We start from the raw sequence: 45,583 nt of genomic DNA, 5'->3' as shown, positions 1-45,583 counted from the left end.
GAATAGCTCTTTTTATTTGTTGCTTTTAGCGAATTGACTTCGCAAATGTTATTTCTCTTAAAATCTACGTTTTAAGAGCCCTGCACATTTGATTCGTCGAAACTTTATTCAGTTTTCAAAGGTCTACCTTGTCAAAAAGACAACTATCAAATCATAGCATTTAGCAAAATTGATGTCAATAAAATTTCTAAGAAATTCCTGAACAAAATCTTTGCTGTACTTGCCTTGACGACAACAAATATCATACCAAATAAAATTGGTGTGAGTCAAGGTAAATAAGATGAAAATATGATTAAAATGTTAACTGCAATTCAGATAGGCAATCATAGATTTCAATTGCTGCTAAATCCATATCATCGAATGTAAATTCATTATACGGCCGATATTCAATTACGCGGTATGTTTGGGTTACTTGATCATAGTTTACCTGACAGACCTCTATACCAAATTGTTCAAAGCGGCGCATTTGATTTTGACTATTGCGATCTTGTTGCATGGCGTACAATCTACTCAAAATTTGAAACAAGGATGATTTTTCCAAACTTTCACCTTCTTTACTATAGTAATCTCCAATAAAAAGCTAACACACTATAGCACATGTGATAGAATAATTCTAATATCCTGAAAGGAAGTATGTGCTTGTGAGTTTATATCAAAATAATTTAAACAAGAATCTCGATACAATTGAAATTTCTGAAATTCGCCAGTTTGATGAAGAAACAACTGGAATTCCAGATATTCTAAAACTAACTTTGGGTGAACCTGATTTTAACGTACCCCAACATATACAAGCAGTCGCTAAACAGGCTATTGATGATAATTTCTCCCATTATACTATGAATGCGGGTATTCCGGAATTACGAAAAGCGGCTGCAGACTTTCAAAACGAAAAATATGGTCTTCACTATGATCAAGATAATGTCATCACAACGATTGGGGCTTCTGAAGCAATTGCTGCCAGTTTAGGAACTGTCCTTAATCCTGGTGATGGCGTGCTCATCCCCGCACCTATCTATTCTGCCTACACACCACTCATCAACTTCTATAATGGTGTTGAAGTTCGCATTAATACCCGCGATAATGATTTTGGCTTAAATCCAGAGCTTGTTGAACAAGCAATTAAAGCTCATCCAGAATTAAACTTTAAAGCAATTGTATTAAATTACCCAAGCAACCCAACTGGCGTGACTTACCGTCAAGGTGAACTAGAAAAATTAGCCGCTGTTTTTGAAAAATATCATCTCTGGGTGATCAGCGATGAAATTTATTCTGAATTAACCTATGGCGATACCCACTTTTCAATTGCCAAATTGCTTCCTGATCAAACGATTTTGGTCAGTGGCCTTTCTAAATCACATGCCATGACTGGTTGGCGACTTGGATTTATCTTTGCCGAACATGAAATGGTAGAACAAATTAAAAAAGTGCATCAATACATGGTTACTGCGGCCACATCAATTGTTCAAAAAGCTGGGGTTGAAGCACTCACTGCTGGCAAAGATGATGGTAAAGAGATGGCTAAAGAGTATCTCAAACGCCGCGATTATGTTTATAAAGAAATGACGGACATGGGCTTTGATGTGGCCCGTCCGGATGGTGCCTTTTATATCTTTGGTAAAATTCCGGCCCAATTTAACCAAGACTCGATGGCCTTTTGCAAAGATTTAGCTCACAAAAATCACTTGGCAATTATTCCTGGTCACGCTTTTGGTGATGAAGGCGAAGGTTATGTGCGTGTTAGTTATGCTGCCGATATTGCAAAACTAAAAGAAGCAATGAAGCGCATGCGTGCTTACATTGAAAATCCAGATAATCAACAATAAACTAAAAAGTCGACCTTAAATGGTCGACTTTTTTTCTTGAACTTTATCTGGTTTAATTACTAACGCAAACATGCCTGCAAACATGCCAAAATAATACGTCAGCACCCGCCAGAGAATCATCGCTAGAACAAGTTTACTATTGGTCCCAATAAAGCTGGAAAATAACACGGAAAAACTATACTCAGCACCACCTGTTCCACCTGGAATTGGGAACAGTGAGATAATCATCACAATTAACACATGCAAACTCGTGACCATGATTAAATTAATATGACTAACACCAAGTGCTAGCATAATGAAATACGGAATTAAGTAGTAAAACAAAAGTTGCACAAAAGTCACCACAAAAACGCGGACTAATTTGAATCCTTCTGATTTCAATTTGACACTTTCAGCATAGAAAGTGTCAATTTTTTCATCGATGTTAACTTTCATTTCTGCAAACTTTTCAGCAGATCGGAACCATTTAACAGGCGTAATTAATAAATTAACCAACTGTTTGGTGAACCCATGCCAATACATCACCATGAGGAGACCAACAATCACTGCTAAATGAATCAAGAAACCAAACACCACAAATAACGACAGTGCTTGTAATTTCTCAGCAATAAAATGAAAACCAATGATCAAACTAATAATGAAGTTCACCACAATCATTGCTTGAAACACCACAAACTTCATTAACAATACTGAACTGGCCTGCCCCGCATCCACACCTGTTTGCATCATCGCAATCAGTTGTGCTGGTTGCCCGCCAGTTGAAAATGGTGTTAATCCATTGAATAATTGTTCGATCAAAGGCACCCGTAGTGCGTCTTTAAACGTAAATCCTTGATAGCGGTCAGCCATAAATATTTTAACGACGACCGCTTCTAAGACTAGGTACAAAATAATGCACAACACTGCCACTAAAAACCATTGCCACTTGAGGTTCGCTAAATCATGAACGACCTGTGACAATTGAACATTGCGCAGAGAAAAGGCAAAAATCCCTAGCCCGACTATTAACATTAAAACTAAAACAATTTGATTGCGTCGCGACATATTTAGTCCTCGTGTGCTTGTTGTAAGTAAAATTCATGCCAAATTTGTGCTAGATGAGCTTCAGAATAATGATCACTAGCAATTAGCGATTTATCATGTAAAAATTTCAATCCAGCTGGATTATCGAGCAAAGCAGTTAACTTGGTTTGCATTTCGTCAACGTCGCTCGCAGCTTCGTAATATCCATCAATTATTGAACGGTATAAATCCAAGTCACGGAGTAGAACTGGTGTACCACAGCTAAAGGCTTCAAGTACAGACATTGGAAATAGTTCATTGTAAGACGGTAATAAAAACAAATCAGCCATATTATAGTAGTTGATTAGCTCCTCACGTGAGACAATACCGGGAAAACTTAAGTTAGCTGGCGGATTATCCACGACTCGTTTTAATTCAGCGTAACCGTCTGTGATTTTACCAAATGAAAAACCACCTGCCCAAATAAACTGAATATCAGGATTCTGTCGCGCTAATTTAATGAAATCAGGCACCCCTTTGCGGTCTTGAATCTGTCCAGTACCTAAAATAATTTTTTTCTGTGCATCATAATGGTACTGCTCCTTTAAAGCAGTAATTTGATCGGCAGACAATTCATGAAACTCTTGTCGATTAACAAAATTAGGAATATACGTGATCTTACCACGGTCAATCCCCTTATCTTCTAATTTACTAATAAAAGAAGGATTAACCACCACGATATGATCCATGCGTTTGTAAAATGCCATCACATACCAATAAAAAATTGCCCGAAATGGTTGGGGAATTTTAATGCTCCCCTCCAGTGTTTCAGGCAAAAAATGCACATATCCAATTTTCTTGCCGCGTCCAGGTAGAAAAGTTGATAGAAAATAAGGGAAGTTGATTGTATGGTAGTGACTGATATGACTATGTCGATAGCGATTGATACTGATATCAAATTCTTCGCTAAAATGCTCTTTTAGCAATCTAATCAATTCAATATAGGCACTACCCACGCCTTGGCCTTGCACCTTATCGGCAGATGAAAACATCGATATTTTTAACATTAACTATCCTCTTGGTCCGCGAAATAAATTAACCGGTTCACGGTTTGATTCTGCTAGTTCAATTTGACTGTCATGATAGAAACGCGTCACTTTTTTAGCAAACGTTTCAGCTGAAATATCATCCAGTTTACGTGACCGTTTCTTAGCATCTTCTTCATTATCAGAACGATTATCCAAGTACGCAATACTGTACTTCACCAAATCGGCCTTCTTTTGAAAGCTGTGACCAATAGCTGGATCGTCAATCAGTTCATCAGTATAAGGGCTTTTCATCACCACGATTGGCAAGTCAGAAGCCAATGCTTCAATATAAGTTAACCCCTGTGATTCTGAATCAGAAGCTGCCACAAAAACATCAGCCATTTGGTAATAGTGGTAAACTTGGTCATTTTCCACTTCACCGGCAAATGTCACGTGATCACCAAGCTGCATATCGCTAACTTGTTGTTCGAGTGTTTCTTTAGCTGGCCCATCACCCACAATTAACAATTGGGCATCTGGTCGTTGTTTCAAAATGTCAGGTAATGCTTCAATTAACTCATGAATGTTTTTCTCATATGCAATTCGACTTAACGACAATAAAACCGGCGTTTCGTCTGAATAACCCAATTTTTGACGTAATTCATGACTCGTCCGTGGGCTATCTTGATGTTGATAACGAGCAACGTTAATCCCCGTTGGAATGACACGGATAGGTGCTTTAACACCATAACCTTCCAACGTACTTAATACACGTTGACTTGGTGCAATAATCCCGGTCATGTGGTTTAGGTACAATGAGGCAAACTGTTGCACATTCTTAGGTTTTAAAATATGGCCATTAGCAATGTAATGTAAATAATCTTGATACATTGTGTGATACGTATGAATGCATGGAATTCGCATTGCTTTAGCAATCACTTTACCCATCCAACCAAGGGAAAACTCAGTTTGGTTATGGATAATATCAAGGTCCAACTCTTTAGCAATTCGGTAAGCTTTAAAGAGTCCTCGAACAGCAATTCTACGATCAGTAAAGGACACAAACGGTACACTACTGAAGCGAAAAATGCCTGGTTCGAAATGATTTTTATCAACCTTCGGATCCGTGGTGGTAAAAATATAAACATTGTGGCCTTGGGCCTCTAGTTCATCACGCAACGTCTTGATAGAAGTTGCAACACCACTCACTTGTGGAAAGTATGTATCTGTAAATAATCCGATATTCACAAGGATTCTCCTCCGGTTTCATTCACCCGACACAGTATCAATTAATGTACGGGGTACTGAGCACGTCGATAATTACTACCATTGTACACAAGGGCATTTTATTAATCAATCAACGCAATTCGACAACGACACCCATTGTACCGTATTTACAAGGAGATTCCAACTATTCATTAAGATTTGCTAAACAATGGTAATCCCTTACGAATCATGTGTTTTCGGCACTTTTAGTTGACCCAACAAAATTAAATTTTCTCCGAAGTTTTCGTTAACGGTCTAAACAAATATAATCTAACTATTTGACCAACAAAAAAGCGCCCCGGCAAAGGGCGCTAAATAAATCTAATTTAGTTTAAATTATCTTCAACGTTTTTCACTAAATCAATGACTTCTTGATTAGTTTCAGCGTCAAGTGCTTGATCAACTAGACTACCAAGTTTAGTAGTATCAAGTTTCTTCATTAATGAACGTGTTTGAAGCATTGATGTAGCACTCATTGAGAACTCGTCTAAGCCCATACCCATTAACAATGGCACGGCAACTTGATCGCCAGCCATTTCACCACACATACCAGCCCACTTACCTTCAGCATGAGCAGTGTCAATGACACGCTTAACCAAACGTAATAATGATGGGTTATATGGTTGATAGAGGTAAGAAACATGTTCGTTACCACGATCAGCAGCAAATGAGTATTGAATTAAGTCGTTAGTTCCGATACTGAAGAAGTCAGCATATTTAGCTAATTTATCAGCAATCAAAACAGCTGCTGGAATTTCCATCATCATCCCAACTTCGATGTTGTCAGCGACTGGTTTGCCATCGGCAACCATCTTAGCTTTTTCTTCATCAAAAATGGCACGTGCTTGTTTAAATTCATCAACTGTCGCAATCATTGGGAACATGATCGCTAACTTACCATAGTTAGAAGCACGTAGTAATGCACGTAATTGTGTTCGGAAGATATCTTGTTTATCCAAACTAATCCGGATGGCACGATAACCCAAGAATGGGTTCATTTCTTCTGGTAATGGCATGTATGGTAGATGCTTGTCACCACCGATATCCATTGTCCGCACAACAACTTGCTTGCCGTTCATGCCTTCAACAACTTTTTTGTAGGCTTCGAATTGTTCGTCTTCAGTTGGTAGTTCTGCTGAATCCATATATAGAAATTCGGAACGGAACAAGCCAATTGCTTCCCCACCATTGTCAAGAACACCTTGTAAATCATCAGGTGTGTCGACGTTAGCGGCAATATCGAAATGCTTTCCATCAGCCGTAACTGTTTTGGCATTTTTCAATGTGGCCCATTCAGCTTGGTCAGCAGCAAATTTTTCAGCTTGTGCTTTATAATCTGCCACTTCGGCATCAGTTGGGTTCACAATTGCTTTACCGTGAATACCATCGACGATCACTAAATCACCATCGTGAATTTCAGTAGTAGCGTCACCACTACCAACCACGGCAGGAATTTCAAGGGTGCGACTCATGATGGCTGAATGTGAAGTACGGCCACCAATATCGGTAATAAATCCTTTAACAAACTTACGGTCTAATTGTGCGGTGTCACTAGGTGTTAAGTCATGAGATACAACGATTGATTCTGAATCAATCAATGATGGACTTGGTAATGAAACGCCAAGTAAATGACTCATGATACGCTTAGTAACGTCGCGAATATCTCCCGCACGTTCTTGCATATATTCATTGTCAGTCATTGCTTCAAACATTGCGATGTATTGGTCAGTCACTTCTTTAACTGCTTGTTCAGCGTTAACCTTTTCATCTTTAATCTTTGTTTCAATGGCGCTAATCAATTCTGGGTCAGCCAAGATCGTGATATGTGCTTCGAAAACTTCAGCTTCTTCGGCGCCCAATGATTGGACAGCCTTTTGCTTAATAACTTCCAACTCTTTTGTTGAAGCATTAAAAGAATCATGAAGTCTTTGGACTTCATGATCAGAGTCAGAAATTGTTTTCTTTTCAAAAGACAAATCAGGATCGACTAACAAATAAGCCTTAGCAATGGCGATACCATTACTTGCAGCAATTCCCTCTAGCCGGTTTGACATATTAATCTGACAGTCCTTCCTTTGTCATTGTTTCTTCAATAGCAGCGATGGCTTCTTTTTCGTCTGAACCATCAGCAGTGATTGTAACGTCAGCATGTTGTCCCACACCTAATGACATTACACCCATAATAGACTTCAAGTTCACACTCTTATCTTGATATTGTAAGGTAATATCTGAGCTAAATTTTGAAGCTGTTTGTACTAAGATAGTTGCTGGACGTGCATGAATTCCAGTTTCTGCAATAACATTAAAATCGCGTTTTTCCATTAGTGATCAATCTCCTTCAAGGATTTAATTTTTGAAGCTTCTTGGCAAGCCAAAAAAGCTTTCTTACCTGTTAATAATAGCAATTGTAAGCGGTAAATACAAGCACTAACCGGAATGTTGGCTCCGGTTTGTTTTCAAATCCAACTAAGCTTGTTTTTTTAGTAAGGTGTACTCGATTTCACCGCCACGGTTTGCTTTACCAACAAGTTGTTGGCGATATTCGTAAGCATGAAAGATCGGCTGAAAGGTTTGAAACTCATCTTTAGTGATCGTAAAACTTTCAATGTTGTGTTGGCGTAAATCTTCCATTAACTGATGATAATCTTTATCCATTAAAATCCTCCCATCCATCATTCATGTCTTCTATTATATCTGTTAATCGTTAAAGAACAAATTTTTAGCATTCTAAACGTGTGAGTGCTAGAATTATTGTGTTGATACGACTTGGAATGCACGACAAAGTCGATCATATCAACGATAAACTCGTGTTTCAGAAAATAGACAAATCACTTGCAATCTTGATTATCCAATGTATAATGAGTTCAAAGGTCAATAAAGGTCAAACAATATCAAACGACCACAAAGGCTTTTCATCTCAATTGGCAAATTAGAGATGTCGATAGTGTGATAAAGGAGGTTTACAGATGTTATGTCAAAATTGCCATCAGAATCCGGCAACCATTCACTTACAAGCTGAAGTGAACGGACAGCGAGTACAAGTTGGCCTCTGTCAGAGTTGCTATCAAAAAATGAAAGAAGCACAAAATACTCTCTTTAATGGAGGTAATGGAATGGCACAAAACCCATCATTTGGTTTTGGTAACTTAGATGATTTGTTTAAAGCCATGCAAGGCCAAAACGCTGGTCAAGCTGGTCAACAAGCATTTAATGACCAAACACAAGCACAACAAGGAAATGGCGGTAACCGTGGCAAAGGTAACAGTTTGTTAGCCCAATTTGGCGTTAACTTAACTGAACTTGCTAAACAAGGAAAAATCGATCCCGTCATCGGCCGTGATAAAGAAATCGATCGGGTGATCGAAATTTTAAACCGCCGGACCAAAAACAATCCCGTGTTAATTGGTGAAGCTGGAGTTGGTAAAACAGCCGTAGTTGAAGGATTAGCACAAGCAATTGTTGCCGGTCAAGTTCCGCAAAAATTAAATAATAAAGAAGTTATTCGTTTAGATGTTGTTTCGCTTGTTCAAGGAACAGGAATTCGTGGGCAGTTCGAACAACGCATGCAGCAATTAATGGAAGAAGTTTCTAAAAATGATAATATCATCTTATTTATTGATGAAATTCATGAAATCATGGGCGCAGGAAATGCCGAAGGTGGCATGGACGCTGGTAACGTTTTGAAACCAGCACTAGCTCGTGGCGACTTCCAATTAGTTGGGGCTACAACGTTAAATGAATACCGCAAGATTGAAAAAGATTCTGCGTTAGCACGTCGTTTCCAACCTGTTCAAGTTGATGAACCCAGTGTTGAAGAAACCATTCAAATTCTGAATGGGATTAAGTCACGCTACCAGGATTACCATAATGTGAAGTACACCGATGACGCGATTACCGCGGCTGCTAAGTTATCAGCGCGTTATATTCAAGATCGCTTCTTACCTGATAAGGCCATTGACCTGTTAGATGAAGCTGGTTCGAAGAAGAACTTAACCTTGAAGACTGCTGACCCAGCCACAATTGAAAATGAGATTCACACCGCTGAAGCTCATAAGCAACAAGCACTTGATAATGAAGACTACGAAAAAGCAGCCTTCTACCGTGATCAAGTAACCAAGTTGACCAAAGCCAAAGACGATGCTGAAGCAAATCATAGTGAAGACGCCGCTACGGTGACGGTTGAAGATATGCAACACATCGTGGAAGAAAAAACTAACATCCCTGTTGGGGACTTACAAAAACAAGAAGAAACCCAATTAAAAGATCTTGATCAAAACTTGGAAAACCATGTCATTGGTCAAAATGAGGCGGTCGACAAAGTGGCGCGTGCCATTCGTCGTAACCGCATTGGTTTAAACAAATCTGGTCGCCCAATTGGTTCGTTCCTGTTTGTTGGTCCTACTGGGGTTGGTAAAACTGAATTGGCTAAACAATTGGCTAAAGAATTATTTGGTTCCGAGGATTCAATGATTCGTTTCGACATGAGTGAGTATATGGAGAAACATTCAACCTCGAAGTTAATCGGTTCACCTCCTGGCTACGTCGGCTATGAAGAAGCTGGTCAATTAACCGAACAAGTTCGTCGTCATCCATATAGTCTCGTGTTATTGGATGAAGTTGAAAAAGCCCATCCAGATGTTATGCACATGTTCTTACAGATTTTGGATGATGGTCGCCTGACTGATTCTCAAGGTCGCACGGTTAGTTTCAAGGACACGATTATTATCATGACGTCTAACGCCGGTTCTGGTGACTCTGAAGCTAGTGTTGGCTTCGGCGCTGCTGCTGAAGGTAAGACGCACTCAATCGTTGATAAATTGGGTGAATACTTCAAGCCTGAATTCTTAAACCGTTTTGATGCGATTGTCGAATTCAACGCCTTAACTAAGGATAACTTGATGCACATCGTTGATTTGATGATTGCCGACGTTAACCGCATGTTGGCTGATCGTGGACTTTATGTTCACGTTACCGCCCCTGTTGAAGAAAAGCTGGTTGATTTAGGCTTTGATCCAACCATGGGTGCGCGGCCATTACGGCGTGTGATTCAAGAACAAATTGAAGACCGCATCGCTGACTTTGTCTTAGACAATCCAGGTGTTAAGAATTTAAATGCTAAGATTGTCGATGGCAACATTACTTTGGAAGCTGCTAGTGATAAAGATGTTGCAGCGGCTGTTAAGAAGATTCAGAGTGATGATGGTTCTGAAGATAGTAAATAAATTGTAACTAAATAAACCACTAACTGAAATTATAGTTAGTGGTTTTTCTTATTTCTTGACTACTCTTCGTAATGGCATTGCAATCAATGGCACAATCACAGCGGCTAACGCCATTTCCGCCAAACCATTCGTAATAAAGATCGCATTGAGTGCTTTTAGTAAATTATCAACATTAACACCATAAATATGGGCGACAGCAGGTGTTCGATAAAATAGGTAAATACCCCCTAACACCAAAACAGTATTTGTTAACGCACCGATTAAAGCAGAAATCACCATTGGCACTACCGGCTTTTTCATAACTTTCATGAGTGCTAAAAACGTCCACCCTGCGAATAAACCAATAAAAATACGTGGCACAACTGATACTAATGGGTTGACAAACACAAGTGGCGCTAATGGACTGCTTGGAAACGTAAAAGCACGTATCCAAGTAATGACACCCCAAACACCACCAATAATCGCCCCATCAACCGGCCCTAACACAACGGCGGTGATGATCACTGTAATATGCAACGTGGTTAAACTTAATGGTCCAATCGGAATGTTTCCTAAGACAGGAATAAAATCCTGTAACACAATAATGGCAATTAAAATTGATAAAATACTCAAGCGATAAGTTGCTCTTCGATTTGTCACTTCAGAATCCTCCGAAATTTGTTTGCTTACATTATACAAGTTTTGGCCGAAATTAGGAACTATCAAGATTTCATTAATATCATTAAAATAAGATATGACGTGTTATATAAAAAGCTGTATACTACAAGTAGTAATTTTTCTATGAGGTGATTTAAATGGCTAACAACTATGACAGTGGTGTACCGGTGTGGGTTTACCACATTGATATCGATACAAAAGAGAATTTAGCTTTACCACAATTATTAAAGGGCTTAATTGGCCAACATTACAGCGTATCAAAAGGCGATTTTCAAGACTATAGTTTCGTGAAAGCTGATGCTGAAACAAGTGGTACGTTTAATGAACAACCCCATACTGTGCGAATGTATTATCGTAAGAAAAAATGGGCAGAAGTCGAAGATGTTTCCATGTATTTGAAATTGTTTGCCCCTACCCCTGTTTTTGATTCCGTTGATGGCTTTCAACGTGGCACTACCTACCCTGGTGGCATGGTGCTGAGAACCTTTAAACGTGTGGCGACAACCGGCGGCAAGTTCTGGTATGAAATTGGCCCAGATCAGTGGATTTTATATCATCAAATGGAAATTGTTGATAATCCGTTTGATCAACCACAACCAGATGCTGATGAAGGCGAAACTGAAGCCATTGAAAAAATGGATTTAGTGGCTGCTAAAATTGACTATATTCCGAATGCCATGATTCAAGTTTATGATCGTCCGTATGGCAAAATTGTTAATGAATTGGAGCATAATACGGAAGTTCAATTATCAGGCAAACTCACTGATGATAACGGTGTTACCTGGTATGAAGTTGAAGATAAAGGATTCGTGAACGGCACCTACGTTAAAATTAAATAATAAAAAAAGACGAAAAATTTCGTCTTTTTTTATTGTCTTTGAAGCAATTCACCTATGTTATAGTTAAAATGAATATTCAAAAATGGAGACCAATATGAAACTTTCAAAGTTACAAGCCAATTTGATTCTATTAACCACTGCCATTTTGTGGGGTGCCAGTTACTTGTTTATTAAACAAGCTGTTAATGCAGGTATGCCTGCTGGGCTGATTAATGCGTTACGCGGTTTAATTTATGCTGGCCTCGTTTATTTGTTCTTTCATCAAACCATTAATAAAATGACGTGGACCGACTTTCGAATTGGATTTATGGCTGGTTTTATTAATTTTATCGGTTATCAGCTTCAAACAATCGCATTAAAATATACCACACCTGGTAAGAATGCCTTTCTCACCGCTACCTACGTGGTAATGGTTCCTTTTGTCGTTTGGGTTATGTTTCATAAACGGCCTGAAATTAAAAGTTATTTGGCAATCACCTTATGTGTCATTGGCATGATGTGGTTAACCGATATCTTTAAGAGCGGCTTGAATTTTCAATTTGGTGATATTTTGACTTTAATCGGGGCTTTTGTCTTTGCCTTGCAAATTGTATATTTTGGTTATACCGCCACCGATGCAAGTCCTTGGATTGTTGCTTTTATGCTCGGCGTTGTCCAAGGTGTTGGTGGTTTTATCTATTCGATCTTATTTGAACGCGGACACTATACTAATATCAATTGGACACGTGCTATTTGGCCGGTTATTATTCTGGCCGTTTTTGCATCATTTGGGGCACAGACAATGCAGATTGTTGGACAAAAGTTTACTGATGCGACCGCTGCTGGGTTAATTATGATGACTGAATCGATGTTTGGAAGTTTGTTTTCTGTTTCTTTGGGATTTGAACCGTTTACCACGAATCTTCTAATCGGGGGTATTTTGATTATTATTTCAATTTTGATTATGCAGTTAGATTTTTCAAAAAAATCCAGGATAAGCTAACAAAAATTATTTAATAAACCAAATTTCTAAAACTATTTAAAAAAGGATTTTACAATTTCACTGATCAAAGCCCTTTTTGAATGAATTCAAATTTAAAAAAGTTTGAATTTAACGAAATTTTTATTCGATCTGAGAAACATTTTTTCACTTTTCATTCCCACGATTTGATATTTACACTTTTTAAAACATTGTCAATTCCAAAACTCATGGCAAGAAAAATACATGGTAAAAATTGAATCACGTACCGGCTTCTACCACCTTCAAAAAGTAATAAAAAAATATAAAATCCAATGATACTAGTTTTCAAAAATTGTGCAAACAACGAACTATTACCATAGCAAAAAAGTACACCTATCAACGTCAAAATCCATAAAATTTGAGCAATGAACTGATATGAATATTCTGTTGTATCAACCACACCAGCATTAGTAAATAACCTTCTTTGAATTGAACGGTTATAATTTTTATTTTCATGATTAAAAGTAACTAAAAAACCGCCCTCATGTCCCCAACTAAATGTTCCATTTGCTGTATTAGCCATTTGCTTGCTTATTAAAAATTTTACATAATTAATCGGTGAATGATATTCCTTTATCCGTTTCTTGATTAATTTTATATTTTCAGCATTTCTTTTTTTAGGATTTTTTATTCCTATTTCCATGTTAACGTCATCTATGTTAAAGCCTCCAGTTCCATGCATACCCATGGCTAAATAATGAAACACAGTTTCTTTTCTCTGTGGATCTATTTTTACAACTTTTTGTGATTTTAAACCCGCACTAATTAAAATAAAAAATGCAGCTGTAGAAATAATTACAATAGATACTACTTTTATTGATTTCAACGATAATTTTTTTTCTTTAATACACCATCTAACAATAGCAATCAGCACCGCGGCAATGTAAATTATTATTAATGTCGGTTTAATAAAGTACGAAACTATGAGAAAAAAAGATGAACACACTGGATAGAAATAAGATCCCAATTTTTTAGAGACCACAGTCATTTTACTCAACAAAAAAATATTTATTGCTGTTAAAAAGAAACCAAATAAATCAGTATACACTATAACCACCCATGGTGATGCAATTACGAGTATTAGCATCATTGCTATTGGTATGATAGCTTTCATTCCCGTTCCAATTCTAGAATGAATTACATTCGCCAACAGAAAAAAAGCCATATCGATTATAACTACATTTATTACTCCTAAAGTCATTTGAAACTGTTCCATCGAAGGCCTTTGTGACACCACCCAAATAGCTCTTTCAAACAGGAGCATTAGCAAATTGTTTGGATTTAGTGAAAAATAATCCTTCAAACTCGGAAGGTGACCAGTTGCAACTAATGAAAGTGAACGTGGATCCCAAAAACTTATGCCTGACAAATAAAAGACCATCGACAGTTGCCATATAAGTACTACTGTGAAGGCAATAATTAGTATTACAAGTTTATGGCGCTTAATTAAATTACTAACTAGACTACTGAACTTTTTTATAAAATAAGTATTTTTCAGCAGAAATAGCATCCATAAAATCAAACCTCCAACAATTAAAATTGCTAAAGTACGATTTGGAACATTTTGGATGATATTGGGTAATTCTGCAACTGCACCAATCAAACTAATTACACTTAAAGGCATAAAAAATAGATTGATTATTTTGTTAGTAACTTCCTTCATACATTCTCTCCTAATTTAACAATCTAACTTTTCATGGTCATAGTTTGTACTATTTCTATAGTAAGATATCTAAATTTTTCAGATTCTAACTTAAATATTCTAGAAAATGTAATTACATCAAGATTAAACAACCTATGCTTTTATTAAACTACGTGATTAATAACCCTTTAAAGTGTTAGGTTAAATAATCCAATAAACAAAAAATACCATACAATATTATAATTTTGCAGTTAACTTAATATCTGGATACTTATTTTTAAACCAATTTTCAGCAAAAGTATTCTCAAATAAAAACAATGGTGCTCCTAAATGATCTTTTACCAAAATATTACGTGATGAAGACATATGTTCATCCAACTGCTCTGGATCAATCCACCGGGCAATTTTGTGACCCATCGGTTCCATAATAACTTCAGAATTATATTCATTTTGCATTCTGAATTGAAAAACTTCAAATTGTAGTTGTCCAACGGCACCTAAAATATAATCGCCAGTTGTATAGTTGGTATACATCTGAACCGCACCTTCTTGAACCAATTGTTCAATTCCCTTATGGAAAGACTTTTGTTTCATAACGTTTTTAGCTGCAACGTGCACAAATAATTCAGGTGTGAATTGTGGTAATTTTTCGAATTGCACCGAATTCTTACCTGTGTAAATTGAGTCTCCAATTTGAAAATTACCAGTGTCATAAAGACCGATAATATCACCAGCAACAGCCGTTTCAACAGTTTCACGGGTATCGGCCATGAACTGTGTAGAATTCGATAGCCGAAGTGATTTTTGCGTTCTATTCAACGTTACATCCATACCACGATCAAACTCTCCCGAACAAATTCTTACAAAAGCAATTCGATCACGATGATTTGGGTTCATGTTTGCTTGAATTTTAAAAACAAATCCAGAAAATTCAGGACTCAACGGTTCCACTTTTTGATTATCTTCAGTTTTATGTGCACTTGGTTTAGGTGCATATTGGAGATACGTTTCTAAAAATGTTCGAACCCCAAAATTAGTTAAAGCTGACCCAAAGAATACAGGTGTTAAATCACCAGTTTCAATTTTGCTAGCATCAAATTGATCACCAGCATCATCCAGTAGTTCAATTTCATCTAGCGTATCTTGCCAAATACTATCTTCAGTTAATTCATTATCTTCAGATAAATTTCCATCATCATTCAGAGGGATATAAGGATTATTCTCATCATCTGGGTGTGCCAATACAACACGTTTATTATAGCGATCATATAAACCCTTCAAGCCACGCCCCATGCCAATTGGCCAATTCATTGGGTAAGTTTCAATACCTAATACATCTTCCAATTCAGACATTAAATCAAGTGGTTCACGGGCATCACGGTCAAATTTGTTTATAAATGTAAAAATTGGAATACCACGCATTTTACAAATTTTAAATAGCTTTTTAGTTTGTGGTTCAATTCCCTTTGCGCCATCGATTACCATAACTGCGGAATCGACCGCCATCAAAGTTCGGTAGGTATCTTCGGAGAAGTCCTCATGTCCTGGTGTATCCAAAATATTAATGCGTTTACCTTGAAAATCAAACTGCATTACAGAACTGGTAACAGAAATTCCACGCTTTTTTTCAATTTCCATCCAATCTGATTTAGCAAAGTTTCCTGATTTTTTGGCTTTCACTGTTCCTGCTTCTCGAACCACGCCACCAAACAGTAACATCTGTTCAGTAATCGTCGTTTTTCCCGCATCAGGGTGAGAAATAATTGCAAAAGTACGTCGTTTTTCAACGGCTTCTTTTAGTTTTTCTGGTGTCATTAATTAATTCCTTTCCAATTGATCCTCTAACTATCTTAATACAGCATTAGATCAAAGTCTATCAAGATTTTGAACCAAAAAAATAACATTTCAGTGAAATGTTATTCCGCATGTTCTAAGTCTTCTTTAATTTTTGAAGTTGAAATACCATCAGTTCGTGGTAAATAGATGACTTTACATAAATTTTTTAAATAATCAAATTTACCCTGCCAATCGTCACCCATGATTAACGCATCAACGTGATATTTTTTAATATCTTCACTTTTTTGTTGCCAAGAATTTTCTGGAATGGCTAAATCAACGTATTTGGTTGCCTCTAATATATATTTTCTATCTTCATACTGTGTATAAGCATGCTTACCCTTTTTGGCATTAAACTCATCTGTTGCTAATCCCACAATTAGTCGATCACCATAAGAAGCTGCTCTTTCTAATAAGTGAATATGACCCTTATGAATTAAATCAAATGTGCCATATGTAATGATTGTTTTCATTGAATCACCTCGTCATCCTAACCCTGCGTTTAATTTTATCAGCTAAGACTGGCAAAAGCTGGTAAAATGCTCACAATCGACTGATAAGGTTATATATTTCTTAAGTTGTACGTGGTAAAATTGACTTGCTTTATGTGGTCTGATAACTTAGATTGAGTTAAATATTAATATTGATGTGAGGCAGAAATTAATGGATGAAGAAGACACAAGAGTTAACCGCCATCTCCGAAAAACACCAAAACGCCACTGGTTTCGCTGGCTTGTTAGTATTGTTGTACTAGCATTAGTTGCGGCTGGTGGCTATGAATACTATAAAATACATAATGCAGCGTCAGGCATTTTTAGTAATTCCAACGCTAAAATTAGTAAAAAACTTAAATCTGGAAAACCTGTTTCTGTACTGTTAATGGGGCTTGACACGGGGGCCATCGGACGTGGTAATTCAGGTGGTAACACAGATACACTTGAATTAGTGACTGTTAATCCTAAAAAAGAAACAATTACAATGACAAGTATCCCAAGAGATACTTTGGTTAAAATCAATACTGCAAGTGGCGTCGATTATGCAAAAATCAATGCTGCCTATTCAATTGGTGGTCCCAAAAAAACTGTAAAACAAGTGAAGGAATTATTGAACGTACCTATTGATTATTATGCAATCGTCAATATGGGAGTCCTTGAAAAAGTCGTAGATGCAGTTGGCGGGGTTAATGTTGATAATCCATTTGCATTTGATTATGAGGGACATCACTTTCCTAAAGGAAAACAACATCTGGAAGGCAGTCTAGCATTGAAATATTCAAGGATGCGATATGATGATCCTAATAACGATTATGGGCGACAAAAGAGACAACAACAAATTATTAAAGCTGTCATTAATAAGTTTAAATCGTTAAGTTCAGTGACTGCTATTAACACAATTCTTGATGCTGCTAAGAAGGGTATCAGAACTGATATTCCACTGAACAGTGTTGCAACATTGTATTCTAATTACCATTCATCAATGAAAAATGTTAAAACCAATCACTTCCAAGGACAAGATGCGACTATAGATGGCACTTCTTTCCAAATTGCTTCCCCTAAAGAAATCAACCGAATTTCAAAATTGGTGCGACACGCATTGGGATTGAAATTTAGTTCAGTCAATAATAACGAAACTAAATTATATAAAATGCAATCAAATTACGATGGTTACGCACATACCTCGTTCGTATTGCCTGGAGGCGCATCTGCTGAAGTAGCAGGAAGTGGGGTGCGGTCTTCAAACACCGCTACAAAGTTTAATGAATCAAGCATTTCTAACTCATATAAATCTGTAGAAGATAATAATACATCAGAAACTTTTTCTCCTTCAAGTTCTATTCAACCGTCTTCTAACAAATCTAGTGAAAACATTACTACACCCTGATTAAATCATATAAAAAAACTAGGTAATAGCATTTCAATAAAAATGTTATTACCTAGTTTTTTGTTTTTTTGCAATCATGCGTGATAGATATTATTGAAAGATGTCACTAATTTTTCATTTACTTTCTTATGTTAGTAATTCCTCTTTTATCCATCCAGTAAGTACTACCATTAGATAATTTAATCTTAACCCAGGTTGCTTGCTTTGTGGTCGCTTCCGCGATCACACCTACAGTTTGATTATTATAGCTTGTTGCACTCGCATTACGCTTTAAACTGTTTATATTACTGTAGTATGGCCCTGCAGTATACATACCATCATTACGATTACTTTGATTGATCTGTGCTGCATAATTTGTAGTATGTTCATTTGAAACTGCATCTAAACTAATTAATCTGACACCACGCTTATCCATCCAGTAAGTACTACCATTAGATAATTTAATCTTAACCCAGGTTGCTTGCTTTGTGGTCGCTTCCGCGATCACACCTACAGTTTGATTATTATAGCTTGTTGCACTCGCATTACGCTTTAAACTGTTTATATTACTGTAGTATGGCCCTGCAGTATACATACCATCATTACGATTACTTTGATTGATCTGTGCTGCATAATTTGTAGTATGTTCATTTGAAACTGCATCTAAACTAATTAATCTGACACCACGCTTATCCATCCAGTAAGTACTACCATTAGATAATTTAATCTTAACCCAGGTTGCTTGCTTTGTGGTCGCTTCCGCGATCACACCTACAGTTTGATTATTATAGCTTGTCGCACTCGCATTACGACTTTCGGTTTGCAAACTGGTAAAATATGGTCCGTTTTTATATAGACCATCATTTCTACCATTCTCGTCAATAATAGCAAACTCTGACAGTGTTTTTTGAAGTGTAATTTTGTCATAATTTATGGATACTGCCTTTTTATCCACCCAATAAGTCTTTCCGTTTATTAATTGAATTTCGTACCATGTAGCGCGTTTTGTAATAGCAGTACGTAAAATTTTTACTGATTGTTGATCAAAATTTTTTGCACTTGCATTCCTACTTTTTGTAGACGAACTTGTATTGTATGGACCATACAAATACAAACCATCATCCCTACCATTTTCTTTTATAACCCCTGACAAGCTAACAGAATTATTTGAATAAATTGCATCATATTCTTTTAATTGAAATAATCCAGTGTAATCAATTGAAACATCAATCGGGTTATTACTACCCGGAAGAAAAGCTGTTGATGAAAATTGCCAAGCACCATAAGACGTATTCCATTTGGTTGATGCTGTGGGAGTATAGGGATATTGTGCCATCCAAGTTCTTGTATACCCAACAGTTCTTCTAACTTCAGCGGCTTTTGCATAGCTAACAAATGTATACACGCCGTGATTAGTATATCCTGCAGAAGATAAGACATTCCAAAAACTATTTAAAGAATTTTCAATATTATTCGATAAAGTTGAATTATCTTCCATATCAGCAAATATTAACGTATCTTTCGGTAATCCTAGGCTTCTTAAAGTCGAAACCAAATGATTTGCTTCATTTTTAGCGCTTGCAACACTTGAGAAACGTGCATAATGATATACATCCACATTTAGACCAGCATTTTTTGACATTTGAATTTGTGATTTTGCATACGGATTAGTATAATTCGTTGACTCTGTAACCTTAACTACAGCGGACTTCACACCAAGACTGTGTAATTTAGAGAAATCGTTTTGCTTCATCCAAGATTGATATGAGGAAATATCAACTGCATCTACTCTAGGAATTGATTTACTACCAATTGTTAGTTTTAGCGTCGTAGCGTCATTTCTAACAATTTTTTGTGGTTGCCCAGTAAGTTCATAATCCTGCTCTGCTTTTAATTTCGTTGCAGAATTCCAATCTTCACTGCTACTTTCAGATATATTCGAAGGTTGAACATATACTTTTGAATTTGTATTAACAACATTACTGTTCAATTTTTTTTCAGAATTTTTTAAAACTACCTGTTTTGAGTTAGAAATATCCTGAACGTTCTGTTCACTGCCGCTCCCAACAATCTCTCCTTGTGTTTCTGTATCAGATGCGTGAACACTATTTTGGTCAATAAAACCCGCAGTAGCAGCAACAACTAATCCAGCAGATACTAACCAAAATCTATGTTTCTTATATTGTTTATTTCTTGTTTTCAACAAATATTCCTCCCACTACATAAAATTTATTAAAATTTTATTATTAATAATAAAATACCATTTATATATAACAATTCATACCCTTACTAAACCATTTTTAGTTGTTTACCTTTAGATCGAATAGATTTTTTTTAAAATATCTATTGAATGGTTTTGGTTATATCCCAAGTTATTCATTGTATCTGCTGCAAATTTTCTTCGATTTAACTCAATCCGTTTATTCTCTTCAAGTGAATTTATCCATTTTTCTATATTCAAAGGAAGTCTGACCATTAATTCTTTATCGTAATCTCCAACTGGTACTTTTTTATTTATCAAAATCCTTAGCCCAGACACCTGCGCCTCAATCATTACGAAACTTAATCCTTCATAAAATGATGGCATGAGTAAAAAGTCCGCTGCAGAGTATAACTTGTAAACGTCCTGCCTAATTCCCAAGAATTTCACACTATTAGTTAGTTCGTTTTCATTTACTAGTTCTTCTATTAGCGATTTATCTGGTCCATTTCCGATAAATAAAAGTATCGCATTTTCATTTTTTTCTTTTATCCTTTTAAATAATTCAACTGAAAATTTTTGATTTTTTCTTGGTTGAAATACTCCAACCTGAATAAATACCTGTTGACTATCATCAATTTCTAACTCTTTTCTTATTTCATTTCGATAATTCTCTGAAAATTTAAACTTTTCAATGTTTACACCGTTTTTTAGTATCATAAATTGCTTGCTTCTAAAAATTTTATTAGGAAACATCCACTTTGCAGCATCATCAGATACTGCAATGTAATGACTAATCAACTTGTTTAAAACAATTTTTTTTGAAAATTCATGCAAAATTTTTAATAAACTTGTCACAAGCTTGCTACCTGCCGTACCAAAAAAGGTATTATGTGCATGCAACGTTATTGTTGTTATTCCAAATTTCTTGCACAAATAAATTGGTACAAAATTCCAATCAGCTGAATAGTTAAAGTGAACAGCATCAAAGGTTTCTTGCCTGAGAAAATTTTTCCAAGTTTTAATGTGTACAAAAATATTTTTATTAGCTGCTGGTATGACAACATATTTCCAACCCATATCTTCTAATTTTGAAATACAATCAGTTGATCCAGACACAATCGCGGCTGTGAACTGAACATTACTATTTTTAATTTGACCAAATGTATTAAAAATGAAGGTAGTTACGCCACTACCCTCAATAAAATCTCCAACAATTAAAATTTTTTTCATTATTTAACCTCTCTTGGAATCTCGATAGTTGGGTTGAAAAATAATCCCGCAACGGTCCCTTTAATCACAATCCCAATTTTTTTAAATCTAAAAGTAGTTTCTGCTTTAAAGAGTAACTGAAATATTACTAGCAGTGTTTTCATTATCTGTTTTATAAATTCTTTTTTTGACATTCTCTTTCCATTGAAAAGTCGATTTCGAAACAAATAAAAATATCTCCAAATTCTATTTTTTGTATCCCTAAAAATGTCTATTCCCACATTTTGTTGCATTTCATGCACCACAACACTATTTGACACAAAAAAACAATCTGCTACTTTGCTTATTCTCTGCGTATATTCTGTGTCATCACCCCAAATAAACATTTTACCAATTGGATATCCTACTTCTTTAATAATTTTTCTCGTTATTAATAAGGAAACAAAACTTGCTCGTTTGATTTTTACTAACCCCGAATTGATTAAAGTGGCATTCAAAACCTTATTCCAATCATCAGCAACCGAGGGTAAATTCATTTGCGCTGGGCTTCCATCTATCCATCGTACATTACTCGCAAATAAGTCTGCATCAACTTCAGAATTGGCATCAACTAATTTTTCCAAACAAGTTTCCTCCGGAATTGTATCATCGTCCATAACCCAAACAAACTCGTCATTAGTTTTTTTGTAAAACTCTTTTATCCCAATCTCAAAACCCTTTGCTCCGCCAAGATTTTCTGTCGTTGTTTTTACATTTAAATTTTCTTGATTTTCCAAAAAAAAGTGAGTTTCGTCTGTACTATGATTATCAACCACAATAATATGATTCACTTTATAAGTCTGGCTTTTTAATGCAACTAAACATTTTTTTAGTTTATCTATTCGATTATATGTCACAACAACTGCCGATACATTTTTCATTAGCCTTTATTCCTCTGTAATAATTTGTTTAAGATGTTTGTTAATCTGTTCATTTTTTGGCGGTAATTGCATGTAATTCCCATACATTGTCGCTAAAATATGTGCGTACTCACGAGGAATTTTTATTTTTTCATTTTCAAAATCTGTGTACTGAAATTCCTCAATATCACTCTTATCTATTGTCTCTTTACCGAATGCATATTGAGATGACAAATTTGCCACCTTACTTGAATCTTTTTTGTTTTCTATGTTCATGAGATAATTCCTAATCTTTTTTAAAGATTCCAACGAAAAAAAACTTAAAATAAATTTTTGAGTTTTAATAAGCAATGCCTTTAGAAAAGTATGTTGAATATCCGAATTAATTCGATTTAGAATTGCAGAATCTACAAACTTAAAGAGAGCATGATGAAGTTGCGCAACTAAACTATTATTGCTGATATTATCATACGGAAAAATGTCTATAAATGCATTATTAATTTTCGCACCAGAGTTCACATATTCAACTTTTACTTTTCTGTCTATCAATTTACAAAATGCTAACCCATACTTCTTATTCTGATCAGTCAACACTTTAAAATGATTTGAATCAAGTTCTTGGGCTAGTAACTTGACAATGATTTCATAATCTTTTCGATAAAATCCAACATCTACGTCATCGTCCCACGGGATGAATCCATGATGCCGAACGGCACCTAATAAAGTTCCTCCCATTAGTATGTAAGGAATTCCATTTTTGGTTGCTATATTAATCACTTTTTTTAGCATTTCCAATTGAATTTTTTGAAGTTTTTGTAGATTTTCGGACATTTTTATTTTTTCTCACTTTATTAATTATGCAAATCATCTTTAATTTTCGTTGTAGATATACCACTGGTCCTTGGCAAATAAATTACCTGACAATAATCAGAAAGAAAATCAAATTTCCCCTTCCAGTCATCACCCATTACAAAAATATCTATATGATATTTTTGTACATCATCTATCTTTTGTTCCCAATCATTCTCAGGAATTACTTCGTCAACGTATTTAATTGCTTCGAGTATATATTTTCTATCCTCATATGTCGTATATGCTTTTTTCCCTTTTATTGCATTAAATTCGTCTGAAGAAAGGCCCACAGTTAAATGGTCTCCCAGCTTAGCAGCTCGCTCTAAAAGTCTCACATGGCCCTTATGCAAGAGGTCAAAAGTTCCATAAGTTATTACATTTGTCATGTTGTATCAATCCCTTCAAGTTCAAACTAATGTTATATCCATAAATTTTTTAATGTGAAATCTTTTTCTTAAATAAATTTTGTGCTTGATTAACAATAGGAGCCTTTGTAAAAATAACACCAACTGAGTAAATTAAAAATCCAATAAAGCATTGAATTAGTAAATTAATAATGTTCATATGCATAATTTGATTTAAGCGATATACCACAATAAACATCACTAAACCGCTAATCATGTACTTCCATGTACTCTTAAATAGTTGACGTCTTCTAATTGTGGTTTTGATACAGTAAACTTGAAAGGCTGTAACAGCAAACTCAGATAGTGTTGTGGCTAACGCTGCACCCTTCGCACTGAACACTTCAATGAAGAAAAGATTCAAAATAATGTTAACAACTGCACCTATTGTAACAGAAATTGTATACTCTTTTACGCGATTAACAGGCATTAAATACTGTGTACCCGTCACATTGCTCCAAGCAATCAATACAATCACAGGTGCTTCAATCATCATAATCTTGCCACTATCATAAAATTCTGCTCCTAAAAACCAAGGAGCAAATCTTTGTGCAATTGCAGCTATTCCAAACATCATGGGTATTGATAATGCCGAAACGAAATCAAAAGAATTATACAAGCTTTGTCGAATTCCCTTAACATCACCTGCTGCAAATTTGTGTGCGATGTGAGGGAGCATTACTGTGCCGGTTGCAGTTACTATAGCTAGTACTAACTTAATAATTTTATCAGACTGGCTAAACAGACCAACAGCCACAGTATGAGTAGGGTCCATAAATCGCAACATGATCTTATTCACTACTAAGTATACTTGTGTTGTAATAGTTGGAATAAACAATAGTAACGCAGGATTAAAGTGAGAAAAAGGTCTCAATATTTTTAATGGTACAAATTTAACGCTATTTTTTAAATATGGCCATAAAGTAATATTTCCAATTAATTGCGAGCTTGAAAGAATTAAAATATATTTCCAAACATCATCACGGGTTTTTACAAACGCAAAAATAAGTCCAATTGAAATAAGTTTTACCAACATATTTCTTGTAACAGTTTTTTGAAAATCTTCCATTCCCATAAAATACCAAGAGATATCAAAAGCTCCTGCGACTATTAACAGTGACTGAACTAGAAAAAACCATTGATAAGATTGACTAAATTTCCAAACAAATCCAAGAAATACAGCATATGACATACTTACTGTTATTATTTGCATTATGATTATTTCCCAAAAGATCTTAGATCTTTCGAATTTATTATCTCGATGGTAAGCTATTTCTCTATTTCCATAGGTCAAAACACCAATTTGTCCAAATAAAAGAAAAAAGGTAACAGTAGCGTTTGTATAATCATTTATACCAACACCACCTGCACCTAATACTCGAGATACATATGGAACTGTTACTAACGGGGCTAATAACAGTAATATTTGATATCCCATATTATAAATGTAATTCTTAATAATCTTCATAATTATTTTTCTTTAAACTCCTGAGACACAGTGGTCAATGCTGCATGGATAACTTGATGCATATCATAATAACGGTATTGTCCTAATCTCCCACCGAAAACAACATTTGGTTCAGATTTTGACAATGCTTTATACTGTTTATATAATTCATTGTTTTTAGTATTATTTACTGGATAATATGGTTCATCTCCACGATGCCAAGTTACAGGGTACTCGCGAGTAACGATTGTCTTGTTCTTATCTCCCTTTCCAAACTCAAAAAACTTATGTTCAATAATTCTTGTAAAAGGAGTTTCTGCATCCGTATAGTTTACCACAGCATTTCCTTGATAATTATCGATGTTCAACTCTTCAGTCTCAAATTTTAAGCTTCGATATTCAAGTTCACCAAGTTGATAGTTAAAATATTGATCAATCATTCCCGTAAAAATAATTTTTGGGTAATTTTTAAGATATTCATCTTTTTTCTCATAAAAATCTACACCAGTTTCGACATCAATCAGGTCACTACTCAACATTTTTTCAACAATCTGTGTATAACCACCGATGGGTATTCCTTGGTAAGTGTCGTTAAAATAATTATTATCGTATGTTAGTCTAACTGGAAGTCTTCTAATAATAAAGGCTGGTAATTCAGTAGCTTTTTGGCCCCATTGCTTTTCAGTATAGCCTTTAACTAACTTTTCATAAATATCCCGGCCTATTAAAGAAATCGCCTGTTCTTCAAGGTTACTTGGTGTCTTACCATTCATTTCCTTTCGTTGGTCGTCAATTTTTGCCATTGCTTCATCGGGGGTTGTTACGCCCCACATTTTATTGAAAGTGTTCATATTAAAGGGCATATTGTAGATCTCGCCCTTATAGTTTGCAATAGGACTATTAGTATATCGATTAAACTCTGCAAATTGCTGGACATAGTTCCAAATCTCTTTGTTTGATGTATGAAAAATGTGTGCGCCATATTCATGCACCTGAATACCATCAATTTCTTTTGTATAAATATTTCCAGCGACATGATCGCGTTTTTCAATAACTTTAACTTTTTTGCCTCTTTTCGCCGCTTCAAATGCAAAAGTTGCACCAAAGAGTCCAGCCCCGACTACCAAATAATCAAACTTAGTCATATTATTCTCCTAACTCTGTTTCTTTGTTCTTCATAATTTTTAATGAAACAACATAAAACATGAACATCACTACGTAATATGTTTCATTCCACGTGAATGACAGTAAACTTAATATAGCATACATTACAACAAAATAATGAAAGCTATCCAAAACAGTTGCATAAAACCTATTATTTTCTTTTTTTACTTTTGAAGCAATAAAAAAACTTAGTCTCAATTTTTTTATAATGTAATAAATCACTGGTAAGGTAATAATTAAGCCGTAGTTAGCAAAAAAACCAAACAACTTACTTTGAGCTGGATACCCATGTTTAACAAATGTATTTAAAAATTCCGCATTATGAGTTGTAGACTTAGGCACCAAATCAAGCAAATAGTAGCTTTGGTATCCATTTCCAACTCCAAAAATTGGATGTTGTAAAAATGTGTATATTAGCCCAATCGTTCCACCTAATCTATTCGAGGTCCCCTGTTTTTTCAGGACATAGTCCATTAATATACTACGCAAAGAATCAAATTGGTAGAACATCCCTGCTAGTATAATTAATAAAAAGAATGCGGCAATGATGTAGGCTACTTTATGTCTTAAATTAGAGGAAAGAAATAATATTAAACAAGTAAGCGCAATTACTAAAAATCCAGTACTTGTCTTAGCAAATATTAAAAATAAGAACAACCCAGATAACATCAACCAGTTAAGAAAATTATTATGACATTCTTTTTGGAAAATCATACTGTAATTATTTTTAATTCCCGCAACAATCGGTGGAATAAAAACTATGCCTAATTGTGCTGCCAAAAAAGAGGCTTCAGGACAAAATCCATTCATCCGGCCAATCGTCACAGTGTAACTACCCGCCCAATAAAAATCATTTCTATCTTTATGTCTTTCTTCGAATAGTTTGGCAATAAAATTAACAACCCTATCACCATGACTCGTTGTCACCGATATTAGTTGTGGAATTAAAACAAATACCGAAAAAATAATCAGACAAATATACATACCTTTAAAAAAAAGCTTCATTTGCCTCTCATCTTTAATGCAAAAGCTGACAACAAAATAATCAATAAGAAATGCTAACACAATTATGTACCAGCCCAAAGTTCCATGTAGAATATCTGGGCTACCCGCTGCATTCATAACTCTTTTATATGAAAATAGAATAATAAAGGTTTGAGCAAGTATAGCAGTAACAGCAAAAATGACAACATTAGAATTAACAGTTATATCGTTTATTTTTTCTTTTCTTGTAAATATTTCATACATGCAAAAAAAAGCAAAAGCTATCATTGGAACTATAGCAATACTATCAACAAAATATCTTTTTTCTAACATTGACAAAGGTATTAACCAAAATCCCAAGAGTTTTTCCTCCAAACTCACTATTTCTTATTACACAAATTTTCTCCACAAAAATTTGAATCCCTTTTTAAACCAATTTTGCCTTTCCATGAAAACAAAATTAACTTCTTGATACGAATAATTTTTTGTATTAATCCAAACATCTAATAGTCGTTCACTGACAAATCCAAATACCCGACTTTCATAAGTATTGTAATCAGTGATATCAATTTTTTTTTCTAATTTGAATAAAATATCAAACAGCCACGTACAATATTCATCAAATTCTTTTTTCTTCATAACAAACATATTAAACATATGTGCAGAGGTTTGATTCATAACGTCATCAAACGATTTTATATATTCGGGATAGTCAGAGGCAATAATATTTCTAGTTTCATTGAGTGGCCTAATATGATGTGCATGCTCATAGTGCGAATAATTAGTTTCAATGTAATATTTTCTTTTTTTGGGTAAAATAATATCACTTTGTTGAAGTAATGTTTCAACTTCCTCTTTATCTAAAATCGTATCAATATTTTTGCTGTGTTTTAAACTTAAATATCTTCGATAATGTACAAGTCCAATAGCATCAGCATCTAAGTTTTTCCAAGCCCAATAAATAGCCGTCAATTCGTTAAAATTACGGTTTTTTTTGGATATATTTTCGCCTTCATTGTCCCCTTGAAACTTCAGTGTAGACTTAGGATGTAAATCCTTACCGACAAAAACAGGTAAATATAAATCTTTATCTTTCGGCATTTCATAATTCTTGTGTGCCGCTACCAAAATCTTAATATTCAAAATTTTTTGCCCCAATCTAAACTTTTTTCAAAATAAAGATGTCTTTCATCCACGCAACAAGAATACCTAAGACGGCACCAAAAATAAAACCAAGCAGTGTGTATTTCTTCGTTGAAACACCATTGGCAGAAGTTATATCACTATTCTTCGCACTAGCAAGCAATTTTACTTGACCAATATTAATTACTTTCGGCGCAATAGTTTTATAACTTTCCGCTGTTTTGTTAGCTAAAGTCTGTGCAAGCTTAGGATTCGAGTCATTTGCTGTAAAAGTAAGAATTGTCGTCTGATCCTTAACGGAAGCTTTAACCTTATTTTGTATTTCTTTGCTGGACAGTTTGTACTTGCCCTCCTGTTTGAGCTGTGTGGCTACCCGTCTATATATTAATTCATTATTAGCAATAGTTCGGTAGGTTTTCATCATCCCAATATCGCGTGTATACTGGCCATATTGTCCCTGTTGATCAGTGTTATTGTGGTAGATTACAACTTGCCTTTTCGCCTCATATACCACATTTTTATTCTGCCACTTAGAATATCCATAAGCGCCTGCCGACCCGACAACAACAAAAATAATAATTAACCAAAAGTTTTTTAAAATCACTTTAACCAAATCAACAACATTCAAATTATCTTCCATGCCTTAGTACGCTCCTTCGGATTTTACAATACTAACTAGATTTTTAAAAACTATTTTACAATCAAAAAGAAAAGACGCATGTTCAACATAAAACAACTCAATATCGCATCTTTCTGGGTAACCAATATTACTTCTTCCACTTGCTTGCCAATATCCCATAGCACCTGGCTTAACCGACAACAATTTATCTACTTTGTCGCCATATTCCTTCAGCTCTTCTTCAACAACTGGTCGAGGCCCAACCAAAGCCATTTCGCCAACTAATATATTTACAAATTGTGGTATTTCATCGACTGAAGTTTTTCGTAACCAAAAACCAAGCTTTGTAATTCGCGGATCTTCATGTGGTTCTAATTTATAATTATTTTTAACATATTTTTGATACAGAACTTTATCATTCTTTAGAACAATATCTGCATCCACTACCATAGATCTAAATTTATAAATATGAAACTTTTGACCTTTTTTTCCAATTCTTAACTGCTTAAAAATTAAAGGGCCCTTATTTGAACCGAATTGATCAAGAATCCAAATAACTAGAAACACTGGACTCAATACAACTAAGGCAATTACAGATACAAAAATATCAATGATCCTTTTAAAAATTAGATATGTTTTTTTCTTCATTTTTTCTCATTTCTTAATTACGTATTAAATGTTAATGAAATTTTCGAATTAGTTAACGCAACAATACTTCAACTATTTTTTCTTAATTCATATTATCAAAAATATATCTCATAAAAAAGTTATTTTCATTAATCAGATTTAAATAAACCAACGTTTTTGCACTTTCAACAAAAAAGTATACACTTTCTTGTTTTAATCTTTTTTTTTTTTTCACGTTTTAACTCAAATTTAATATTAATGTCTTACTCTTTTTCAAGCAACTACAAGTTTACAAATAATTCAAATCTAATGATACATTTTTATGACCATTTCATAACCTTTAATTAATAATATGTTTTAATTGATATTTAGTTGTATTTTGAAATCAATAATTTCTTAAAATAGCTTTTTTATGGATTGACATCAATTTAACTAAATAGATAAAAATTAGTATAACTATAAAGAACCACGAAAGAAAAGAAACGATGATTGCATACTTTATGACTTGAGGAGTCCTAAATTTCAAAACAATCATATTTTTATTTTTATCTCCAGAAATTTGGGGTGATCCAATGCTTGTTAAATGCAATTGGCTGTTTTTAACATTTTTGCCATTTAATTTTACATTAGTATTATGGTAAATAATTACGGGCACTGTTTGTTTTGATGTTCCCGTCCAAGATATTTCAATAGCGTTTTTTAAAACTGTCTTTCTAAATTTTGCCTTATTATTTAATATTTGCTTTGAATATTTGCCATAAGGATTAAATTTATCATAGGTCGCTATTGTTACCTTTTTATTAGTTGGTAAGTAGTCTGGTGTCGGCTTTTCCAAAAATTTAAGTCCTTTATTTAATTGAGGACTAAAAAAAGCTGTTCTTATTTTATTTGGATTGTTAGAGTTGATTTGAACAGCATTGCCTGCATTTTTAGTGACCACACGTTTACTCATCCAGTAACTTGATTCAACTCTATAATTTTCATTTTCAGAAAAAATAGCTCCCACTGTAAAACAACTGAGTATTATAACAGCAATTTTTTCAAAAAAATGATTTTCTTTTTTAAGTTTTTCATTTTCTGATATTAAATAAAACAATCCAAAAATAATTAATACGTATGAAATCACAGCAAATCTTTGTGGGTATTGTAAATAAGATTGTAAACTCTGAATTCTATTTTCAACTATTCGCCATGGGAAAAGAGTACTCGAGATCCACAGATAGAAAAATCCAACTGTAAAAACTAATTTCAGTTCAAAAGTTAATTGCTTCCATAAAATAAATACCAAGACAATTATAATTATAAATAATAAGCTAAACCAAAAACCAAAATCAGAAAATCCACTTAAACCCATGGAAAACTTCATAGCCGTTACATCCATAACTTTATTAGGAAATGTAATCATCAAGTTGTTCTTTTTCATTAAATTTAGCATTACAATAGTAATATTTAATGTTAATAGGCAAGTAAGCAAAACGGCCTTAAGCAAATATAAAAAAAACGAAAGTTTGTTCTTTCTGAAATACAATCCAGCAATGACAAATGGCACTAATGCTGAAATGCCAATGATTGCACTCAAAATATGTGTCTGAATTAATAGTGATACAAAAGCTGCAAATATATACGAAGGTATCAATTGTGAATTGTCTGAAAGCATACGAAATGCTGGTATGAATATTAGCGGCATAAGTGCCGCTCCGAATGCATTAAAATTTTGATTTGTTCCCCATGAAGTAATTATCGGCGTTAGTAAATATAAAATAGATCCTATCCTTGACTCCCATTCAGGCAACTTAGCACTTTTCAAAAGTGAGTACATCGAAATTCCAGCAATATAGTAGACTAATATACTTGAAATAATTTGAAATTTGAACCAACTTCTCAGTATCCACAGTAACCCCCCATTTAAGTAAGCCACTACGGGACCATATAAGGCATTTATTATACGTCCTGACTGATTAAATCCATAATTTGATTGAAAATAATTAAAGTTTCCCGTTTTGATTTGCATTGCAGTATCATAAAATCTATTCATGTGGAATAGTGAATCACCGCCTAGTATGAGTGAGTGATTATATAATTGCGGAGAAATAACTACTAATGTAATTAGCAATATCCACAACGAGAAACGAATGAATGAATTTGTTTTTCCCAATTTAGCTTCCTCTAAATTTTATTTTTTTTCTTTAACCAAATAAATGGGTCTATCTTTGCTCTGTAGATAAATTTTACCAACATATTTGCCGATTATCCCCAAGCAAAGTAATTGTAATCCCCCAAAGAAAAGCAAGACACATACCAATGATGCCCACCCAGATACACTGCTAGCAGGAATCAGTATAACCCTTAAAATGATAAAAATAACTCCAAAAAAAGCAATTAAACATGACGCTACGCCTGTCCAAGACGCTAATGATAATGGGAATTCTGAAAAATCAGTAATTCCATCAATTGAATATTTAAATAATTGCCAAAAAGACCAACTGGTAGTTCCTGCAACTCTTTCCACATTTTTAAACTCAATGTACTTTGTTTTAAATCCAACCCAACTGAAAATACCTTTAGAGAAACGATTGTACTCTCGCATTTTCAAAATTGCGTCTGTCATTTGTCTGGTCATCATCCGATAATCTCTAGCACCATTTACAATATTAGTACTGGAAATTCGATTGATGATTTTATAAAATGCATTGGCAAAAAAAGATCTAATTGGTGGCTCACCATTCCTATTAACTCTTCTCGTGCCAACACAATCATAATCCGTATCATTGAGAATTTCGTACATCTCCGGTAACAGATCCGGGGGATCTTGCAGATCTACATCCATCACAACCACAAAATCTCCTGTTGCAGCTTCTAGACCAGCAAAAAGAGCCGCTTCTTTTCCGAAGTTTCTTGAAAACGATAAGAAATGCGCACATTCATGCTGTTTATTCAACTCTCTAAGCTCTGCCAAAGTATCATCGCTGGATCCATCATCGATAAACAGGTATTCAGGTTCCGCAAAATTTGTTTTTGAAATTATATCTTGTACCGTTCTAAAAAAAATAGGAACGGTTTCCTGTTCATTGTAACAAGGTACAATTATTGATAATTTTTTCATTCCGTTTTTCCTTCATTGAGTAAAAAGACTTCGACCTATATCATATCAGCAAACCTACAATTTAAAAAGATAATTTTTTCATCATTATCTTTACTTCGGAACATTTTCAATCCAATTATTAACATCACTACTATCAAAGCCTTTTTGAAAGAGTGATTTTTTTGTCCTAAAAATTCGCTCTTTTTGGTCATACTTACGATTTTTTTGCCAGATCTTTCGGGCAGTATTCTCCAAATTTTGCTGTTCATCGTCCTGATTCTCATCAAAATCTAGATCATCAAAAACACTATTAATTAAATCAGTACTAAATCCCTTAACCATCAAAGATTGTCGAACTTTTTGAATGCGCATCTTAAAAGGTTGATTATGATAGTGCTTAAATTGTTTCTCAGCCAACTTACTAGCATTTTCTTTCAATTGATCATCCGTAAACTGCACAAGTGAATCTTCAATAATCTGATCAGAAATTTTTTTACCCTTCAAATTTCTTCTAATCACACCAGGCCCCTTATCAGAAGTCAACATCATCGTACGTACATAACTGTCTGCATAATTCTGATCATCAATCAGTTTTTCATCAATCAACCGTTGAATAACCTCATCAATGGCATTTTGACTTTCACTAATCCCACTTAATTTCTCACGAACTTCACTTTCTGCTCTAAGTTGATGAGATAAGTAGTCCAGTGAACGTGAATATAGTTTTGATACATCATCGCTAGCAACTATTTCTTTTTCGAGGTCAGCATCAATTTCTAACCCCTTTGCCAAACGATAACGAATCAGTACTTCTTCACTGACAGCAAAAGCATATTTATCATTTAAATAAACATTGTAACGTCCTGCACGCTTCTGGGTTTCAATTTTAGTGATTTTTCCTGCCATTAATGACTCCTTAAATAATTCAAACTTTGTAGTTTACTTTTCAATCCCTATTTCGTTTCTATTCATGTAAGGCGGCCGCACTTACCAATAACAAATAAGGGAGCTGTAACGATGATTAAAACATTTACGAATGCCAAAGTACAATTGATGATGATTGGTGAAGGACATGAAAAAGGTGTTATTCGCACATTCAGCCACGCAATTGAAAATGCGAGTGATGAACAAATCGCAGGTTTAGGTAACTTTTTAGAAACCATCTCAGGCGATCACTTCGATAATGCCGTAGTGAGCGTTTCACATCAACTTGACCCTAAGTAATTTTCAATACAGAAAGGAAATCGTTTTAATGAAGTCACTTAATTTAACATTCAAAGGTTCACTTGGTAAAAGCCACACATTGAAATTAGCCTATGCTAACGACAACTTGGATCCTTCTACCATCAAAAAGGCAATGCAACAACTATCTGATTTAGACTTGTTTGTTGCAAATGATGAAAAGATCTATGAACAACCTGTTTCAGCTAAATACGTTGAAACAACTGTAACACCTGTTTTCACAACTACTGAAAAGCCTACAGCCTAATGATGGAACACCTCACTGTTGTGGGGTGTTTTTATTTCGTCTCCGCATGCGACGAATCACGTGTTCAAGTGGACGAGGTTTCTCATCAATCTTACCCTCCATCAAATATTGAACAGTTGCATTTAATGTGGCTCCAATCATGACAATCATCCCCGACAAATCAAGCCAGATCATCAGCACAATAAAAATTCCAATCGTCTTATACGAATTCACTGTTCTGGCAAATAAATGCGTATAAATCGAAAATACTGATGACAATAACATCCATAATAACGTCGACAATAATGAACCCAACACTACATAGCGCCACTTAACACGTGCATTAGGCACAAAATAATACAACAGACTCAACAAAATAAATAGTCCGAAAAACGTGACTGGCCATTTAATCGATTCAACTAAATGGATCAGACTCATATCAATATTAATATATTTGCGCAATTGCACTAGTAACAGCTGTCCAACACTAAAGAAAATGATAATGACGGCCATAATTGCAATCACTACGACCATCCACAAAAAAGAAACCACTCGGTTAACAATCGGATTTTGATTTTCAGCCACCCCGTAGGCATGGTTTACACTTCGTTGAAAAGCTGCGACGGCCTGACTAGTTGACCACAATGTCACCAAGGCACCAATAGACAACAAACCACCATTTCCATTTTTTAAAAAATCATAAATTAATGGTTGAATAAAATTATACACTGACTCAGGAAACGCTGTTTCCAAATAATTTAGAACCGTTTTCGCACTTAAACCAACAAGTGGTAACAAGTTTCCAATTACGATGACAGCCGGGAAAATCGACAATAATGAATAGTACGCTAAAACAATGGCCGAGGTAGAAACCTGCGCCATTCCGTAGTGCTTAAAGAAGACTTTAAAGAACGTCATCACTTTATTAAATACGGACCGCATCATCATTTCGCCTTTCTCCATTGATTTTTAATAACAGTAATTATACACGATAGTTGAATTTGAGAACAAATTATTCTTGAAACAGCATAAAAACGGTCTTTTCACAAAGGCCGTTTCTTTTTAAAATAAATATTTCTGATCAAATTCTGGATCTTGAGACGTTAAAATTTGTGGTCCATTTTTGGTAATCGCAATCGTGTGTTCATACTGGCAACTCAAACTACCATCCGCGGTTTTAGCAAGCCAGCCACTTGGATCGCTGGTATCTGCTTTCCAGGTGCCAATATTAACCATTGGCTCAATCGTTATCGTCATACCCTCTCGCAGCCGAATACCATGACCGGCCTCACCATAATGTGGCACGGCTGGATCTTCATGCATTGTGGGTCCGATACCATGGCCAATAAATTCACGAACATCTCCGTAGCCATTTTTGACTTCCACATAGTCTTGAATAGCGGCACCAATATCACCAATTCGGTTGCCAATCACCGCTTGATCAATTCCCAAATACAGTGCCTTTTTCGTAACGTCCATCAATTTGGTCACTTCCGGCGTTGCTTCACCAACTACATAACTCCAGCAAGAATCACTCATAGCGCCATCCAAATTAACAACAGTATCCACTTTAACCAGATCACCGTTTTTTAACATTAATTTTTTGCGTGGAAAGCCATGACAAATTTCATCATTAATACTGACACAGGTGGCATATTTGTATCCTTCAAATCCAATTTGTTCAGCGATAGCACCATGACTTTCAATATAGTGTCGGCCAAATCCTTCAATTTCCCAGCTTGAGATACCTGGCTTAATCAGATCACGTAATCCAATGTGCATGCCAGCTAAAATGGCACCGGATTTTTTCATTTCTTCAATTTCACGAGGCGATTTTAAACTAATCATATCTGTCCCTTTCTTTTAACCTTGACTTAATCAAGTCATATTATACTCTTTAATTTCAGGAATAACTTCTCGTTCATTTTGTAACATTTATGTAATTTAAATGATTATTAAGAATGCGATTTATTGGCTCACGCTCTTATTAATGGGCTATAATAAGAGTTGAAGAAATGTTACAAAAACATTTCATTTCTGGAAATGGGGTTATGATTATGAAAAAATTCATTCAAATTCTAATTACGGTAGCTTCAACTTTAACACTCGCGGGTTGCGTATCTGGCAATACCTCACATGGTGTTGCTACAAATCATACGTCCTCTACCAGCAGTTCTCTTACGACACCATCTCACAAAACTAATTCACAGACAACTGTCTCCAGTTCAAGTACCACAAGTCAATCAAGTAATCGTGTCGCAACTGAACCAACCTACACAGAATCACAAAATATGATGCAAAATGATCCTACTGACAGTGTGAACAACAAGGTTAACAATGACCCTAATGCGGCCTCTCACATTGAACAAAAGACAACAACCAGTTCAAGTTCTTCTGTTAAACGCCAATATCAAAACATGATGCAAAATGATCCCAGTGACAGCTACAACGAAAAAGTAAATAATGATCCAAATGCTGGTAATAATTTGAATTAATAGCATGAAAGAGCCTCGTAATGAGGCTCTTCTTTTTTACAATTTTTTTATCTGCTATACTACCATTAGTTAATCAAATTATGAGGTGATTGGGTATGAAAAAAACTCTTGGGGTATTCAGCTTATTGGTTGCAATCGTCACATTAGCCGGCTGTGCTTCCAGCGATTCTTCCAACAAAGACAGTTCATCAAGTAGTGTTAAAAGTTCGCAATCTTCAAAAACAAGTTCGTCAAATAAAAATATGATGCAAAATGATCCTAAAGATAGTGATAACAATAAAGTCAATAATGATCCTAATGCTGGTAGTGATTCTAGTTCTAGTAGCAGTACACAAAACATGATGCAAAATGACCCCAATGATAGCAACAATAATAAAGTTAACAATGATCCAAATGCCGGTAATTAAGCGCATAACTTTGAGCAACTGAATTTAGTTGCTCATTTTCTTTTTTACGTCACGGTTATCTGCTATACTGACATATGTTGAATTTACAAGGAAGAAGGAACCAATTATGGCAAGTGCATTAGTTGTCTTTGCTACCATTACTGGTAATAATGAAGACGTCGCTGATATTATCACTGAAGCGTTCGAAGATTTAGATGTCGATGTCGAAAAAGTTGAAATTACCCAAGCTGATGTCAGTGACTTTAATGACGTTGATATTTGTGTGGTTTGTCCCTACACCTATGATGAAGGCGCACTGCCTGAAGAAGGCCTCGACTTCTATGATGATTTACAAGAAGCCGACCTCAATGGCAAAATTTACGGTGTCGCTGGTTCAGGTGATACTTTCTACCTTGATGATTATTGCATCGCTGTAGATAAATTCGCAGAAGCATTCGATAAGTCACATGCCACTGCTGGTGCTGCACCCGTAAAAATTGACTTAGAACCTGATAATGACGACATTAAAACACTAGAAACATTTACTAAGCAATTAGTTGATAAAGCACAAGCTTAAGAGAGGGTTTCGATGATTAAATTATTTAAGAAATATCAGTCATTAATCGCCTATGCCTTTTTTGGTGGTGTCACGACCCTAGTGAACTTAGGTGTTTTCTGGTTGTTAACGCACTTGCATTGGAATTATCAACTGGCTAACGTAATTGCCTGGTTTTTGTCCGTATTGGTCGCATATTTAACCAATAAAGTGTGGGTATTTGCCTCCCACTATACAACCGTCAAAGCTTTCTTGATTGAATTTGTTGAATTTTACTTCTTTAGAGCTTTAACGTTGGTGCTAGACATTATCATTCTCTACGTCGGAATTACGTTGATGCATCAAAACGAGATGTTAGTAAAGCTAATTGATAATATTCTGGTAATTATTGTGAATTACGTCTTTTCTAAATGGTACATTTTTAAAACCGTTAACAAATAAAGCCAAAGCATTTAAGCTTTGACTTTTTTATTTTTCCAAATATTCTAATACAATCTCCAAAATTCGCTCAGCCGCATGCCCATCCCCAAAAGGATTATCTGCATGCGCCATTTTTTTATATTCGCGAGGCTCATTCAACAATTCAAACGCGGCTTGTTGAATCTTTTCAGGGTAGGTTCCCACCAACTTAATGGTGCCAGCACTTAATCCTTCAGGCCGTTCCGTTTCATTACGCAAAACTAGTACAGGTTTATTCAACGAAGGCGCTTCTTCCTGTACCCCGCCAGAATCCGTCATAATAAAGTAGCTACGCGCAGCAAAATTATGAAAATCAAGTACATCTAACGGTTCAACCAGATGGATCCGCTCACGATTATCGAGTAAATCATGTGCTAACTGCTCAATATCCGGATTTGGATGGACGGGATAAATCAACTCAACATTCGGATTAGTTTCCACAATGTCACGAACGGCATGAAAAACGCGTTCTAAGGGTTTTCCCAAATTCTCACGTCGTTGCATCGTGAGTAAAATGATCTTGTGGTATGGATCAATCTCATCTAACACTGGATGATGATAATCGCGTTGCACAGTATCTTGCAATGCATCCACAGACGTATTCCCTGTCACAAAAATGCGACTTTCTGGTCGATTTTCAGCTAGCAAATTGTTCTTGCTCAGCCGTGTTGGCGCAAAGTACAAGTCACTCAGCACATCAGTCATTTGCCGCGTCCCTTCTTCAGGAAACGGTGCGTACTTGTCATAGGTACGCAAACCCGCTTCAACGTGGCCAATTGGAATTTTATGGTAATAGGCTGTCAGACTGGCTGCTAAAGTCGTCGCTGCATCCCCAATGACCAAAATCATTTCAGGCTGAGCTGCATTGACCACGTTATCCAAGTGATGTAGCAACTGACTCATGCGATCAGTCAAACTTTGATGTGGTTGCATGATATTCAGATCAAAATCAGGATCGATTTTGAAATAATTTAAAACTTGATCTAGGAGTTTACGATGCTGTGCCGTCACAACTACGGTTGGTTCAAATTGGTCAGGTTGTTTACGCATGGCCTTAATGATTGGTGCCATTTTAATTGCACCGGGACGAGTCCCAAAGATGGTCATGATTTTGTGTGGCATGCTTGTGCACTCCTTTCTAATATATTAAGTTTACTACACTTTTAATTGTAACGATAGGGCCAACAGTCGAGTCCTAATGAAAGCAAAAGAATACAAAAAAGCGGTGGTCACCCACCGCTTTTTCTAACTCACTAATATTTTGATCCCATAAACTAAATTGTAAATATAACAAATTAAGTCGATAAGGCCGACTACTGAGAATAACAGCGCACTCACGGCCCCCGTGCTGAAAATGTCATTGGTTGTTAAGCCAGTGGCGCCAATGACGATTAGCGCGATCACGGTTAACACTACCGGTAGCAAATGAAGTCCAAATGCCCGTTTAGCATGATGGGTTAAATCTTCGTCACCTGCGAAGATCCATACGATTAGTGGGAATAACAATGGGGCAAAGGTAATCGATAAATAGGATAATGCATTAATAATTTTGTTTTTCATGAAAACTCCTCCAGTTTATTAACCAAGTGCCGGAAAGACAACGTGATTGCCCATTAAATTTAGCACGTACAAAAAGACCATAAGCGCGTTAATGATGAATGAAAATAAAATGATGGCAAAACGAATTGTTAAATAACGGTAGCCCTTTAAGGTGTAATCATGTTTTTGCTTTCGTCGGCCTTGGTAGCTTACCATAATGACTAAAGAAATAATGGCAAGGACAATCTGGGCGATCAATCCTATCATAAACATACCTGTCGTTGGTGTTTGGGCCTGTAAATAATAAATACCAAACGCCATGGCATCAATAATTAGTGCTAATAATGGCATCTTTGTCTCCTCACTTTTAATTAATCATTGAAAAAAATTTTATCATATTTTGCTCAACAAACCTAATCATAAAAAGCCACCATTTTCTCATGTTGAAAATGGTGGCTTTAGGATTTAAATAATTTTAGAGCTTTTGAATCAACTCTAATGAAGACTTCACGTTTTCATCAGGTTCATCTGCTAGCTTTTGAGTAATGTTTTCAGCAATAATCATGCCCATTACTCGTTTCACGCTCGCTTCTACAGCACTAAGTTGGTTGACTACCTCAGCACAGTCGCGGCCATCTTCCATCATGGCTTGGATACCACGAAGCTGGCCTTCAGCACGCTTTAATCGATTAATCATTTTAGGATCACAAGCCATCAGTGAGGCCCCCTTACAATCTAATTTATCTTAATATACCACGAATGTTAGTTCATATGTTGTGCAATTCGGGCCTTAAAAACAGGTTCGGGCGTGTACCCTACAATGCGGTCAACCACTTGACCATCTTTTTTAACAACAAAAGTTGGAATTCCTTGAACTTGCATTTGTGAAGCCACTTGTTGGTTTTCGTCAACGTCAATAGCTTTAAAATCAACTTGTCCAGCCAATTCATCTGACATTTTTTCAAGAATTGGGTTCATCATCTTACATGGTGGACACCAGATAGCATTGAAGTCCACGACCACTAAGCCTTTTTCTGTTTCTTGATTAAATGTTGCATCATTAATTGTTTTTACACTCATATCTAACACCTACTTTAATTTTGTAATTTAAGTATACCGGGTATGGGTATACATGTCAAAGAATTGGATTATTCCTATACAGTAGGTATAAATTCAATATATTGACACAATACCCCATAGTGTATACAATAACTTCATCAAATGATATTTTTCACAAACAGGAGGAAAAACCATGTCTGAAAAGTTTATTATTGTTGGTGGTGTTGCTGGAGGTGCTTCTGTTGCCACTCGTCTGCGTCGTTTAAATGAAGATGCCCAGATTGTGATGATTGAAGCAGGACCATATATTTCATTTGCTAATTGCGGTTTGCCTTACTACGTTGGTCAAACGATTAAGGAACGCGACAGCTTGTTTGTTTCGAGTCCAGAAGATATGCAAACTGACTTTGCTATCGATGTTCGGTTGAATAGTACCGTTACTAAAATCGATTCAGATTTGAAAGCGATTACAATAGATACCCCAGACGGTATTATTACTGAAAATTATGATAACTTAATTCTGTCAACTGGTGCCACACCGATTGTTCCTAATTTCCCTGGCCTAACGGATGCTGACAATGTTTTTACCGTCCGTACTGTACCTGATGTAGATCAAATTACGAGCTTCATTGAAACCAACCATCCAACTCATGTAACTGTGATTGGTGGTGGTTTTATCGGATTAGAAATGGTCGAAAATCTACGTGATCGCGGACTAAATGTTTCCTTAGTAGAAGCCTCACCACAAGTCATGCCTAATTTAGACTTTGAAATGGCGCAGTACTTGCATGAACATTTAAATTTAAACGATGTGGATGTTCATTTGAACACTAAATTGGCAGGATTTTCTGATAACGGTCGAATACTTGATTTAGATGGTGGCCAATCAATTCACACAGATCTTGTTATTCTAGCAATTGGTGTTAAGCCTAACTCTCAATTAGCCAGTGACGCTGGCGTTGCCACTAATGAGAGAGGCTTTATAACAACTAATAGTCATTTCGAAACCAATTTACCACATATTTACGCAATCGGTGACGTCACTACTGTTACTAACGGTATCACCAATCAGTCTGCCTCAATTCCATTGGCTGGCCCCGCTAACCGCCAAGGACGTTACTTAGCCGACTATTTGATGGGACTTAAACGGACTAATCCAGCAGTTATCAGCACTTCAGTTGCCAAAGTATTTGCTTTAACAGCAGCTGCAACTGGTGCCAACGAACGCCAACTACAAGCTGCCAACATTGATTACGATGCGATCCACTTACATCCAAATTCAAGTGCCGGTTATTATCCTGGTGCTGCACCAATTGAATTGAAAGTTCTATTTAGTTCAAATGGAGACATTCTGGGTGCCCAAGCAGTCGGAACTAAAGGTGTCGCTAAGCGAATTGACATTATTTCCACAGCTATCCATTTTAAAGCTAAAGTTTCGCAATTAGCTGACATTGAAGTTGCCTATGCACCCCCATATGCTTCAGCTAAAGATCCTGTGAACTTTGCTGGTTTTATCGCTGCTGACGTTGAAGATGGTTTGGTTAAACGAATTCAGTGGTCAGACGTGGATCAACTCGTCGAGAAAGGTGCCTATTTCTTAGATGTTCGTAATCCTGATGAACTTTTGGCAGAACCTAAGATTAAAAATGCCCACGTTGTTCCGCGTAGCGAATTACGTAATCATTTAAACGAACTACCTACTGATCAGCCCATCTATGTTTATTGTGCTGCTGGATTACGTGGTTATAATGTTGTCCGGTTGTTAACTCAAAAAGGATTTGACGCTTATAACTTAGATGGTGGTTTGAAGACCTATAAAGTGGCAAAATACGAACTAGAACAGCCAAAAACGCAATCGACTAGTTCCACTGGAAGCCTATCTTCTGCCTCTGACTCTGTTCAATCTACCCAACCGAGTACTAAGATCATTGAATTAGATGCATGTGGCCTGCAATGTCCCGGCCCCATTCTAAAAGTTCGCAAGACTATGGATGATTTACCAGCAGGTCAACAGGTTCAGGTAACTGCTTCAGATTTTGGTTTCCACAAAGATATTGATGCGTGGGCCAAGGCTACCAATAACACAATTATTAGTAACAAAATTGAAGGCGATAAAGTAATTGCTACTGTGCAAAAGGGGCTTTCAGATGCGACTAATAGTAGTGCTGTGCCAACCAGTAACGCCGCTCCGGCACAAAATACCACTCAAGAAGGCACCACAATTGTGGTCTTTGACGGGGACTTTGATAAGGCCATTGCTAGTCTAATTATTGCGCAAGGAGCAGCCGCTATGGGACAACCTGTCACAATGTTCTTCACCTTCTGGGGCTTAAATGTTATTAAAAAGCCTGGCGTGAAAGTCAGCAAAAAAGGCCTCGCTAAAATGTTTGATATGGCACTCCCACACAGTGCTAGTCAACTACCATTATCAAAAATGAACATGCTGGGTGCTGGTCGGGGAATGATCAAAAACTTAATGCATAAAAACAACGTTGATCAACTGGATACTATGCTAGCTAAAGCCCAAGACGCTGGTGTAAAAATGGTTGCCTGCACAATGAGTATGGACTTAATGGGTGTGCAAAAAGAAGAATTAATTGATGGTGTTGAATTTGGTGGTGTCGCCGCTTATCTTGGTGATGCACGTCAACGTAATACAAGTTTATTTATTTAACGAAAGCAAAACAGGGAAAAAGTCACACGACTAGTTCCCTATTTTTTTAAATGCGTTTTTCCGCTCCGAAATACAAAAAAATTTTTGACATAAATTAAAGACCCATTAGTAACATGCTATTATTAATGAACCCGATTAATAGATACATGTCGTATACGATTAATCATCATGTCTATCACTTATCATGTTATAATAATTCAAAATCAATTGGGGGGGATTTTTCATGCCGGTGCGCAGTTTAATAGTGGTGCCAGTCCTAGCAATCATGTTAGGTGCATGTAGCAATCGCCAGCCGGAAGCTACGGATACCACATCTAAAGATAATCTCTATCGTTCCTCGATAAAGACCCCCAATTTAAAACCAAAACAAATCTCGTATCATGATTTAACTGATGAACAAATTTCAGCAATCGTTGCTCAAGCAGCCGGTCTCAAAGCTGATAAAAATCAACAGCTTCGATGCCGCATGAATGATCAAACGAATGAACGCACTTTAAAAATTTTGGGTGGTGCTAACCCAACTGTGATCTTGTTACTCATGGTAATCAGGTTGTGATGCAACCTAATTCAATGTTTGCCCCACACAAAAAATTTATGCTCAATCAATTAATTACCCAATTTTATGGCAATGATCATGAACAAGGCATAACCAATGATTTGGCAAAGCGAATTCAGACGAGTTACATTACAAACTAAAAAAGACAGCTCATGGCTGTCTTTTTTGGTTGTGCTAAATCAATTAAGATCTATTAAGCAATCTTCTTTTCGATCTTTGAGAATGTCTTTACATCAAGATGTAATCTGTGCTTTGCTTGATCTTCAGCAACAGTAGCTTGAAGTTCTGATAAACGTGCGTCACGTTCTACTTCTGAACCAAACCATTCTTGTGTATTCCAATCCACGTAACATACATCCATTTCGTCTCTGTGATAAACATTAATTCCGTATTCCATTTTGAGATTCCTCCTTGTTGTTTATGAATACATCATAACCAGTTCAGAAAAATTGCGCAAGTTGGAAACGCTTTCTTTAGAATTTCTTAATAATTTGGTATAGGTATTTTTATTGCTTTTATCGTTGGTATCAGTGTTTGTTACTATAATTGGTATATTTTTTGCTGCTAAATTTTTGCGTTTTTTGTAATAGATTGTGATTAATTTTAGCGTTAATTTATTTAGGATTTTATGAGGTATACCAATTTTGATCTTATTATGAAACTAATTGTTTACCGATAAGTATACCAATTCTTTAACGCTAAACTTCTTCTTTTCTCTTTTCGACTGAAACGTGCTCCGAAAGCCAACTTCTTCCGGTTAACCCAAATAAAAGCGCGGTCACAAACCCTGTGACCGCGCTTTTATTTACGTTAATCCTCAGAAGTTAAACGGCTTTCTCCGCACTCTGATATCTATGAACCTACCCGACGTGTAACCGTAGCCGAAATGCACTGATATCAAAGCATTCATAGAACACAAAAAACGAAAGTGTGCGGATTTGGAGCACGTTTTTGGCAGGAGTTTGTTATACATAATATTAGTTTTAATTTATTGGTTACACGTCCACAGGGCGTTTTTAATGCAGATATTTTTTGACTTTTTCAAATTCAACATTTGCTTTTTGCGACATTGATTCATGTTCATAATTTGTGTTGCCTACCCACTTCACATTTCTAATTTCTTCAGGATATAATTCTCTGGTTTCTTCTCCAACTTTAAATAACACATGATTATCATTAAGCTCTTGCACAATGCCATTGAATGATTCAACTAACGAATCTACATTCATGGCATGAATTTTTTTACCAAATTTCTCTTCCTGTTGCTTTTCCCTTTTCAAATACTCTATCTTCACTATCTAAGTATTTTACATAATCGTAGTTTTGAAATCTATTCATTAATTTGGATTCTTTTTTTTGTTTCTGAATTATTAACTTATCATCATCAATTACCATACTTACAGTTCCATTTTCATCAATACCAAGCTGTCTTAAGATATCTTTTGGAATTCTAACGGCTTGCGAATTGCCCCATTTAGATAATTTGGCTGTCTGGGGATTCGTATTTTTCTTTTCCTTCAACATAATAGTACCTCCTTCACTTACAAGACAAAGTATATCCGAATGTTTATACATTGTCAAGA

Annotated in this window: 48 protein-coding genes; 13 read left to right on the top strand and 35 right to left on the bottom strand. The window is 35.6% G+C overall.

The features are described 5' to 3' along the window. Positions 1 to 292 precede the first annotated feature (292 nt). Positions 293 to 541 (bottom strand): DUF1797 family protein, encoded by a 249-nt coding sequence (locus ACYVQZ_RS08420; RefSeq protein ID WP_461240967.1) that lies wholly within the window; start codon positions 539 to 541, stop codon positions 293 to 295. A 100-nt stretch (positions 542 to 641) separates the two neighbouring features. Between ACYVQZ_RS08420 and ACYVQZ_RS08415 the strand changes: the two genes are divergently transcribed. Next, entirely contained in the window at positions 642 to 1,823 is a 1,182-nt protein-coding gene (locus tag ACYVQZ_RS08415) for a pyridoxal phosphate-dependent aminotransferase (RefSeq protein ID WP_461240966.1), read from the top strand. A gap of 15 nt (positions 1,824 to 1,838) precedes the next feature. Here ACYVQZ_RS08415 and ACYVQZ_RS08410 read toward each other — a convergent pair whose 3' ends face one another. From ACYVQZ_RS08410 to ACYVQZ_RS08385, 6 genes are all read right to left on the bottom strand, one after another. Next, positions 1,839 to 2,867, bottom strand: coding sequence for a lysylphosphatidylglycerol synthase transmembrane domain-containing protein (locus ACYVQZ_RS08410; RefSeq protein WP_461240965.1), 1,029 nt, complete (start codon positions 2,865 to 2,867; stop codon positions 1,839 to 1,841). Positions 2,868 to 2,869: 2 nt separating this feature from the next. Beyond that, the gene (locus tag ACYVQZ_RS08405; protein ID WP_461240964.1) at positions 2,870 to 3,892 is read right to left on the bottom strand and encodes a glycosyltransferase family 4 protein; all 1,023 of its coding nucleotides are present in this window, start codon (positions 3,890 to 3,892) and stop codon (positions 2,870 to 2,872) included. Positions 3,893 to 3,895: 3 nt separating this feature from the next. After that, positions 3,896 to 5,101 carry a glycosyltransferase family 4 protein gene (locus ACYVQZ_RS08400; RefSeq protein WP_461240963.1) on the bottom strand — a complete coding sequence of 402 codons (1,206 nt, stop codon included), beginning with the start codon at positions 5,099 to 5,101 and terminating at the stop codon, positions 3,896 to 3,898. Positions 5,102 to 5,445: 344 nt separating this feature from the next. Beyond that, entirely contained in the window at positions 5,446 to 7,173 is a 1,728-nt protein-coding gene (ptsP, locus tag ACYVQZ_RS08395; RefSeq protein WP_461240962.1) for a phosphoenolpyruvate--protein phosphotransferase, read from the bottom strand. A 1-nt stretch (position 7,174) separates the two neighbouring features. Further along, a complete protein-coding gene (locus tag ACYVQZ_RS08390; protein WP_461240961.1) occupies positions 7,175 to 7,441 on the bottom strand; it encodes a phosphocarrier protein HPr in 267 nt (88 codons plus the stop codon). Positions 7,442 to 7,585: 144 nt separating this feature from the next. Further along, a complete protein-coding gene (locus tag ACYVQZ_RS08385; RefSeq protein WP_461240960.1) occupies positions 7,586 to 7,774 on the bottom strand; it encodes a hypothetical protein in 189 nt (62 codons plus the stop codon). A 311-nt stretch (positions 7,775 to 8,085) separates the two neighbouring features. Here ACYVQZ_RS08385 and ACYVQZ_RS08380 point away from each other — a divergent pair, with 311 nt between their 5' ends. After that, positions 8,086 to 10,341, top strand: a complete 2,256-nt coding sequence (locus tag ACYVQZ_RS08380) for an ATP-dependent Clp protease ATP-binding subunit (RefSeq protein WP_461240959.1) — start codon at positions 8,086 to 8,088, stop codon at positions 10,339 to 10,341. A 48-nt stretch (positions 10,342 to 10,389) separates the two neighbouring features. On the opposite strand, the gene ACYVQZ_RS08375 is transcribed toward ACYVQZ_RS08380, so the two are convergent. Continuing rightward, a complete protein-coding gene (locus ACYVQZ_RS08375) occupies positions 10,390 to 10,980 on the bottom strand; it encodes an ECF transporter S component (RefSeq protein ID WP_461240958.1) in 591 nt (196 codons plus the stop codon). A gap of 155 nt (positions 10,981 to 11,135) precedes the next feature. Here ACYVQZ_RS08375 and ACYVQZ_RS08370 point away from each other — a divergent pair, with 155 nt between their 5' ends. Continuing rightward, positions 11,136 to 11,837, top strand: coding sequence for a MucBP domain-containing protein (locus tag ACYVQZ_RS08370; protein WP_461240957.1), 702 nt, complete (start codon positions 11,136 to 11,138; stop codon positions 11,835 to 11,837). A gap of 94 nt (positions 11,838 to 11,931) precedes the next feature. Next, on the top strand, positions 11,932 to 12,819 hold the full coding sequence (locus ACYVQZ_RS08365) for a DMT family transporter (protein WP_461240956.1): 888 nt from the start codon (positions 11,932 to 11,934) through the stop codon (positions 12,817 to 12,819). A 151-nt stretch (positions 12,820 to 12,970) separates the two neighbouring features. Here the strand turns inward: ACYVQZ_RS08365 and ACYVQZ_RS08360 are convergent, their stop codons facing one another. From ACYVQZ_RS08360 to tagD (ACYVQZ_RS08350), 3 genes are all read right to left on the bottom strand, one after another. Further along, complete coding sequence (locus ACYVQZ_RS08360) at positions 12,971 to 14,500, bottom strand: glycosyltransferase family protein (RefSeq protein WP_461240955.1); 1,530 nt, start codon at positions 14,498 to 14,500, stop codon at positions 12,971 to 12,973. A 216-nt stretch (positions 14,501 to 14,716) separates the two neighbouring features. Next, complete coding sequence (locus ACYVQZ_RS08355; RefSeq protein ID WP_461240954.1) at positions 14,717 to 16,294, bottom strand: peptide chain release factor 3; 1,578 nt, start codon at positions 16,292 to 16,294, stop codon at positions 14,717 to 14,719. 101 nt (positions 16,295 to 16,395) lie between these two features. Beyond that, positions 16,396 to 16,788 (bottom strand): glycerol-3-phosphate cytidylyltransferase, encoded by a 393-nt coding sequence (gene tagD / locus ACYVQZ_RS08350; RefSeq protein ID WP_461240953.1) that lies wholly within the window; start codon positions 16,786 to 16,788, stop codon positions 16,396 to 16,398. 190 nt (positions 16,789 to 16,978) lie between these two features. Between tagD (ACYVQZ_RS08350) and ACYVQZ_RS08345 the strand changes: the two genes are divergently transcribed. Beyond that, positions 16,979 to 18,196, top strand: a complete 1,218-nt coding sequence (locus tag ACYVQZ_RS08345) for an LCP family protein (protein WP_461240952.1) — start codon at positions 16,979 to 16,981, stop codon at positions 18,194 to 18,196. A gap of 118 nt (positions 18,197 to 18,314) precedes the next feature. Here the strand turns inward: ACYVQZ_RS08345 and ACYVQZ_RS08340 are convergent, their stop codons facing one another. The 14 genes from ACYVQZ_RS08340 to recX all read right to left on the bottom strand — a co-directional run bounded on the left by ACYVQZ_RS08340 (position 18,315) and on the right by recX (position 33,714). Beyond that, positions 18,315 to 20,378 (bottom strand): GW dipeptide domain-containing protein, encoded by a 2,064-nt coding sequence (locus tag ACYVQZ_RS08340; RefSeq protein WP_461240951.1) that lies wholly within the window; start codon positions 20,376 to 20,378, stop codon positions 18,315 to 18,317. A gap of 111 nt (positions 20,379 to 20,489) precedes the next feature. Further along, entirely contained in the window at positions 20,490 to 21,608 is a 1,119-nt protein-coding gene (locus ACYVQZ_RS08335; RefSeq protein ID WP_461240950.1) for a glycosyltransferase, read from the bottom strand. After that, the gene (locus ACYVQZ_RS08330) at positions 21,608 to 22,507 is read right to left on the bottom strand and encodes a glycosyltransferase family 2 protein (RefSeq protein ID WP_461240949.1); all 900 of its coding nucleotides are present in this window, start codon (positions 22,505 to 22,507) and stop codon (positions 21,608 to 21,610) included. Before ACYVQZ_RS08330 ends, ACYVQZ_RS08335 begins: the two co-directional genes overlap by 1 nt. 6 nt (positions 22,508 to 22,513) lie before the next feature. Next, the gene (locus ACYVQZ_RS08325) at positions 22,514 to 23,317 is read right to left on the bottom strand and encodes a LicD family protein (RefSeq protein WP_461240948.1); all 804 of its coding nucleotides are present in this window, start codon (positions 23,315 to 23,317) and stop codon (positions 22,514 to 22,516) included. Between the two features lie 20 nt (positions 23,318 to 23,337). Next, positions 23,338 to 23,724, bottom strand: coding sequence for a glycerol-3-phosphate cytidylyltransferase (tagD, locus tag ACYVQZ_RS08320; RefSeq protein ID WP_461240947.1), 387 nt, complete (start codon positions 23,722 to 23,724; stop codon positions 23,338 to 23,340). A 49-nt stretch (positions 23,725 to 23,773) separates the two neighbouring features. Further along, entirely contained in the window at positions 23,774 to 25,210 is a 1,437-nt protein-coding gene (locus ACYVQZ_RS08315) for a flippase (RefSeq protein ID WP_461240946.1), read from the bottom strand. Between the two features lie 2 nt (positions 25,211 to 25,212). Further along, entirely contained in the window at positions 25,213 to 26,334 is a 1,122-nt protein-coding gene (gene glf / locus ACYVQZ_RS08310; RefSeq protein ID WP_461240945.1) for a UDP-galactopyranose mutase, read from the bottom strand. Position 26,335: 1 nt separating this feature from the next. Beyond that, entirely contained in the window at positions 26,336 to 27,697 is a 1,362-nt protein-coding gene (locus tag ACYVQZ_RS08305; protein ID WP_461240944.1) for an O-antigen ligase family protein, read from the bottom strand. A gap of 30 nt (positions 27,698 to 27,727) precedes the next feature. Next, positions 27,728 to 28,480 carry a DUF4422 domain-containing protein gene (locus tag ACYVQZ_RS08300; protein ID WP_461240943.1) on the bottom strand — a complete coding sequence of 251 codons (753 nt, stop codon included), beginning with the start codon at positions 28,478 to 28,480 and terminating at the stop codon, positions 27,728 to 27,730. 16 nt (positions 28,481 to 28,496) lie between these two features. After that, positions 28,497 to 29,120 (bottom strand): YveK family protein, encoded by a 624-nt coding sequence (locus tag ACYVQZ_RS08295; protein ID WP_461240942.1) that lies wholly within the window; start codon positions 29,118 to 29,120, stop codon positions 28,497 to 28,499. Positions 29,121 to 29,123: 3 nt separating this feature from the next. Further along, positions 29,124 to 29,747 carry a sugar transferase gene (locus tag ACYVQZ_RS08290; protein WP_461240941.1) on the bottom strand — a complete coding sequence of 208 codons (624 nt, stop codon included), beginning with the start codon at positions 29,745 to 29,747 and terminating at the stop codon, positions 29,124 to 29,126. A gap of 364 nt (positions 29,748 to 30,111) precedes the next feature. Then, positions 30,112 to 31,881: a hypothetical protein gene (locus ACYVQZ_RS08285; RefSeq protein ID WP_461240940.1), complete on the bottom strand. Its 1,770-nt coding sequence runs from the start codon at positions 31,879 to 31,881 to the stop codon at positions 30,112 to 30,114. 18 nt (positions 31,882 to 31,899) lie between these two features. After that, positions 31,900 to 32,829, bottom strand: a complete 930-nt coding sequence (locus ACYVQZ_RS08280; RefSeq protein ID WP_461240939.1) for a glycosyltransferase family 2 protein — start codon at positions 32,827 to 32,829, stop codon at positions 31,900 to 31,902. A 90-nt stretch (positions 32,830 to 32,919) separates the two neighbouring features. Then, entirely contained in the window at positions 32,920 to 33,714 is a 795-nt protein-coding gene (recX, locus tag ACYVQZ_RS08275; RefSeq protein WP_461240938.1) for a recombination regulator RecX, read from the bottom strand. Between the two features lie 111 nt (positions 33,715 to 33,825). Here recX and ACYVQZ_RS08270 point away from each other — a divergent pair, with 111 nt between their 5' ends. Next, on the top strand, positions 33,826 to 34,032 hold the full coding sequence (locus ACYVQZ_RS08270; RefSeq protein ID WP_461240937.1) for a DUF1659 domain-containing protein: 207 nt from the start codon (positions 33,826 to 33,828) through the stop codon (positions 34,030 to 34,032). Between the two features lie 28 nt (positions 34,033 to 34,060). Then, positions 34,061 to 34,297 (top strand): DUF2922 domain-containing protein, encoded by a 237-nt coding sequence (locus tag ACYVQZ_RS08265; RefSeq protein ID WP_461240936.1) that lies wholly within the window; start codon positions 34,061 to 34,063, stop codon positions 34,295 to 34,297. 12 nt (positions 34,298 to 34,309) lie between these two features. Here ACYVQZ_RS08265 and ACYVQZ_RS08260 read toward each other — a convergent pair whose 3' ends face one another. Both ACYVQZ_RS08260 and map read right to left on the bottom strand, forming a co-directional pair. Beyond that, positions 34,310 to 35,221 (bottom strand): YihY/virulence factor BrkB family protein, encoded by a 912-nt coding sequence (locus tag ACYVQZ_RS08260; RefSeq protein ID WP_461240968.1) that lies wholly within the window; start codon positions 35,219 to 35,221, stop codon positions 34,310 to 34,312. Between the two features lie 117 nt (positions 35,222 to 35,338). After that, positions 35,339 to 36,124: a type I methionyl aminopeptidase gene (gene map / locus ACYVQZ_RS08255; RefSeq protein ID WP_461240935.1), complete on the bottom strand. Its 786-nt coding sequence runs from the start codon at positions 36,122 to 36,124 to the stop codon at positions 35,339 to 35,341. Between the two features lie 167 nt (positions 36,125 to 36,291). Between map and ACYVQZ_RS08250 the strand changes: the two genes are divergently transcribed. The 4 genes from ACYVQZ_RS08250 (at position 36,292) to ACYVQZ_RS08235 (ending at position 38,154) form a co-directional block, all read left to right on the top strand. Then, a complete protein-coding gene (locus tag ACYVQZ_RS08250) occupies positions 36,292 to 36,771 on the top strand; it encodes a hypothetical protein (RefSeq protein WP_461240934.1) in 480 nt (159 codons plus the stop codon). Positions 36,772 to 36,866: 95 nt separating this feature from the next. Beyond that, positions 36,867 to 37,178 carry a hypothetical protein gene (locus ACYVQZ_RS08245; protein WP_461240933.1) on the top strand — a complete coding sequence of 104 codons (312 nt, stop codon included), beginning with the start codon at positions 36,867 to 36,869 and terminating at the stop codon, positions 37,176 to 37,178. Positions 37,179 to 37,284: 106 nt separating this feature from the next. After that, entirely contained in the window at positions 37,285 to 37,734 is a 450-nt protein-coding gene (locus tag ACYVQZ_RS08240; protein ID WP_461240932.1) for a flavodoxin, read from the top strand. A gap of 12 nt (positions 37,735 to 37,746) precedes the next feature. Then, complete coding sequence (locus ACYVQZ_RS08235) at positions 37,747 to 38,154, top strand: GtrA family protein (protein ID WP_461240931.1); 408 nt, start codon at positions 37,747 to 37,749, stop codon at positions 38,152 to 38,154. Positions 38,155 to 38,181: 27 nt separating this feature from the next. Here ACYVQZ_RS08235 and wecB read toward each other — a convergent pair whose 3' ends face one another. From wecB to trxA, 5 genes are all read right to left on the bottom strand, one after another. Next, the gene (gene wecB / locus ACYVQZ_RS08230) at positions 38,182 to 39,294 is read right to left on the bottom strand and encodes a non-hydrolyzing UDP-N-acetylglucosamine 2-epimerase (protein ID WP_461240930.1); all 1,113 of its coding nucleotides are present in this window, start codon (positions 39,292 to 39,294) and stop codon (positions 38,182 to 38,184) included. A 123-nt stretch (positions 39,295 to 39,417) separates the two neighbouring features. Beyond that, entirely contained in the window at positions 39,418 to 39,732 is a 315-nt protein-coding gene (locus ACYVQZ_RS08225; protein ID WP_461240929.1) for a magnetosome magnetite crystal formation protein family, read from the bottom strand. Between the two features lie 18 nt (positions 39,733 to 39,750). Then, on the bottom strand, positions 39,751 to 40,062 hold the full coding sequence (locus tag ACYVQZ_RS08220) for a hypothetical protein (protein ID WP_461240928.1): 312 nt from the start codon (positions 40,060 to 40,062) through the stop codon (positions 39,751 to 39,753). A gap of 124 nt (positions 40,063 to 40,186) precedes the next feature. Then, complete coding sequence (locus tag ACYVQZ_RS08215) at positions 40,187 to 40,426, bottom strand: metal-sensing transcriptional repressor (RefSeq protein WP_461240927.1); 240 nt, start codon at positions 40,424 to 40,426, stop codon at positions 40,187 to 40,189. Positions 40,427 to 40,473: 47 nt separating this feature from the next. Next, positions 40,474 to 40,791, bottom strand: a complete 318-nt coding sequence (gene trxA, locus ACYVQZ_RS08210; protein ID WP_461240926.1) for a thioredoxin — start codon at positions 40,789 to 40,791, stop codon at positions 40,474 to 40,476. A 172-nt stretch (positions 40,792 to 40,963) separates the two neighbouring features. On the opposite strand from trxA, the gene ACYVQZ_RS08205 reads away from it, so the two are divergent. Then, on the top strand, positions 40,964 to 43,444 hold the full coding sequence (locus tag ACYVQZ_RS08205; protein WP_461240925.1) for an FAD-dependent oxidoreductase: 2,481 nt from the start codon (positions 40,964 to 40,966) through the stop codon (positions 43,442 to 43,444). Between the two features lie 223 nt (positions 43,445 to 43,667). Further along, entirely contained in the window at positions 43,668 to 44,000 is a 333-nt protein-coding gene (locus tag ACYVQZ_RS08200) for a hypothetical protein (RefSeq protein WP_461240924.1), read from the top strand. Between the two features lie 193 nt (positions 44,001 to 44,193). Here ACYVQZ_RS08200 and ACYVQZ_RS08195 read toward each other — a convergent pair whose 3' ends face one another. The 3 genes from ACYVQZ_RS08195 to ACYVQZ_RS08185 all read right to left on the bottom strand — a co-directional run bounded on the left by ACYVQZ_RS08195 (position 44,194) and on the right by ACYVQZ_RS08185 (position 45,524). Next, complete coding sequence (locus ACYVQZ_RS08195) at positions 44,194 to 44,397, bottom strand: hypothetical protein (protein WP_461240923.1); 204 nt, start codon at positions 44,395 to 44,397, stop codon at positions 44,194 to 44,196. Between the two features lie 619 nt (positions 44,398 to 45,016). Further along, complete coding sequence (locus ACYVQZ_RS08190; protein WP_461240922.1) at positions 45,017 to 45,280, bottom strand: hypothetical protein; 264 nt, start codon at positions 45,278 to 45,280, stop codon at positions 45,017 to 45,019. After that, positions 45,243 to 45,524 carry an AbrB/MazE/SpoVT family DNA-binding domain-containing protein gene (locus ACYVQZ_RS08185; RefSeq protein ID WP_461240921.1) on the bottom strand — a complete coding sequence of 94 codons (282 nt, stop codon included), beginning with the start codon at positions 45,522 to 45,524 and terminating at the stop codon, positions 45,243 to 45,245. The genes ACYVQZ_RS08190 and ACYVQZ_RS08185 overlap by 38 nt, the downstream gene beginning before the upstream one ends. Positions 45,525 to 45,583 lie beyond the last annotated feature (59 nt).

It is taken from the genome of Paucilactobacillus salsurae, assembly GCF_054784995.1.
Note: the sequence above shows the minus strand (reverse complement) of the source record. Positions and strands in the feature narration are given on the sequence as shown.

Excerpts from the sequence above, each read along its gene's own strand:
- ACYVQZ_RS08370 (WP_461240957.1), top strand. The coding sequence starts at position 11,136 with ATGGCTAACAACTATGACAGTGGTGTACCGGTGTGGGTTTACCACATT.
- ACYVQZ_RS08225 (WP_461240929.1), bottom strand. The coding sequence starts at position 39,732 with ATGAAAAACAAAATTATTAATGCATTATCCTATTTATCGATTACCTTT.
- ACYVQZ_RS08280 (WP_461240939.1), bottom strand. The coding sequence starts at position 32,829 with ATGAAAAAATTATCAATAATTGTACCTTGTTACAATGAACAGGAAACC.
- wecB (WP_461240930.1), bottom strand. The coding sequence starts at position 39,294 with ATGCCACACAAAATCATGACCATCTTTGGGACTCGTCCCGGTGCAATT.
- ACYVQZ_RS08315 (WP_461240946.1), bottom strand. The coding sequence starts at position 25,210 with ATGAAGATTATTAAGAATTACATTTATAATATGGGATATCAAATATTA.
- ACYVQZ_RS08270 (WP_461240937.1), top strand. The coding sequence starts at position 33,826 with ATGATTAAAACATTTACGAATGCCAAAGTACAATTGATGATGATTGGT.
- ptsP (WP_461240962.1), bottom strand. The coding sequence starts at position 7,173 with ATGTCAAACCGGCTAGAGGGAATTGCTGCAAGTAATGGTATCGCCATT.
- ACYVQZ_RS08245 (WP_461240933.1), top strand. The coding sequence starts at position 36,867 with ATGAAAAAAACTCTTGGGGTATTCAGCTTATTGGTTGCAATCGTCACA.
- ACYVQZ_RS08360 (WP_461240955.1), bottom strand. The coding sequence starts at position 14,500 with ATGAAGGAAGTTACTAACAAAATAATCAATCTATTTTTTATGCCTTTA.
- ACYVQZ_RS08390 (WP_461240961.1), bottom strand. The coding sequence starts at position 7,441 with ATGGAAAAACGCGATTTTAATGTTATTGCAGAAACTGGAATTCATGCA.
- ACYVQZ_RS08335 (WP_461240950.1), bottom strand. The coding sequence starts at position 21,608 with ATGAAAAAAATTTTAATTGTTGGAGATTTTATTGAGGGTAGTGGCGTA.
- ACYVQZ_RS08200 (WP_461240924.1), top strand. The coding sequence starts at position 43,668 with ATGCCGGTGCGCAGTTTAATAGTGGTGCCAGTCCTAGCAATCATGTTA.
- ACYVQZ_RS08330 (WP_461240949.1), bottom strand. The coding sequence starts at position 22,507 with ATGAAAAATGTATCGGCAGTTGTTGTGACATATAATCGAATAGATAAA.
- ACYVQZ_RS08240 (WP_461240932.1), top strand. The coding sequence starts at position 37,285 with ATGGCAAGTGCATTAGTTGTCTTTGCTACCATTACTGGTAATAATGAA.
- ACYVQZ_RS08325 (WP_461240948.1), bottom strand. The coding sequence starts at position 23,317 with ATGTCCGAAAATCTACAAAAACTTCAAAAAATTCAATTGGAAATGCTA.
- ACYVQZ_RS08185 (WP_461240921.1), bottom strand. The coding sequence starts at position 45,524 with ATGTTGAAGGAAAAGAAAAATACGAATCCCCAGACAGCCAAATTATCT.
- ACYVQZ_RS08410 (WP_461240965.1), bottom strand. The coding sequence starts at position 2,867 with ATGTCGCGACGCAATCAAATTGTTTTAGTTTTAATGTTAATAGTCGGG.
- ACYVQZ_RS08295 (WP_461240942.1), bottom strand. The coding sequence starts at position 29,120 with ATGGAAGATAATTTGAATGTTGTTGATTTGGTTAAAGTGATTTTAAAA.
- ACYVQZ_RS08250 (WP_461240934.1), top strand. The coding sequence starts at position 36,292 with ATGTTACAAAAACATTTCATTTCTGGAAATGGGGTTATGATTATGAAA.
- ACYVQZ_RS08365 (WP_461240956.1), top strand. The coding sequence starts at position 11,932 with ATGAAACTTTCAAAGTTACAAGCCAATTTGATTCTATTAACCACTGCC.
- map (WP_461240935.1), bottom strand. The coding sequence starts at position 36,124 with ATGATTAGTTTAAAATCGCCTCGTGAAATTGAAGAAATGAAAAAATCC.
- ACYVQZ_RS08405 (WP_461240964.1), bottom strand. The coding sequence starts at position 3,892 with ATGTTAAAAATATCGATGTTTTCATCTGCCGATAAGGTGCAAGGCCAA.
- tagD (WP_461240953.1), bottom strand. The coding sequence starts at position 16,788 with ATGAAAACAATCATTACATATGGCACATTTGATTTAATTCATAAGGGT.
- ACYVQZ_RS08195 (WP_461240923.1), bottom strand. The coding sequence starts at position 44,397 with ATGGAATACGGAATTAATGTTTATCACAGAGACGAAATGGATGTATGT.
- ACYVQZ_RS08220 (WP_461240928.1), bottom strand. The coding sequence starts at position 40,062 with ATGCCATTATTAGCACTAATTATTGATGCCATGGCGTTTGGTATTTAT.
- recX (WP_461240938.1), bottom strand. The coding sequence starts at position 33,714 with ATGGCAGGAAAAATCACTAAAATTGAAACCCAGAAGCGTGCAGGACGT.
- ACYVQZ_RS08215 (WP_461240927.1), bottom strand. The coding sequence starts at position 40,426 with ATGGCTTGTGATCCTAAAATGATTAATCGATTAAAGCGTGCTGAAGGC.
- ACYVQZ_RS08205 (WP_461240925.1), top strand. The coding sequence starts at position 40,964 with ATGTCTGAAAAGTTTATTATTGTTGGTGGTGTTGCTGGAGGTGCTTCT.
- ACYVQZ_RS08385 (WP_461240960.1), bottom strand. The coding sequence starts at position 7,774 with ATGGATAAAGATTATCATCAGTTAATGGAAGATTTACGCCAACACAAC.
- ACYVQZ_RS08290 (WP_461240941.1), bottom strand. The coding sequence starts at position 29,747 with ATGAAGAAAAAAACATATCTAATTTTTAAAAGGATCATTGATATTTTT.
- ACYVQZ_RS08380 (WP_461240959.1), top strand. The coding sequence starts at position 8,086 with ATGTTATGTCAAAATTGCCATCAGAATCCGGCAACCATTCACTTACAA.
- ACYVQZ_RS08345 (WP_461240952.1), top strand. The coding sequence starts at position 16,979 with ATGGATGAAGAAGACACAAGAGTTAACCGCCATCTCCGAAAAACACCA.
- ACYVQZ_RS08355 (WP_461240954.1), bottom strand. The coding sequence starts at position 16,294 with ATGACACCAGAAAAACTAAAAGAAGCCGTTGAAAAACGACGTACTTTT.
- ACYVQZ_RS08265 (WP_461240936.1), top strand. The coding sequence starts at position 34,061 with ATGAAGTCACTTAATTTAACATTCAAAGGTTCACTTGGTAAAAGCCAC.
- trxA (WP_461240926.1), bottom strand. The coding sequence starts at position 40,791 with ATGAGTGTAAAAACAATTAATGATGCAACATTTAATCAAGAAACAGAA.
- tagD (WP_461240947.1), bottom strand. The coding sequence starts at position 23,724 with ATGACAAATGTAATAACTTATGGAACTTTTGACCTCTTGCATAAGGGC.
- glf (WP_461240945.1), bottom strand. The coding sequence starts at position 26,334 with ATGACTAAGTTTGATTATTTGGTAGTCGGGGCTGGACTCTTTGGTGCA.
- ACYVQZ_RS08235 (WP_461240931.1), top strand. The coding sequence starts at position 37,747 with ATGATTAAATTATTTAAGAAATATCAGTCATTAATCGCCTATGCCTTT.
- ACYVQZ_RS08260 (WP_461240968.1), bottom strand. The coding sequence starts at position 35,221 with ATGATGCGGTCCGTATTTAATAAAGTGATGACGTTCTTTAAAGTCTTC.